Annotated in this window: 40 protein-coding genes (1 of these 40 only partly in view); 8 read left to right on the forward strand and 32 right to left on the reverse strand. The window is 66.5% G+C overall.

The genetic code is table 11. The annotated features are described in order from the left end of the window. Positions 1-63 carry the end of a M24 family metallopeptidase gene (locus HUK65_RS08650; protein WP_179905764.1) on the forward strand. Its footprint begins 1116 nt before the window's first position, so the window shows 63 of its 1179 coding nt (coding positions 1117-1179); its start codon lies off the left edge, out of view; the stop codon is at positions 61-63. Between the two features lie 151 nt (positions 64-214). On the opposite strand, the gene HUK65_RS08655 is transcribed toward HUK65_RS08650, so the two are convergent. Beyond that, positions 215-871, reverse strand: a complete 657-nt coding sequence (locus tag HUK65_RS08655) for a pyrimidine 5'-nucleotidase (protein ID WP_179905765.1) — start codon at positions 869-871, stop codon at positions 215-217. A gap of 116 nt (positions 872-987) precedes the next feature. Between HUK65_RS08655 and HUK65_RS08660 the strand changes: the two genes are divergently transcribed. Further along, positions 988-1641 carry a GntR family transcriptional regulator gene (locus HUK65_RS08660; RefSeq protein ID WP_179905766.1) on the forward strand — a complete coding sequence of 218 codons (654 nt, stop codon included), beginning with the start codon at positions 988-990 and terminating at the stop codon, positions 1639-1641. 320 nt (positions 1642-1961) lie between these two features. On the opposite strand, the gene pbfA is transcribed toward HUK65_RS08660, so the two are convergent. The 7 genes from pbfA to HUK65_RS08695 form a co-directional block, all read right to left on the reverse strand. Further along, positions 1962-3338 (reverse strand): (R)-1-hydroxy-2-aminoethylphosphonate ammonia-lyase, encoded by a 1377-nt coding sequence (gene pbfA / locus HUK65_RS08665; protein WP_179905767.1) that lies wholly within the window; start codon positions 3336-3338, stop codon positions 1962-1964. 20 nt (positions 3339-3358) lie between these two features. Beyond that, positions 3359-5074 carry a putative 2-aminoethylphosphonate ABC transporter permease subunit gene (locus HUK65_RS08670; protein ID WP_179905768.1) on the reverse strand — a complete coding sequence of 572 codons (1716 nt, stop codon included), beginning with the start codon at positions 5072-5074 and terminating at the stop codon, positions 3359-3361. After that, a complete protein-coding gene (locus HUK65_RS08675; protein WP_179905769.1) occupies positions 5074-6204 on the reverse strand; it encodes a putative 2-aminoethylphosphonate ABC transporter ATP-binding protein in 1131 nt (376 codons plus the stop codon). Before HUK65_RS08675 ends, HUK65_RS08670 begins: the two co-directional genes overlap by 1 nt. Before the next feature lie 100 nt (positions 6205-6304). Next, positions 6305-7333 carry a putative 2-aminoethylphosphonate ABC transporter substrate-binding protein gene (locus tag HUK65_RS08680; protein ID WP_179905770.1) on the reverse strand — a complete coding sequence of 343 codons (1029 nt, stop codon included), beginning with the start codon at positions 7331-7333 and terminating at the stop codon, positions 6305-6307. A gap of 434 nt (positions 7334-7767) precedes the next feature. Continuing rightward, positions 7768-8688: a DMT family transporter gene (locus HUK65_RS08685; RefSeq protein WP_327787075.1), complete on the reverse strand. Its 921-nt coding sequence runs from the start codon at positions 8686-8688 to the stop codon at positions 7768-7770. Between the two features lie 289 nt (positions 8689-8977). Next, positions 8978-10948 (reverse strand): TRAP transporter permease, encoded by a 1971-nt coding sequence (locus tag HUK65_RS08690; RefSeq protein WP_179905771.1) that lies wholly within the window; start codon positions 10946-10948, stop codon positions 8978-8980. 128 nt (positions 10949-11076) lie between these two features. Then, positions 11077-12108, reverse strand: a complete 1032-nt coding sequence (locus tag HUK65_RS08695) for a TAXI family TRAP transporter solute-binding subunit (protein WP_179905772.1) — start codon at positions 12106-12108, stop codon at positions 11077-11079. 313 nt (positions 12109-12421) lie between these two features. Between HUK65_RS08695 and HUK65_RS08700 the strand changes: the two genes are divergently transcribed. Continuing rightward, positions 12422-13375 (forward strand): hypothetical protein, encoded by a 954-nt coding sequence (locus tag HUK65_RS08700; protein WP_179905773.1) that lies wholly within the window; start codon positions 12422-12424, stop codon positions 13373-13375. Positions 13376-13447: 72 nt separating this feature from the next. Here the strand turns inward: HUK65_RS08700 and HUK65_RS08705 are convergent, their stop codons facing one another. The 15 genes from HUK65_RS08705 to HUK65_RS08775 form a co-directional block, all read right to left on the reverse strand. Then, the gene (locus HUK65_RS08705) at positions 13448-13765 is read right to left on the reverse strand and encodes a nitrile hydratase accessory protein (RefSeq protein ID WP_235441852.1); all 318 of its coding nucleotides are present in this window, start codon (positions 13763-13765) and stop codon (positions 13448-13450) included. Then, entirely contained in the window at positions 13752-14408 is a 657-nt protein-coding gene (nthB, locus tag HUK65_RS08710; protein ID WP_179905775.1) for a nitrile hydratase subunit beta, read from the reverse strand. The genes HUK65_RS08705 and nthB overlap by 14 nt, the downstream gene beginning before the upstream one ends. Further along, a complete protein-coding gene (gene nthA / locus HUK65_RS08715) occupies positions 14405-15013 on the reverse strand; it encodes a nitrile hydratase subunit alpha (RefSeq protein WP_179905776.1) in 609 nt (202 codons plus the stop codon). The genes nthB and nthA overlap by 4 nt, the downstream gene beginning before the upstream one ends. A 120-nt stretch (positions 15014-15133) precedes the next feature. Beyond that, complete coding sequence (locus HUK65_RS08720) at positions 15134-16162, reverse strand: extracellular solute-binding protein (RefSeq protein ID WP_179905777.1); 1029 nt, start codon at positions 16160-16162, stop codon at positions 15134-15136. A gap of 28 nt (positions 16163-16190) precedes the next feature. After that, positions 16191-16925: an ABC transporter permease gene (locus HUK65_RS08725; RefSeq protein ID WP_407692425.1), complete on the reverse strand. Its 735-nt coding sequence runs from the start codon at positions 16923-16925 to the stop codon at positions 16191-16193. A 106-nt stretch (positions 16926-17031) separates the two neighbouring features. Beyond that, the gene (locus HUK65_RS08730; RefSeq protein ID WP_179905779.1) at positions 17032-17934 is read right to left on the reverse strand and encodes an ABC transporter permease; all 903 of its coding nucleotides are present in this window, start codon (positions 17932-17934) and stop codon (positions 17032-17034) included. A 4-nt stretch (positions 17935-17938) separates the two neighbouring features. Continuing rightward, a complete protein-coding gene (locus tag HUK65_RS08735; RefSeq protein ID WP_179905780.1) occupies positions 17939-19054 on the reverse strand; it encodes an ABC transporter ATP-binding protein in 1116 nt (371 codons plus the stop codon). A gap of 51 nt (positions 19055-19105) precedes the next feature. Continuing rightward, positions 19106-20764 carry an amidohydrolase gene (locus HUK65_RS08740; RefSeq protein WP_179905781.1) on the reverse strand — a complete coding sequence of 553 codons (1659 nt, stop codon included), beginning with the start codon at positions 20762-20764 and terminating at the stop codon, positions 19106-19108. Between the two features lie 178 nt (positions 20765-20942). After that, positions 20943-21734 (reverse strand): crotonase/enoyl-CoA hydratase family protein, encoded by a 792-nt coding sequence (locus tag HUK65_RS08745; RefSeq protein ID WP_179905782.1) that lies wholly within the window; start codon positions 21732-21734, stop codon positions 20943-20945. A 105-nt stretch (positions 21735-21839) separates the two neighbouring features. Continuing rightward, a complete protein-coding gene (locus HUK65_RS08750; protein WP_179905783.1) occupies positions 21840-22697 on the reverse strand; it encodes a hydroxymethylglutaryl-CoA lyase in 858 nt (285 codons plus the stop codon). Positions 22698-22700: 3 nt separating this feature from the next. Next, positions 22701-23351, reverse strand: a complete 651-nt coding sequence (locus HUK65_RS08755) for a glutathione S-transferase family protein (RefSeq protein ID WP_179905784.1) — start codon at positions 23349-23351, stop codon at positions 22701-22703. After that, a complete protein-coding gene (locus HUK65_RS08760; RefSeq protein ID WP_179905785.1) occupies positions 23348-25312 on the reverse strand; it encodes an acetyl-CoA carboxylase biotin carboxylase subunit in 1965 nt (654 codons plus the stop codon). Before HUK65_RS08760 ends, HUK65_RS08755 begins: the two co-directional genes overlap by 4 nt. Before the next feature lie 127 nt (positions 25313-25439). Continuing rightward, positions 25440-27044: a carboxyl transferase domain-containing protein gene (locus HUK65_RS08765; protein ID WP_179905786.1), complete on the reverse strand. Its 1605-nt coding sequence runs from the start codon at positions 27042-27044 to the stop codon at positions 25440-25442. 236 nt (positions 27045-27280) lie between these two features. Then, complete coding sequence (locus HUK65_RS08770; RefSeq protein ID WP_179905787.1) at positions 27281-27775, reverse strand: lysozyme inhibitor LprI family protein; 495 nt, start codon at positions 27773-27775, stop codon at positions 27281-27283. Continuing rightward, a complete protein-coding gene (locus tag HUK65_RS08775) occupies positions 27772-28935 on the reverse strand; it encodes an isovaleryl-CoA dehydrogenase (protein WP_179905788.1) in 1164 nt (387 codons plus the stop codon). Before HUK65_RS08775 ends, HUK65_RS08770 begins: the two co-directional genes overlap by 4 nt. A 139-nt stretch (positions 28936-29074) precedes the next feature. Between HUK65_RS08775 and HUK65_RS08780 the strand changes: the two genes are divergently transcribed. The 4 genes from HUK65_RS08780 to HUK65_RS08795 all read left to right on the forward strand — a co-directional run bounded on the left by HUK65_RS08780 (position 29075) and on the right by HUK65_RS08795 (position 32591). Continuing rightward, the gene (locus HUK65_RS08780) at positions 29075-29665 is read left to right on the forward strand and encodes a nucleotidyltransferase family protein (protein ID WP_327787076.1); all 591 of its coding nucleotides are present in this window, start codon (positions 29075-29077) and stop codon (positions 29663-29665) included. 89 nt (positions 29666-29754) lie between these two features. Further along, entirely contained in the window at positions 29755-30669 is a 915-nt protein-coding gene (locus HUK65_RS08785; protein ID WP_179905789.1) for a DMT family transporter, read from the forward strand. 27 nt (positions 30670-30696) lie between these two features. Beyond that, positions 30697-31362, forward strand: coding sequence for an SOS response-associated peptidase (locus tag HUK65_RS08790; protein ID WP_179905790.1), 666 nt, complete (start codon positions 30697-30699; stop codon positions 31360-31362). Positions 31363-31427: 65 nt separating this feature from the next. Then, complete coding sequence (locus HUK65_RS08795) at positions 31428-32591, forward strand: M20 aminoacylase family protein (protein ID WP_179905791.1); 1164 nt, start codon at positions 31428-31430, stop codon at positions 32589-32591. Positions 32592-32870: 279 nt separating this feature from the next. Here the strand turns inward: HUK65_RS08795 and rpoH are convergent, their stop codons facing one another. Both rpoH and HUK65_RS08805 read right to left on the reverse strand, forming a co-directional pair. Beyond that, complete coding sequence (gene rpoH, locus HUK65_RS08800) at positions 32871-33767, reverse strand: RNA polymerase sigma factor RpoH (protein ID WP_179905792.1); 897 nt, start codon at positions 33765-33767, stop codon at positions 32871-32873. Between the two features lie 142 nt (positions 33768-33909). After that, positions 33910-34962 (reverse strand): RluA family pseudouridine synthase, encoded by a 1053-nt coding sequence (locus tag HUK65_RS08805; protein WP_179905793.1) that lies wholly within the window; start codon positions 34960-34962, stop codon positions 33910-33912. On the opposite strand from HUK65_RS08805, the gene HUK65_RS08810 reads away from it, so the two are divergent. Continuing rightward, a complete protein-coding gene (locus HUK65_RS08810) occupies positions 34961-35266 on the forward strand; it encodes a DUF6476 family protein (protein WP_179905794.1) in 306 nt (101 codons plus the stop codon). The two genes, HUK65_RS08805 and HUK65_RS08810, sit on opposite strands and share 2 nt — an antisense overlap. Positions 35267-35272: 6 nt before the next feature. Here the strand turns inward: HUK65_RS08810 and HUK65_RS08815 are convergent, their stop codons facing one another. The 7 genes from HUK65_RS08815 to yajC form a co-directional block, all read right to left on the reverse strand. Beyond that, entirely contained in the window at positions 35273-36022 is a 750-nt protein-coding gene (locus tag HUK65_RS08815) for a DUF4167 domain-containing protein (protein ID WP_179905795.1), read from the reverse strand. Positions 36023-36231: 209 nt separating this feature from the next. Next, positions 36232-37089 (reverse strand): peptide chain release factor N(5)-glutamine methyltransferase, encoded by an 858-nt coding sequence (prmC, locus tag HUK65_RS08820; protein WP_179905796.1) that lies wholly within the window; start codon positions 37087-37089, stop codon positions 36232-36234. After that, a complete protein-coding gene (prfA, locus tag HUK65_RS08825; RefSeq protein ID WP_179905797.1) occupies positions 37086-38141 on the reverse strand; it encodes a peptide chain release factor 1 in 1056 nt (351 codons plus the stop codon). Before prfA ends, prmC begins: the two co-directional genes overlap by 4 nt. Positions 38142-38194: 53 nt before the next feature. Continuing rightward, a complete protein-coding gene (locus HUK65_RS08830; protein WP_179905798.1) occupies positions 38195-38551 on the reverse strand; it encodes an Mth938-like domain-containing protein in 357 nt (118 codons plus the stop codon). Continuing rightward, entirely contained in the window at positions 38551-39522 is a 972-nt protein-coding gene (secF, locus tag HUK65_RS18715) for a protein translocase subunit SecF (RefSeq protein WP_235441853.1), read from the reverse strand. Before secF ends, HUK65_RS08830 begins: the two co-directional genes overlap by 1 nt. 12 nt (positions 39523-39534) lie before the next feature. Next, positions 39535-41202, reverse strand: a complete 1668-nt coding sequence (gene secD, locus HUK65_RS18720; RefSeq protein ID WP_235441854.1) for a protein translocase subunit SecD — start codon at positions 41200-41202, stop codon at positions 39535-39537. 207 nt (positions 41203-41409) lie between these two features. Continuing rightward, on the reverse strand, positions 41410-41730 hold the full coding sequence (gene yajC / locus HUK65_RS08840) for a preprotein translocase subunit YajC (RefSeq protein WP_179905799.1): 321 nt from the start codon (positions 41728-41730) through the stop codon (positions 41410-41412). Positions 41731-42053: the final 323 nt, after the last annotated feature.

Below are 42053 nucleotides of genomic sequence, written 5' to 3' on the forward strand. Positions count from 1 at the left end.
ACGGTGCTGGTCACCGAAGGCGGCGCGGTTCCGATCACCGACAACAGCTGGCAACTGGGCTGACCGCGCAGCACCCCCCTGGCGGTCCGGCGCAGGGGCGGGTAAGTCCTGCCGCTGAGCTGCCCCCCGCGGTGCTGGCCCGGCCAGGGGGCATGTGATCGCCCTCAAGATCGGGTGCCGAAAACTCGCCGGTCATGCCGAAAAGGCGGAGGGATCACCCCGCTCGGCGGTGCAGCAGCGACAGGAAGCCGCCCAGATCATCGGTGTGATGTTCGATATGCGCCGCCGAAAGCGGCTCTGGCGCCACATGGACAGTGCGCATGCCCATGGCATGGGGGGCGGCCAGATTGCGGGGGTCATCCTCGAACATGGCCGAGGCCGAAGGGTCCAGCCCGTCAGTGGCAAACACGGCCTCGAAGGCGGCGCGTTCGGGTTTGGGCAGATAGCCCGCGTGTTCCACGCCGTATACCGCATCGAACACCCCCGCCAGGCCGCGCCCCTCCAGCACCCGTTCGGCATAGGGCGCCGAGCCGTTGGTATAGACCACCCGCCGCCCCGGCAGTGCCGCGATGTGGTCGCGCAGCACCGGGTCCGGGGTCAGGGGGGTGAAGTCGATATCATGCACGACCTCCAGATACCGACCCGGATCCATTCCGTGCACCCGCATCAAACCCGCCAGCGTGGTGCCATGCTCCATCCAGTATTGCTGGCGCAGGCGGCAGGCGGTGTCATGGTCCACGCCCAGCGTATCCATCACAAAGTCGGTCATCCGCACCTGTATCTGATCGAACAGGCGGATTTCAGGTGGATAGAGGGTGTTGTCCAGATCGAACACCCAGTGGCAGACATGTGAAAAGCGTTCAGCGGGCATGTCAGGCAGATAGCCCCCTGCGCTCCAGACATCAAGCGGCCGCGACAGCTTCGAACTTGTGTCCGGTCCCAATCCAGTATCTTCTGACGCCATCTGCCGAACGGAGCTGACACCCCATGTCCGACACCAAACCCCAGACCGATGCCTATTCGCTGATCCTGGATGCCATCGACGTTGGCATCTACAGGCCCGGCGACCGGCTGGTGGAATCGGAACTGGCCGAGCGCTTCGGTGTTTCGCGCACGCCGGTCCGCGAGGCATTGCAGCGGCTGGAGACGCAATCCATGCTGGCGCGGGATGGCCGGTCACTGATTGTCGCCTCGCTGGACCATAACCAGCTGGCCGAGCTTTACGTGGTGCGCGCGGAACTGGAAGGGCTGGCCGCCCGGCTGGCCGCGCGCCACGCCACCGCCGAAGAGGTGCGCGTCCTGCGCTCCATGGTCGAGGATGACCGCAAGCTGCTGAACGACCCCGAGGCCATGAGCCGCGCCAACCGCCGGTTTCACAAGCAGATCCATCTGGCCTCGCACAACCGCTATCTGGTGCAGCAACTGGATCTGGTGCATCGGTCCATGGCGCTTCTGGCCACGACCTCCATCGCCGCCGAAGGGCGCCCGGACGAGACTGTCGCCGAACATGCCGCCATCGTCGAGGCGATTGCCGCCGGCGATGGCGACGCCGCCTACAAGGCGCTGAAGGACCATATCTCGCGCGCCTTCGAAACCCGGCTGAAGCTGGACAGCATGCACCCGCAGCGCAGCGCGCTGTGATCAGGCGGCTGAAAAGGTCGTCGGCCTCCCAATGTTCAGGCAAGGGACCGGGGAACTGTTCCTCGGCACGCTTGCTACATGCCCTGTTCCGGGCGACCAGCCCGGGACGCGCCCGACCCTCCCGCGGGAGGGCGCATTGCAACGCTGCAAAAAGCTCAGCGCATGGAGGGGTTTGGCCAGCATAAATCGCATTAACCCCAAGGTCCCAAAGCGCCCACCCAGGGTCGGGCGCGTCCCTTCACTCCGGGTTTCGATGTAAGAACAGGAACAGTTTTCCTGACAGGCGCTGCCCAATCTTCTTTTTCACCAGCGCGCTGTAATCAGGCTGCGGCGATGGCCGCGTCCAGAATGTCCAGCGCCTGCATCATCTGGTCATGGGTGACGGTGAGCGGCGGGGTCAGGGTCAGCACATTGCCCATGGTGGTCTTGAACGAGAGGCCCCGGTCCAGCGCGCGGTAAAGTACCCGTTCGGCCAGCCCGGCATCGGGGGCCTTGGTGTCGCGGTCCGTGACCAGCTCGATCCCGATCATCAACCCCCTGCCCCGCAGATCGCCAATGGCGGCGCGGCGGGCGCGCATGTCTTCCAGCCGTGCCATGGCGGCGGCGCCCACGCGGCGGGCGTTGTCCACCAGCCCCTCCTCCTCGATGATCTCCAGCGTGGTCAGGGCGGCGCGGGTGGTCACCGGGTTCTTTTCATGGGTGTAATGGCCAAAGGCCCAGTCCCCGCCCACATCCAGCTCTGCGCGCGCGACCACGGCGGCAATGGGCAGGATACCGCCCCCCAGCGCCTTGCCCAGCACCAGGATATCGGGCACCACTTCGTCCTGCGCGCAGGCGAACATGCTGCCGGTCTTGCCCAGCCCGGTGGGGATTTCGTCAAAGATCAGCAGCACGCCGCGGCGGTCGCACGCCTCGCGCACCGCCTGCCAGAAGCCGGGGGGCGGGACGTAGGGAATGGCGCGGACGGGTTCGGCGATGATCGCGGCCACGTCGCCCTCGCGCTCCAGCACGTAATCGACCATGCGCGCGCAGGCGAGCTTGCAGTGATCAAGACGCGGGCGGCCCCGGGCGTCGGTATCATGGCCATAGGGGCAGCGATAGCAGGCAAAGGGCGCCACATGGCCGGAACCCGGCATATGCGCCGCCGCCGGGCCAGAGCGGAACATCGCCTCGCCCGAGAGCGTCCCCGCCCCCAGCCCGGCGCCGTGGAAGGCATCCCAGAAGGACAGCACCTTGAACCGGCCCGTGGCGGTGCGCGCCAGCTTGATCGCCACCTCTACGGCGTCGGACCCGCCGGTGGTGAACAGCACCTTGGACAGATCCCCCGGCGTGATCTGCGCCAGCTTGCGCGCCAGCGCCGTGGCCGGTTCGCAGGCATAGCGGCGCGGGGCAAAGGGCAGCGCGTCCATCTGCGCGGCAATCGCCGCCTTTAGCCGGGGATGCCCATAGCCGATATGGTGGACGTTGTTGCCATGAAAATCCATGTAGCGCCGCCCGGCGGTATCCTCGATCCAGATGCCCTCGGCGCGTGCAATGGCGTTCAAGCAAGGGGTCGAGACCGACTGGTGCAGGAAATAGCGCGCGTCCTCATCCAGCGCGGCACGGGTGGCGGGGTCGATGGCGCGGGCCTGCCAGGCGGCGCGCAGGTCCGAGTGGTTCACATCCCCTTCGGCCTGGGCAACGGCAACACGGGTCATTTCCGCCTCCATACCCCGGGTCACTTTCGCCGCCAGAACTGGAAACGGGCCAGCACATAGCGGTCCAGCACGATATGCAACGCCTTCACCCCGATGGAGGTCGCCACGATCAGGGTGGCCATGGCTGCCGCAGCGGCGATGAAGCCTGCCTCATCCATATGCACGATCGAGATCGAGGCCAGCTTGGTATGCGCGCCATAAAGGAAGATCACCGCCGATACAGTGGTCATGGCGTTGATGAACAGATAGACCGCAATATCCAGGATCGCGGGCAGGCAGATCGGCACCGTCACCCGCCGGAAGGTGTTCCAGAACGGCACCTTGAGCGAGGCCGAGACCGATTCGAACTCACGGTCGATCTGCTTCAGCGCGGTCAGCGCGGTGATGTGCGAGACGGTGAAGAAATGGGTGATGGTGTTGACCACCAGGATCGTCAGCGTGGCATAGAAGATGTTGAGCGGGTTCCACGGTGCGTTGAAGAAGAACACATAGCCCAGCCCCAGCACCAGCCCCGGCACCGCCACCGGCAGCATGGCCAGGAAATGCGCGAAGCCCCGCGCCATGGGGAAGGCCTTGGTTTTCTCGATCACATAGGCGCCGGTGAAGATCACCACCGTCCCGATGATCGAGGCCAGCGCCGCCATCTTGACCGAGGTGAAATAGGGGTTCCACCCGGCCGGTTCAAACCGCGGGAAGTTGTAATTCGCCGTGGTAAAGGACAGGTTCCACGGCCAATAGGTGATGAACGAAGCCCAGACCGCCACCCCCAGCGCCGCCGCCACCAGAAATGCCACCACCAGGCAATAGGCCACGAACCCCATGTCGCGCGCGGTGTTGGGCGCGGGCTGATAGGGCACCGCGCGGGCTGACAGCAGCGCCACCTGCCTGCGGTTGACCAGCCGGTCCACCGCAAAGGCCAGCACCGCAGGCACCAGCAGGATCATCCCCACCACCGCGCCGCGTTCGAAATTCTGCTGCCCCACCACGGCGCGATACACATCCGTGGCCAGCACGTTGTATTGCCCGCCGATCACCTTTGGGATGCCGAAATCGGTTATGACAAGCGTGAACACCACGAAGGAGGCGCTGATCAGCCCGTATTGCGCCCCCGGCAGGGTGACGGTGCGAAAGATGCGCGTCTTGGGCGTGCCCAGCGCGTTGGCGACCTCATAGAGCCGCCCGTCGGACAGGCCCAGCGCCGTGACCAGGATCAGCACCGCATGGGGAAAGGTATAGGTGACCTGCGCGATGGTGATCCCGATCGGCCCGTAGATGGTGTTGCCAAAGAGCAGCCCGCGCAGGAACCCCTGATTGCCGAAGATATAGACCAGCGACAGCGCCGACATGAGCGAGGGCGCAAAGAGCGGCAGCAGCGCCAGCGCATAGAAGAGCGGCTTGGCGGGCATGCAGGTGCGCGTCAGCGCATAGGCATAGGTAAAGGCCAGCGGGATCACGATGGCCGTGGACAGCGCCGCGATGAACAGGCTGTTGAAGAGCGAGTCCACCAGGATCGGATTGGCGAAATAGGCGGCGTAGTTTTCCAGCCCCACAAATTCGCCCTGACGGTTCAGGAAGCTCTTGGACAAGAGCGCATAGAGCGGCAGCGCGATGGAGATCAGAAGAAAGGCGCTGAGCAGCACCACCAGCGCCCCGGCGACGAAATTCTCGGAGGGGATCAGCAGCGCGCGGCGGCGCGAAATGGCCCCCGTCGGCTGCCGCGAAACCGTGAGGCTCATTACGCGGCCTCCTCGCTGGCCAGATCCTCAATGGGCGTGGCAAAGACATGCAGCGATTCAGGCGGCAGGGATACGGTCAGGGTCTGGTTCAGCGACACCGCCATGTCGCGCATCAGATTGGCCGAGAAATCGGCCAGGATCACCGCCCCGCCGGTTTCGGTGACCAGACGCGCACGGCAGAAGGCGCCAAGATATTCCAGATCATCGACCCGGACCTGCATGGTGTTGGGCTGGTCGGGGTCCAGATTGCGCACCCGCACCTCCTCGGGGCGCAGGCCCACCGTCACCCGCGAACCGGGCGTCAGGCCGCGATCATCGGCGCAGGCCAGGTTGATCCCCGCCAGCGTCAACTGTCCCGGCGCGGCCAGCTTGCCTTCGAAAAAGCTCATGGTGCCGACGAAATCGGCCACGAAAGCGGTGGCGGGGTTGGCATAGACATCCGCAGGCGTGCCGACCTGTTCGATGACCCCGTGGTTCATCACCACAATCCGGTCAGCCATAGTCAGCGCCTCTTCCTGGTCATGTGTCACCATGACCGTGGTCACACCCAGACGGCGCTGCAATTCACGGATCTGTTCGCGCAGCCGCAGCCGCACCCGCGCATCCAGCGCCGAAAGCGGCTCATCCAGCAGCAACAACCCCGGCGAGGTCGCCAGCGCACGCGCCAGCGCCACCCGCTGCTGCTGCCCGCCCGAAAGCTGCACCGGATATTTGTCGCCCTGCTCGGGCAGGCCCACAAGCTCCAGCAACTCCGCCACCCGGTCCCGGATGTTCTGGCGCGACCAACGCTGGTTGACCAGCCCGTAGCTTACATTGTCGGCAACGGTCAGGTTGGGAAACAGCGCATAGGACTGAAAGACGATCCCGAAGTCCCGCGCCGCAGGCGGGCTGAAGGACACATCACGCCCATCCATGGAAATCCGGCCTTCGTCCTGGATATCCAGCCCCGCAATGGCGCGCAGAAGCGTGGTCTTGCCGCAGCCCGAAGGCCCCAGAAAGCAGACGAATTCGCCCTGGTTTATATCCAGCGAGATCCGGTCCAATGCCGTGAACTGGCCAAACCGCTTGGTCAGATCCTCGATCCGCAGATAGGCTTGATCCGACGGTGGCGTGGTCTTGTCAGCAGTCATCCGGCGATCCCTTGCAGCTATGGATGGGTGTCAATGCACCGGCCGCCGATGAAATCGCCATCGGCGGCCGGCCGGTCAGGCCCGTTCAGGCCCTGTCAGATCAATCCCGGGGCGCGGCCTTTGCCTCGTACCGGCTGGCCCATTCCTCCAGGACGCGATCACGGTTTGCGGCCATCCAGCCGAAATCATTGTCGATCAGCGCTTCCTCGACCCCGGCCGGATAGCCGTCGGGGTAGTTGTCGGCATCGGGGTGGGCAACGATGGCATAGGTCTCCTGGTAGAGATCATTGGCCTCGCGGCTTGCGGCCCAGTCCATGACCTGCTGGGCAAGGTCCATATGGTCAGTGCCTTCGACGATGGCCGCGGCCTCCATCTCCCAGCCCACGCCTTCGGAGGGGATCACAACCTCCAGCGGGGCGCCCATGGCCTGCTCCTGCACGCCGCGCATGTCCAGCGCGATGCCGACCAGACGCTCACCGCGCGCGGCCTGCACACAGGGCGCCGAGCCCGAATGCAGATACCCGGCGATGTTCTGGTGCAGCCCGTCCATGAAGTCCCAGCCGTCATCTTCGCCCATCAGCTGCAGCCAGGCGGCGACAGTCAGATAGCCGGTCCCCGAAGATGCCGGGTGCGGCATGACGATCTGGCCCTCGAACTCGGGCGCCAGCAGATCGGCCCAGCTGGTGGGGGTTTCCAGACCCATGGCCTCGCCCATGGCGGTGTTGTAGCAGATCACGCCCACATATGCGTCCATGCCCAGCCAGGTGGGCTCATCGCGGCGGTCGGCGAACTGGGGCTTGAGCTCGTCAGCGCCGGCGGGGGCATAGCTGGCCAGCAACCCGGCTTCGTCGAACATCATCAGTGACGACACCGCCAGCCCCAGCACGATATCCGCCTGGGGGTTGTCAGCCTCGGCCAGGAAGCGGGCGGTGATGACGCCGGTGGAATCGCGCACCCAGACAACCTCGACATCGGGGACCGCTTCTTCGATTGCGGCCTTGAAGGGGCCAAGCTGATCGTTTTCCAGTGCGGTGTAAACGGTCAACGCTGTGCGCGCATCCACCTGCCCCGCCGTTGCCGCCAATGCCAGCGCGCCGATGGCCACGCCAAGTTTCAATCCGGTTTTCATGGTATCATACCTCTGTTGGTGGTCCGTATTGTGCAGGCGCCTTATCGTTGGGATGGACAGGCAGGCACCCTTTGGCCTGTCCTCCCGCCGGGCCAGCGCCATCGCCGGGGCGATGGTGCAGGCAGTGGCATTCCTTCATGTCGGTTTCATGAACGTCCCCATGCGCATATCCCGCAAAAGCCCGGGCTTCAGGCCGCGCAGGCACCTGGTCGCGGGGCTTCGAACGGCAGTGGATCATGCGCTTTTCCATTCCTTCTGGATAGTCAGACAACACCTGCCATAAGTAAAATCGGTATGTGCGATACTACCATAAGCAACTGCGATCATGTTGCACCGATTTTCACCGCTGCGTCGAAAGTGAGCATGGCGCGAATGCGCCGCCCTGACAATTCCCATGGTGCACCACCGCCCCGATGCGCGCACAGAGCAACGACTCAGCCCGCGCGAGATTCGCGCCAGACCATGTAAAGCCCCGCGCCGATGATCAGCGCCATCCCCACCCAGGCCAGCGCATCCGGCCAGTCACCGAACACCATCACCCCCATCAGGATCGCCAGTGGCATGGCGGCGTATTCCAGCGGCGCCACCAGCGCGGCCTCGCACAACCTGTAGGCCTGCGCGATCAGAAGGCCCCCGATGGAACTGCCCAGGCCCGCCAGCAGGAACACGCCCCAATCCCCCGGATCAGGCCAGGCCCAGGCGCGCGTCAGAAAGGACAGCGCCCCCCCGTCGCCCGGATCAAACCGCCCATGGCCCAGACCAAGCCCGATAGCGGCCGAGGCGGCGACAAAAGTCAGCTGGATGTAGAAGGCCATAGTCACGGCGCTTTCGGTCACTCCCATGCGCCGGGTCATGGTGTGCATCCCCGCATAACCCGCCGCCGCCAGCACCGGCAACAGGGCCACCGGCGCAAAGGCGTCGGTGCCGGGGCGGATCATGATCACCACCCCCAGCAACCCCACACCGATCGCCCCCCAGCGGCGCGGGCCCACATACTCGCCCAGGAACACCACCGAAAACACTGCCACCAGCAGCGGCGAGATGAAGAAGATCGCTGTCGCATCCGCCAGCGGCATGACCGAAAGCGACAGGAAAAAGGTCATGTTGGCCATCACCAGCAACCCGCCGCGCATCACATGCGACCCCAGCCGCCGGGTGCGCATCTGCGCCCAGCCCCCCAGAAAGGGCATCAGCACCAGTGAGGTCACCGCAAGGGCGATCAGGGCGCGGGTCAACACCACCTGATGCAGCGCATAGCTCCCGGAGAGGAACTTGACCGCCGTATCATTGAGGGTAAAGCCCAGGGTCGCCCCCAGGGCACAGGCCATCCCGAGGGCCGAGGCAGAGCGAAACACGCAGACCCCCTTTTCGCGCAGCGCATGGATATGGGACCGGGTTCACCCGAGGCCTTCCCCAACCCCTCTGCCCCCTTAGCGCAAGGCATGGCCGGGCACAACGCGGCAGCCACAAGCCCGGGCCGGTGCCCGCCCGGGCACCGGCCAGCGCCCACGCGGCGCGCAGGGTGGGTGGGTGGGCGCGGCGCGTGGGCGCTTCCCCCGTCCCCGGCCAGATGCACGAACGCCAGGACCGGCGGGCCGCCTGCCACGCTGGGCCGGGTGGTCGTGCATCTGGCCGGGGGCGGGCTCAGCCCTCGGCCGCCGCGGCGCGGGCGGCGGCGCGCTCTTCCTTGTCGGCGGCCACCTGCCGGTGCCGCCAGACACCAAAGACCACCAGCGGCAGCGTCACCACGGCAGCCATGATCGCCACCGTATTGTCCGGGTGGAAGATCACCGTGAAGGAAATCACCGCCATCATCGCCCGCAGGATCGCGTCAGGAACCGAGGCAAAGACGAACCGCCCGAAGACCGCGAATGTGCAGCCGCATGTGCCTATGGCCACCAGAAGCGTATCGCGCAACTGGCCCTGGAAGCTCTCCAGCACCACCATGTCGGTGCGCACGAAGATCGCAAAGGACATGATGGTGATGGGGATGCAGATCTTCAGCGCCACCCACATGGTGCGCATGAAACTCGCCTTGGCAATGCGCGAGGCCACCGCCGCCGTCAGCGAGGTTGGCGGCGACAGCTCGCCCCAGATCGCCAGCAGGAAGGCAAAGAAATGCGCCACCCAGGGGTCGATCCCCAACTGCCGCAAGGGCGGCACGATGATGATCGCCACGATGATATAGGTCGCCGTGGGCGGCAGCCCGGTCCCGGCCAGCCAGCCGAAAAGCCAGGCCATCAGGATGGTGGCGATGATATGCCACTCACCCAGCTGCACCATCATGTTGCCCATCCGCAGGATGAACCCCGTGACCGTGAACAGCCCGATCATGATCCCCAGCGTGGCCATCAGCAGCACCAGATAGCTGGTCATCTCGGCATGGGTTTCGATGGTCTTGCGCAGGTTGCCGATCAGGGTCTCCTCGGCCACTTCCGGGTCCTTGCGCACGAACTTGAACCACAGCCAGGCGCCCAGAAGGCCCACGAACATGATCCCGGCGGTGTTGAGCGCCGAACGCATGGCCCCCATGCCGTAGTAACCCATCATCACCACCAGCGCCATGATCCCGCCAAAGAAGATCACGGTCTTGACCTGCTGGTAGCCGGGCACGGCTGGCGGCTCCACCGGGTCATTGGGCAGCAACGCCACCGAAATCAGATACACCGCCAGCATGAGCGAGGTGAAATAGACAAAGGCCACCGCAAAGCCGCGCTGCACCACCTCCCAATAGGGCACGCCCAGCAATTCGGCCATGAGGAACCCGGCAACGGCCATCAAGGGCGGCATGATCAACCCGCCCATCGAGGCCGCGGTTTCCACCCCGCCCGCAAAGACCGGCGGCACGCCATAGCGTTTCATCAGCGGGATGGTAAAGGACCCGGTAACAGCCGTATTCGCCGCCCCCGACCCTGACACCATACCGACCGACACCGAAGCCAGCACCGCCGTCTGCGGGATCCCGTGGCGCGACTTGCCCGCCAGACGACGCATGACATTGACCAGCGCGTTCTGCGCATCGAACCCGGCGGCCACCGCCGCCAGCAGCAGAAAGGCGGCGATCAGCGTCAGCGTCAACTGCGCATAAAGCCCGTAGACCCCGGTCGAAAGCTCCATGGTGGAGGAGGTGATCACCCGGTAGAACGTGGTTCCCGGATGCCAGAAGAAATCCACCGGGCTGAGATAGCCCCAGATGGTGTAGAACACCAACACCACATTGACCCAGAACAGCACCGGATGCGCCATCCGCGACAGTTCCATCACCAGGACGAAGATCAGCAGCCCGACGATGAAATCATCGCGCGTATAGGCGCCTTGCCGCCAGATGGCGATCTGTTCGTAATACTGCCAGAAATACCAGAACGCATAGGCACAGATGCCGATATAGACGATCACCGCCGCATGGTTGAACCAGGCCGGAAGACGCGGATAGAGCCAGCGTTCCTGATAGGTGAACAGGATATGCACCGTCAGCGCGATCGGCACCAGCAATGTTGCCAGATGCCGGGCCCCGCCCGCGCCTGTGTTGAAATAATACAGCAGCCAGCCGAACAGGACCAGTGACACCAGCAGTGTCACATTGCTCAGCGACAGGAGCTTTCTGGTGTCCTGCATCTGTCCATTCCCCGTTGGAACATATGTGCGGGTGCATTCTGTGGCACCTCGGTCAGGACCGGGCGCCTTCGGGCGCCCGGCCGGAAACCGCCGCCCGGAATGCTCCGGGCGGCGGCTGCGATCAGCGATCAGTTCTCGGCGATGATCCAGTCATCGTTCCAGGCGTCATGGTCCTGCAGGAACCGCGCAAGGCCCGGATGCACCGGAATGTCGGGGCTGCCCGCGATGCCGCCCACCTGGACGCCGACAAAGTCATTGGCCAGCGGGGTGAAGCCGGGGTCCTGCTCGACCAGATCCTCGCGCGCGTTGTAGAACGCAGTGATCATGTTGTAGACCAGATCCGCATCCATGTCCGCGCGCACGTTATAGGCGAAGAAGATCGGCACGCCCAGGATGGTGTCCACGCCCACATCCTGCGAAAACGCTACCGACGGGTCCACTTCCATCGGCACCAGCCCGGCGGCGGTCAGGGTTTCGATCTCATCCGGGCAGGGGTTGATGACGGTCACGTCGGCGCGCAGTTCCGTCTCGCGCCAGTAGGCGGGCAGCGACCGGCCAGCGGTGGTATAGGCCACGGCCCCGTCGATGGAGCGCCCGGCCAGCGCATCGGCCTGGGTGGCGGTGTCGATTTCCACATGGTTGAATTCATTACCCAGTGCGGCCTGGATGCGGCGGAAGTTCAGCCAGTTCATGAAACCCGCGGGCGTGTGGAACACCGGGCGGCCCGAAAGGTCGCTGACGCATTCGAACTCATCCGCGCGGTCCGTGGACACGGTCATGAAGGTTTCCATCGGATAGGCGTACCAGGTGTGGACCTGCTTGCCGACGGTCGGTTCGAACCCTTCGAAAGCGCCGGTACCATCATAGAGGTCGCGCATCCCCACGTCGGCGGTATAGCCGATCTCGGCCTCGCCGTTCATGGTGGCGCGCTTGGCCGCGGTGGTCGAGGGATAGGGGTTCACGGTGACTACCACCTCTCCGGGCATGGCGGATTCCAGCACATTGGCCATGGCGCTGGCCACCATATAGCCATAGGACCCGGTGCTGGAGGTCGCCCAGCGGATGGATTCGCGCGCATCGGCGGCCGCAGCGCCCAGAAGGATCGCGCCGACCCCCCCGGCTGCAACACTTCCCCGCAGTGCAGTTTTTGCCCAAGTCATTGTTTTCTCCTCCTGTTGGTTTGGCGTATCCTTGATACACTTGGCGAAGGTTAGGCAAACCGGGCCATTGGGGCAAGCCTTTACCGCGTCATCGCGCGGGAGGGCCGCGTGACCAGGAGCCGGAGGCACACGCCACAGTTGATCACAGCTCGCCCCTGGCGCAACCGCCGCTGCCGGAGCGCCCCTGTCGCGGGGTGCCGTCTTGACAATATGTTTCCCGGACCGGGGCTTGACCAGGCATGAAAAGCGCAGGCACTCTGTCACCGCGTTTGACGGACGCATGGTTCCCCTTGCCCTTACGGATTGCGCGCATATGACCAGACCCCTGCCGACCCCCACCGCCACAGGTCACGCTGGCCTGATCCGTGCCGATCGCCGCCGGGTGCTGGGCGTGCTGGCCGCCCTTCCGCTGGCCCTGATGGCGCGTCCCGCCACGGGCCAGGAAGCGATGTTGCGGCCCTTTTCAACGCGCATGGTGCACAGCGGCCATTCGCTGACCGATCCGATCGTGCCGATGCTGGATGCCATGGTCGCCCATGCCGATCCCGGCGCCGCGCGCGGGCGTGTGATCCACCGCTCGACCATTCCCGGAAGCCCCATGGACTGGCGCTGGAACACCCGCGGCGACGGCACCTCGCCCGATGCCCGAGAGGACATTGCACAATATGAATTGCTGATCATCACCGAACGCGCGCCGCTTTCGGGGACCATCCAGTGGCACGGCTCGGAGGACATGGCGCTGCAGTGGTTCGAACATGCCTGGACCCGGGGCAATGACGGCACCGGGGCCGAAAGCATCCTCTATGCGACCTGGGTCCATACCGACAGCGGCCCCGGCTTCGACAATATCCATAACGACCCCGAAGGCCACCTGACCTTTGCCGAACGGCTGCCGCTGGAGGCAACCCGCTGGCAGGCCATCCTGGACCATGTCAACGCCAACCGCCCCGCGGACGCACCGCCCATGCGGCTGATCCCCGGCCCGCAGATCATGGCCGCGGTGCATGACGCCATCGCCGCCGGACAGGCCCCCGGGCTGGCGCGGATCGAGGATCTGTTTTCGGACAACATTCACCTCAATGACCAGGGCAGCTATCTGATCGCGCTGGCGCATCTGGCGGTGATTTACGGGCAGGACCCGCGCGACCTGCCCCTGCTGCCCGCCCGCAGCGGCCGCCCCCCCGAAGAAACCGCCCGCTGGATGGCGCAACTGGTCCATGACGTGCTGCAAGACCACCCCGACAGCGGATATCCGCCCCGCCCGTGACCATGAGCATGACCGAGACTGTGACCGGCCCATAGCCCGCCTTGCCCCGATGGCGCCGCAGGCGCCAGGGGCTCAACCGTGCGCACCGGGGTCATTGGCCAGCAGGATCGGTTGACCGTGCGGCGTGGCATGGGCCGCCCGCTCCCAGGCGCGGGCAAGGGCGCTGCGCTGGGCATCGGTGGTGCCCAGCTTGCTGTCCATCAGGCGTTCCAGCGCGCGGACCCAGCAAATGTAGTAATCCGACCCATCGGGGGCACTGTCGCGCAGGGTTCCGGACAAGGTCTGCGCCCATTCGGACCAGGAGAACACGCCTGCCTCATGCAGGGCCAGGGTCATGGCAAAAGCCTGCGCCTGCCAGGGTTCGGTGAAGGGATGTTCAGGCCGGGTCAAGATAGCTCTCCCACGCATCGACGGACACCTGCAGCTCGGGTTCGGCATCGGCGCCCCACAGCGCGGCGCCATCGAACACCACGGTATAGAGCCGCTGCGGGGCCTCGCCGCCACCATGGGCGTTGGTGTCGGGAAAGACATGGCCGCCGTGATCAGCCTCGATCACGCCGATGGCGCCGCGCACATAGCGCGGCAGGCGGGTGTGGCCGCGCGGATGCATCACCCGCGCGCGCACCCGGTCACCGGGGCGAAAGCGCGGCGCGCTGTCCAGCGGGCGGTCAGTGGGGCCGCCACGCGCCAGCGCAGGCGCCACGGCCTGCGGGGCCAGACGGCGGGGGTGCGGGGGGGCCTGCGCGCCCTGCCACGCGGCCAGTTCGGTATCGCTGACCAGCCCGTGGCGCAGCAGCAGAGCCTCCAGCGCGCGGACCCAGATCTCGAAATAGCTGGCGTTGTAATAGATCGCGGGGGGCAGGGATTCGCGGGCGTGGCGGCTTTCATCCAGAGTCCAGCGGCCCAGCGCCCCGGCGCAAAGCGTCAGCGCCAGGGCGCGCGCTTCCCACTCCGCGTGGAAGGGCGGCGCGTCGGAGTCAGGGCGGACCGGCCCGAACCCCATCTGCCCGCCCAGATCATGCGGCCCGTTCATGCCGGCACCCGGGCCAGACCCGCGCCGATCATGCTGTCGCGCGTGACCAGTTCGGCCAGTTGCGCGCGCGCATAGCCTTCGGTCCCGGCGGGGCGCCGGGGGATGACCAGATACCGCAGCTCGGCGGTGGAATCCCAGACGCGGACGGTCTGGCCATCGGGCAGGGTCACGCCGAATTCGGCCAGCACGGCGCGCGGCTCCATCACCGCGCGGGAGCGATAGGCGGGCGCCTTGTACCAGGCGGGCGGCAAGCCCAGCACAGGCCATGGGTAGCAGGAGCAGAGCGTGCAAACCACCAGGTTATGCACCGCATCGGTGTTGAACACCGCCTGCATATGCTCACCCTGCCGCCCTTCGAAGCCCATGTCGGCGATGGCGGCGGTGGCGTCACGGGCCAGCCAGTCGGCATACTCCGGTTCATCCCAGGCCCGCGCCACCACCTGCGCGCCGTTTTTCGGGCCGACCTCCTCGGCATAGGTCTGGATGATCCGGTCCATGGCCGCCGGGTCCACCAGCCCCTTCTGCGTCAGGATGGTCTCCAATGCGCGCACGCGGGCGTCCATCGGGTCCAGGTGGTTGTCATGGTCATGGTGGTCATGCGGCATGGGCGCCCCCTTTTTCGCGCAAAGGGTATGGCGGCGCGGGCAGCGGATCAATCCCCCCGGCGCCATGAAAAACCCCGGCGCACAGGCGCCGGGGCTGATGATCCGTCCCTCAGGCGCGGATCACTGCATCAATTCGGTCCAGATCTGCGAATAGATGTCGTTGACCTCCTGCGGGCAGGCGATGGAGAAGCTGCCCGCGCCGACCAGATCCGACGGCACCACGATCTCGGGGGCGGTGCGCATCTCTTCTTCCAGATACTCTTCATACCCCATCACGCCCGAAGCATAGCGCGAGAAGTTCGAGATCATCGCCGCGTTTTCCGGCTCCAGCAGGAAGTTCACGAATTTCATCGCGCCTTCGGAGTTCTGGGCGTCGGCCAGGACCATCACATTGTCCATCCAGACCGAAAACCCTTCCTGCGGGTAGCCATAGACCAGATCATCATTCTGCAGCCGCGCGCGCATGGCGCCGCCGTTCCAGTAGACCCCGGCGGAAATGTCGTTGTTCACATAGGCGTCGATATTGCCGTAATCCATGGCCAGCCAGTGTTCACGCGCGCTCATCAGCGTGTCACGTGCCGCGCGCAGGATTTCCATGTCGGATTCGCACTGCTCGCCGCCATTGTAGCGGATCGCCATGGTCATGATGTCCGACATCTCAGGCACGACATTGATACGGCCGCGCAACTCTTCGGGCGGATCAAGGATGATCGACGCCGTATGCGGATCGCCGTCATAGACCGAGGTATTCACGATCAGCCCCGTGGTGCCCCAGAAATAGGGGGTGGAGTATTCGCGGCCCGGGTCGAAATCCACGTTCAGCCACTGCGGGTCGATATTGCCGATATTGGTGACGATGTCGCGGTCCAGCGGCTGGACGAGCCCTTCCTGAATCCAGGTTTCCACATAGTTGTTGGACGGTACCACCAGATCGAAGCCATGCCCGCCCTGACGGATCCGGGCCAGCGCGGTGTCGTTGCTGTCATAATCGGTGACGGTGACGCGGATGCCGGTCTCGGCCTCGAATTTCTCGATCAGCTCGGGCGGGGTGACGTTGCCCCAGTTGTAGAAATTCACCACCTCGTCGGCGGCGGCCATCGAGGCGCCGGCAACCAGCGCGGCAAGCGATGTGGCAAGCGTTCGTTTCATTGGTTATCTCCCCTGTCGGTTGATGGGCCTACCCGCGCTTGCGGGTAAGCAGGAAAAACACCGTCACGATGCACAGTGACAGTGCCAGAAACAAGGTGGCAATGGCGTTCATCTCGGGCGTGATGTTGCGCCGCAATTGCCCCAGCATGTAGGTGGGCAGCGTATCCTGCCCGGCGGATTTCACAAACTCGGTGATCACCACCGCATCAAGCGAGATCACGAAGCCCAGCATGAACCCGGCCACGATCCCCGGCACCAGAAGCGGGAGCGTCACATGGCGGAACGCCTGGAAGGGGCTGGCGTAAAGATCCGCCGCCGCGCGTTCGAGCGTGATGTCCATCGTCTCCAGCCGCGCGCGGATGGGCAGATAGGCAAAGGGGATGCAGAAGGCCGTATGCGCGGCCACCAGATAGCCCATACCCGTGTAGCCCGTCTGCACCTTGATCGCCGCAAAGAAGATAAGGAGCGCCACGCCGGTCACGATTTCCGGCACCATCAGCGGCTGGTTGATCAGTGCGTAGATCATGGTCTGGCCCGGAAAGCGGCGCACCCGGGTGGTGCCCAGTGCCGCCAAGGTGGAGACGGTGGTGGCGATCCCCGAGGCCACCAGCGCCAGCCAGAGCGAGCGGATCGAGACCTCGCGCACCTGGCGGTTGTTGAAGGCGGCTTCATACCATTGCAGCGAAAACCCGCCCCATTGCGCCTGGCTGGGGGCTGCGTTGAAGGAAAACACCACCAGGATCAGGATCGGTGCATAAAGCATGACGAAGGTGAAGATCGCCACGGCGCCAAAGCCCGGCAGGCGGCGGACGTCATAGTTGCGGCGGGGGCGGGCCTTGGCGGGCGCGCCCGTGTCGCGGGCGGTGGCGTCAACCATGGCGGCCTCCCTCATCACGGTTGAGCGTGCGCAGATAGAACATCAGCGCCGCCACCACGATCACCAGGAGCGTGATCGCCAGCGCCGCGCCCAGCGGCCAGTTGCGCCCCTGCCCGAATTGCAGGTCAATCAGGTTGCCCAGCATCAGCGTGCGCCCGCCCCCCAGCACCCGCGGCGTCACATAGGCGCCGATGGAGGGGATGAACACCAGGATGGACCCGGCGATGAAGCCGGGCTTGACCAGCGGCAGGATCACATGGCGCAGCACCTGCAGGCGGCTGGCGTAAAGGTCATACCCGGCCTCAACCAGCCGGAAATCCAGCTTGTCCATGGCCGCATAGAGCGGCAGCACCATCAGCGGCAGGAACACATAGGCCATGCCGATGAGGATGGCGAATTCGGTGAACAGCATCTGGATCGGCGCGTCGATCACCCCCGCCCAGAGCAGCACCGTGTTGATGGTGCCGGAATTGCGGATCAGCTCCTGAATGGCAAAGGTGCGGATCAGCAGGTTGGTCCAGAAGGGGATGGTGATCAGGAACAGCCAGATGGTGCGCGTGTTTGCGGGCCGGGTGGCAATGAACCAGGCGGTGGGAAAGCCCAGGATCGCACAGAGCACGGTGGTCTGCAGCGACAGCCAGATCGAGCGCCAGAACACCGCCAGATGCGCGCTGTTGAGGGTGATGTCATCAGGGTCGAAGATGTCACGGCGGAAGAAGACGCGGAACCAGCCCTCGGTCGAAAACTGCCAGATCACCCCGCCCATGTTGCCGGGCGTCAGGAAGGAATAGACCAGCACGATCAGCAGCGGGCCGGATGCCGCCAGCACCAGGATGGTCAGCGCCGGCGCGCAGAGCAGCCATTTCCAGCGGTGGCTTTCACGGGGTTCGGCCATCGGCTCAGTCCCCCACCACCTGCAGGGCGCCCTCGGCCAGCGCCAGACCGACGGTGCTGCCGGGGTCCGGCTCGGCCAGGGCGCCGGTGTTCTGGCGGCGCAGGATGAAGGGGGCATCACCGGGCAGACGCAGATGCACATGGGTGTCAGTGCCGAAGAAAACCGATTTTTCCACCTGCGCGGCCAGCGCCCCCTGTCCAGGCGCCACCAGTTGCGCCTGTTCGGGGCGGATCACCACGGTCACGCGCGCGCCGGTGTCCGGGCGCATCCCCTGGGGCAGGCGCGCACGATGCACCGCGCCGCCCGGCAGCTTGACCTGCGCGCCATCGCCATCGACCCCGGCCACCTCGACCTGCAGGAAATTGGTGTCACCGATGAAATCGGCCACAAAGCGTTCGCGCGGGGTGTGGTAGATCTGGTGCGGGCTGCCGGTCTGCAGGATGCGCCCCGCCGACATGACGGCAATCCGGTCGGACATGGTCAGCGCCTCTTCCTGGTCATGGGTGACAAAGACAAAGGTGATGCCCGTTTCCCCCTGCAAGCGCTTGAGCTCGGTCTGCATTCCCTTGCGCAGCTTCAGGTCCAGCGCGCTCAGCGGCTCGTCCAGCAGCAGCACGCGCGGGCGCGGCGCCAAGGCGCGGGCCAGCGCCACGCGCTGCTGTTGCCCGCCCGAAATCTCGGCCGGTTTGCGCTCGGCCATGGCCTCCATCTGCACCAGCTTGAGCATCTCGGCCACGGTGGCGTCAATCTCGGAGCGCGCACGCCCCAGCATCTTCAGGCCAAAGCCGATATTCTGCGCCACGCTCATATGCGGAAACAGCGCGTAATTCTGGAACACGGTGTTGACGGGGCGGCTGTTCGGCCCCTCGCCCGCGACCTCCTTGCCATTGATCCGCAAGGAGCCCTCGGTCGGCTGTTCAAACCCCGCGATCACCCGCAACAGCGTGGTCTTGCCGCAGCCCGAAGGCCCCAGCAGGGTAAAGAACTCACCCTGGCGGATGGTCAGGTCAATATCGCTGAGCGCGCGAAAGCCACTGGCCCCTGCCCCGAACACCTTGCTCAGGCTGGTGATCTCGATCTCTGCCGTGCCGGTGCTCAACCTCTCGCTCCTCTCATCCATTGGGGTTTCAGTTCACACCAGGATGCCCCCGGCGTGCAAGCCGAAGCTGCATCATGCGGCCGCTTCGTGGACCATGCGGCCGCCGGTGATGGTGCGGCGCACCTGCATGGCGGCAATGGCATGGGGGTCCGCAGCTTCGATATCGCCATCCAGAATAACCATGTCGGCCAGATATCCGACGCGCAGCATGCCCTTGCGGTCTTCGGTATGTTCGGCATAGGCGCCCCCGGTGGTGTAGCCCGCCAGCACCGCGTGCAGGTCCAGCCGCTCATCGGCGGCGCCCGCATAGGGCTGCCGGGTCAGCGCCACCTGCACCCCGCGCAGCGGGTTCACATCCGCCACCGGCCAGTCCGAGGCAAAGGCCAGCGCCAGCCCGGCCTCGGCCAGGGTGCGGCACAGATAGGCATCGCCCCAGCGTTCGCGGCCGATCATGTCCATGGTGGGTTGCAGCGGAAACTCGGGCGTGCCCGGCACATGCGAGGGCTGGACCGAGGCCACGATCCCCAACTCCGCCATGCGCGCGATATCGGCAGGCTCGATCAGTTCGATATGTTCGATCCGGTGGCGCACATCCTCCCGGCCATTGGCGGCGCGGGCGGCGGCATAGCCGTCGATCACCCGCCCCACGGCCCCGTCGCCGATGGCATGCACGGCGATCTGCAGGCCGCGCCGGTCGGCCTCGGTAGCAATCGCGGCAAAGGTTTCGGCATCGAACAAGGGCTCACCGCGCCAGCCGGGGCGGTCAGGGTAATCCTGTTTCATCACCGCCGTGCCGCTGTCGATCACCCCGTCCATGAACATCTTGACCATGCCGCTGGCCAGCCAGTCATCGGCGTGATCGGCGGTCATGCGGCTGGCGATTTCCAGCGCCTCCAGGCTGCGGTGATTGCGGTAGTGGAAGGGCACCCGCACCCGCGCCGTCAGACGCCCCTGGGCGCGCAACTCGGCCAGCACCCGCAGCGTATAGGGGTTGCCATCCATATTGACGATGCTGGTGATGCCATATCGCGCACAATGCGCCAGGCCCCGCGCCATTGTTTCCACATCGGCGGCGAATTGTTCGGGCGTGGGGGCGGGGTCCGGGTCCTCGCCCGTGGCGATCCCGGCCATGCAGCGATCCTCGCCCGACAGCGCCAGCACCGGCGCCTTGGCCTCGAACTCACGCAGCTCGCCCGTGGCCAGGCCATCGGCACCCATGACAATCTCATTGCCCGGGCTGAGCGCGCGCCCCTCCAGGATCCCGGCCGCCCGCAGCGCCGCCGTATTCGCCCAGGCGGTATGGTGGTCCGAGGCCACCAGCACCAGCGGCCGGTCCGGCAGCACCGCATCCAGATCGGCGCGGGTGGTGGGGTGGCCCACCATGTCGTATTCGGCCCCCTGCGCGATGATCAGCGGCAGATGCGGATGGCGGGCGGCATAGTCGCGGACGGCCTCGGTCAGCGGCGCGGCGCCTTCGATGCCATGCACGGGCAGATGCAGCAGTTCCGCCCCGCCCATGAACAGATGCATATGGCTTTCGATGAACCCCGGCAGCACCGTGGCACCCCCGGCATCGATCACCTGCGTATCCGGGGTCGCCAAAGCCTCGGCCGAGGCATCGAGCGCCTGCACCCGCCCGTCCCTCACCGCAACGGCATGGGCCCGCGGGCGGTCAGGGTCCATGGTCAGCACCCGCGCATTGCGGATCAACATATCGGCGCCTGCGGACATGATGCGGCGTCCTTTCCCTGTGGGTTCGGGCAGGTTGGCTCCGGCCCGTCAGAATTTGATCAAATCATGTCCGCCTCGCGCCCGGATGTCCAGCCCCAATTGCACGGTTTTCGCGCCAGCCCCCGCCCGGTCGCCAAAAGGGGCTGAAAATCAGGCACCTGCCGGGAATGGGACGCCCCTACCCCCGGTCGGCCCAGTCCGGTTTGCGGCGCTCGAAAAACGCGGCAATGCCCTCGGCGGCCTCGGCGCTTTCCCAGCGCGCCACCAGTTCGGCGATGGAATGCTCGACCGCCTCCGGGCCGATCCGGGACCCCAGTTGCTGCGCCAGGGCCTTGGCCTGGGCCACGGCGCCGGGGGCACAGGCCAGATAGGGCGCGACCTCGGCCTCGACCGCCGCATCCAGATCGTCAGGGACCACGGCGCGCGCCAGAAGCCCCAGCGTCACCGCTTCCGCAGCCCCGAATACCCGCGCCGACATGAAGACCCGCCGCGCCATGGCCTCGCCCATACGGGCCAGAACATAGGGGCCGATGGTGGCGGGGATCAACCCCAGCCGGGTCTCGGTCAGGCCGAACTTCGCACCATCGACCCCGATCGCCACGTCACACACCGCCATCATGCCGATGCCGCCGCCAAAGGCCTGCCCCTGTATCCGCCCGATCAAAGGCTTCGGCAACCGATTAAGCGCACCCAGCATATCGGCCAGGCGGCGGGCCTCGGCGGCGCGCGCCGGACCATCGGCGGCCATCTGATCGCGCATCCAGCCCAGATCGCCCCCGGCGCAGAAACTGGCCCCCGCGCCGGTCAGAACCACCACGCGGATAGCGTCATCGCCCGCAATCTGACCCGCCACCTGCGTCAGTTCCGCAATCATCTGCGCCGACAGGGCATTATGCTTTTCCGGGCGGTTCAGCGTCAGAACGGCCACGCCGCGGGCGTCTACCGTCAACTCCAGTGTCTCAAAACGCATGACATGTTCCAATTCGCGTCTCCATTGCCCATGACAGACCAAAGCGCCCGGAGCGCGCGGGGTGGGTGGGTGGGCGTGCGCTCCGGGCGCTTCTGCGGCCAGCCATCATGGCGCCCCCGCCCGCATGGCCCGCGCCATGGCCGCGGCTTCGGCCAGAACGCTGTGATCCAGCCCCGTATCATGGCCCAGTTCTGCCATGCGCGCCGCCAGCGCCTCGGTCGCCACATTTCCCGCAGCCCCCGGCGCATAGGGGCACCCCCCCAACCCGCCCACGGCGGCATCGAACACCCGCACCCCCAACTCCAGCGAGGCTTCGACATTCACCAGCGCCCGCCCGGCGGTGTCATGGTAATGCCCCGCCAGCCGCTCGGAGGGCACCTCCTCCAGAACGGCGCGCAGCATGGCGGCGATCCGCTCCGGCGTGCCCTGCCCGATGGTGTCGCCCAGGCTGATCTCGTAGCAGCCCATGTCCCGCAGCCGCGCCACCACCGCCGCCACCGCCCCCGGCGCCACCGGCCCGTCATAGGGGCAGTCGCTGACGCAGGACACATACCCGCGCACCGGCACGCCATCGGCCCGCGCAGCCTCGGCCACCGGGGCGAACCGCTCCAGGCTCTCGGCGATCGAGCAATTCAGATTGGCCCGCGAGAACCCTTCGGACGCCGCGCCAAAGATCGCCACCTCATCCGCCCCCGCCGCCCGTGCGCGTTGGTATCCCTTCATGTTCGGCGTCAGCGCCGCATAGCGCACGCCCGGCGCGCGGCGAATGCCGGCCAGCACCGCATCCGAATCCGCCATCTGCGGCACCCATTTCGGGCTGACAAAGCTTGCAACCTCGATCCGCCGAAACCCGGCGCGGCTGAGGCATTCCACCAGCGCAACCTTCTGTTCCGTGGGGATCAGGCGCTTTTCGTTCTGCAACCCGTCGCGCGGGCCAACCTCGAATATCTCAACCTCGGCCATGGCCTAACCCTCCGGCGGGGAATAGAAATCACGGGTGTATATCTGCGCGGGCCCGTCGCGCTCCAGCGCGCGCTGGAACGCGGGCCGCGCCGCGATCCGCTCCAGATACGCCTGCGCACCGGGGATGTCCCCCAGATCCACGAACCGCTGACCAATCACAAACCCATAGCCCACCGCCACATCCGCGGCGCTGAACCGCTCCAGCAACCAGCCATCGCCCGCCTGCGCCGCCGCAGCCTGCAGGCAGATCGCCAGCCGCCGCGCCTCCAGCCGCATCACCGTGGGCGAGCGCATCCAGTCCTCGCGCAGGACAATATGCTGCTGGGTCAGATTGGCCAGATGCGCACCGATGGTTTCGGCAAAATGCAGCCATTGCAGCCAGGCAGCCCGCTCTGCATCCCCCGGGCCCGGCGCCAGGTCCGGGGCGCGGGTTTCCACCAGAAGCTGCAGGATCGCGCCGCTTTCAAACAGCGCTTGCCCGTCAATCTCGGCCGCAGGGACCCGTCCTGCGGGCGAGCGCGCCAGATGCTCCGCTGCCCGCAAGGACCCGTCCAGGAACGAACACGGGATCACCTGATACGCGGCCCCCATCTCCTCCAGCAGCCACAAGACCCGAAAGGACCGTGATTGCGGCACATGCCACAGCCGGATCATGGCGCCTCTGCCTCGGGCTCCAGCCGGATCAGAGGCGCCCCGGCCTCGACCTGCGCCCCGTCCGCAACCAGGATCTCGGCCACGGTGCCATCGCGCCCGGCGATCAACGTGTGCTCCATCTTCATCGCCTCCAGCACGCACAGCCGGTCGCCCGCAGCAACCACGGCGCCGGGGGTCACAAAGACGGCCTTGACCAGCCCGGGCATGGGGCTGAGGGTCACATCCACGCCGCCCGCCGCCCCGGCCGCCCGCTGCAACGGGTCTAGAGCCGTGAATGACACCGCACCCCGGCCATCCGGGGCAAAGACATGGATCGCCCCGTCCGCCTGAACCACTGGCAGGGGCGCAAACCCTGCCACCGCCCAGCCGCGCGCGCCCCGTTGCGCGGCAAATGCGCCCGCGCCCAGCGTGACCTGCGCCGCATCCGGCCCGGTGACCTCGACCAGCGCCTGCACCGTATCCCCCCCCGCAGGCGCCAGCTCGATGCGTCGACGCAGCGGTGACCACAGGGCAAACCCGGTCAGCGGGCCTTGCGGCAGATCCGCCGACGCCAGCACCGCCGTCACCGCAATGGCCTGCGCCAGAGCATCGTCGCTGGCAGGCGGCGCGGTCAGCATGTCGATGTCACGCTCGATCAGCCCGGTATCCACCTGCCCCGCAGCAAACCCCTCATGCCGCGCCAGCCGCGACAGAAAGGCGATGTTGGTCACCGTCCCGGCCACACGGGTTTCCTCCAGCGCGCGGGCCAGCTGGTTCAACGCCGATGCGCGCGTGGGGCCATGGACGATCACCTTGGCGATCATCGGGTCATACCAGGGGCTGATCACATCACCCTCGCGCACCCCGGTATCGGCGCGCGCGCCCTCGGGGAATGCCAGATGCGCAAGCCGCCCGGTCGCGGGAAGGAAGCCCGCGGGGACGTCCTCGGCATAAAGCCGCGCTTCGAAGGCGTGGCCGCGGATGGAGAGATCCTCCTGCCGCGCGGGCAAAGGCTCCCCGGCGGCGACGCGCAACTGCCATTCCACCAGATCGACGCCGGTGATCGCCTCGGTCACCGGGTGTTCGACCTGCAGGCGGGTGTTCATCTCCATGAACCAGAACCCATCCGGGCGCAGGCCGCGGCTGCCATCGACGATGAACTCCACCGTCCCCGCACCCTTGTAGCCGATGGCCTGTGCGGCCCGCACCGCCGCCTGCCCCATGGCGGCGCGCATCTCGGGCGTCATGCCGGGGGCGGGGGCTTCCTCGATCACCTTCTGGTGGCGGCGCTGCAACGAGCAATCGCGTTCGAACAGATGGACGGCGTCTTCGCCATCGCCAAAGACCTGAACCTCGATATGACGCGGCTGCTGGATGAATTTCTCGATCAGCACGGCGTCATTGCCGAATGCGGTGGCGGCCTCGCCCTTGGCGCTGTCCAGAGCGGCGTCGAAATCCTGCGGGCGCAGGACCTTGCGCATCCCCTTGCCGCCGCCGCCCGCCACCGCCTTGATCAGGACCGGGTAGCCGATGGCATCGGCGGCGCCGGACAGATGCTCGGGGTCCTGGTTGTCACCGTGGTAGCCGGGCACCACCGGCACACCCGCATCGGTCATCAGCGCCTTGGCGGCATCCTTCAACCCCATGGCGCGGATGGCCCGGCCCGAGGGGCCGATGAAGGTCAGGCCCGCTGCCTCCACCGCCTCGACGAAATCGGGGTTTTCGGACAGGAACCCATAGCCGGGATGGATCGCTTGCGCGCCGGTTTCCAGTGCCGCCCGGATGATGGCATCGCCCCTCAGATAACTGTCGCGCGGGGCCGGACCGCCGATAAGGACGGCATGGTCGGCCAGTTCTACATGCAGTGCGCCAGCGTCCGCTTCGGAATAGACCGCCACGGTGCGCACGCCCATTGACCGGGCGGTGCGCATGATCCGGACGGCGATTTCGCCGCGATTGGCTATGAGAATTGTATGGAACATGGGTCAGGTCTTTCTGGCTGGTGCCGGGGGGCCAGCCCCCCGGACCCCCCGGGATATTTCTGCAAGGATGAAGAAGATGCGGGCTTCATCTTGCGAAAAATATTCCCGCCGGAGGCATGAATCTGTGCTACATGCGGAAAACACCGAAGCGTGTATCCGGGATCGGAGCGTTGAGGGCGGCGGACAGGGACAGGGCCAGAACCTCACGCGAACGGCGGGGGTCGATGATGCCGTCATCCCAGAGCCGCGCGCTGGCGTAGAGCGGGTGGGACTGATGCTCGAACATCTCGATGGTGGGGCGCTTGAAGTCTTCCTCGTCCTCGGCGCTCCAGTCCTGGCCTGCGCGCTGCATCGCGTCGCGCTTGACGGTTGCCAGCACGCCTGCGGCCTGCGCCCCGCCCATCACGGATATGCGGCTGTTGGGCCAGGTCCAGAGGAACCGGGGCGAATAGGCGCGCCCGGCCATGCCGTAATTGCCCGCGCCGAAGCTGCCGCCCACGAGCATGGTGATCTTTGGCACTGCGGTGGTGGCCACGGCCGTCACCATCTTGGCGCCATGGCGCGCGATGCCTTCGTTCTCATACTTCCGGCCGACCATGAAGCCGGTGATGTTCTGCAGGAATACCAGAGGGATATGGCGCTGGCTGCAGAGTTCAATGAAATGCGCGCCCTTGACCGCGCTTTCGCTGAACAGCACGCCGTTATTGGCGACAATCCCCACCGGGCAGCCCATCACATGGGCGAAGCCCGTGACCAGGGTTTCGCCGAACCGGGGTTTGAATTCGTCAAAGCGCGAGCCGTCCACCACGCGGGCGATCACCTCGCGGATGTCATAGGGGGTGCGCAGGTCGGCGGGGACGGCGCCGAGGATCTCATCGGGGTCATAGGCCGGATCTTCGGGGGGTTGCCATTGCACGCTGCCCGGTCTGCGGCGGTTGAGCTGCGCCACCGCCCGGCGCGCCAGCGCGAGGGCGTGGGCGTCATCTTCGGCAAGGTAATCCGCCACGCCGGACAGGCGCGTGTGCACGTCGCCGCCGCCCAGATCCTCGGCGCTGACCACCTCGCCCGTCGCCGCCTTGACCAGCGGCGGACCGGCGAGGAAGATCGTCCCCTGATCGCGCACGATGATGGTCACGTCCGACATGGCGGGCACATAGGCGCCGCCTGCGGTGCAGCTGCCCATGACCACGGCGATCTGGGGGATGCCCTTCGCGCTCATCTGCGCCTGGTTGTAGAAGATGCGGCCGAAATGGTCGCGGTCGGGGAAGACCTGGTCCTGCTGCGGCAGGTTGGCGCCGCCCGAATCCACCAGATAGAGGCAGGGCAGATGGTTGGCCTCGGCGATCTCCTGCGCGCGGAGGTGCTTCTTCACCGTCATGGGGAAATAGGTGCCGCCCTTCACGGTGGCGTCGTTGCAGACGACCATGCACTCCTGCCCATGGATGCGGCCAATGCCCGCGATCACCCCGGCGCAGGGAGCCGCATCATCATACATGCCATGCGCTGCGGTGGCGCCGATTTCCAGAAACGGGCTGCCCGGATCCAGCAGGTTGGCGACGCGCTCGCGCGGGGGCATCTTGCCGCGGGCGCGGTGGCGGTCGCGCGCGGCCTTGCCGCCCCCTTCGGCGGCCTGCGCGGCAGCCTGGGCGATTTCGTCCAGCGCGGCAAGATGGGCCGCGCGGTTGGCGCGGAACTGGTCCGAGCCGGTCAGGATGGAACTTGGCAGCTTCATTCGGTAAAATCCTGTTTCACAGTGGTTTTCCGTCGATCATACCGGCATGCGCGGGGGCTTGGGCACGCCTGACAGCAGGTCGCCGCGCAATCTCCGAGTGACACATAAGCCTCACCCTACAACCTGTTGCTTCCAAACGAAAATCTGAATGCGCGCGCGATGAGCACCTGAAGCCGCGCCCGGTCAAGGCAATGATGCGTCGCATGTCTTCCCCCCCTTTGTGATGCCGCCGCCCGTCAGTGCTGGCCTTCACGCTTGTTGCGCAGGAACAGCGCATGTTGTGCGGTGCGCTGCAGCAGGCAGCCGATCGCCGCCGGGCTGGCGCCGGTGCCACCTTGCCAACGGCTGGCCTCGAAGGCGCAGGCACTATCGCGCAGACGGATCCATGCGCGCTGCATGTCCCGCAGATACCCGGCCTGCACGGCCAGATGCGCGGGCAGATCGGCGTCCGAGGCCTCCAGCTCTGCCATCAGCCCGCGGTATTCGGTGTTGAGCAGACCGTCCCACCAGCCAAGTTCGGCATCGAGACAGGCGCCCATCTGCACGGTGGAATGCCCTTGCGGGGAGTCCTCCATGCATCTGTTTGCAGCCTGACCGATGCAGCCCGGCGCCGCCTGCTCTGGCCCTGCTGCGTCAACACAAGCCTGCACGATGGACAGGTCGATCAGAAGATCGGCCAGCGCCGGGGATGGGGCAGCCAGGGCCAGAGCAAGCGCCCCGGCGCGGATCATCCCATAGCCCCCATCAACTCGCGCCCCACCAGCATGCGGCGGATTTCCGAGGTGCCCGCGCCGATCTCCATCAGCTTTGCATCCCGGAACAGGCGACTGACCGCGCTGTCATTCATGAAGCCCGCCCCGCCCATGGCCTGCACGGCCTGATGCGCCTGCACCATGGCCTGTTCGCTGGCATAGAGCACGCATGCGGCGGCGTCCTGGCGCGTCACGGTCCCGCGGTCGCAGGCTTTCGCCACCTCATAGACATAGGCGCGGGCCGAATTCATCGCCGTGTACATATCCGCGATCTTGCCCTGCATGAGCTGAAAATTCCCAATGGACTGACCGAATTGCTGGCGCTCCTTCATGTAGGGCATGATCTCGTCCAGGCAGGCCGCCATGATCCCGGTGCCAATCCCCGAAAGCACCACGCGTTCATAATCCAGCCCGGACATGAGCACCCTTACCCCGCGCCCTTCCTCTCCCAGCACGTTGTCGAAAGGGACTTCCACATCCTGGAACACCAGTTCGGCGGTGTTGGAGCCGCGCATCCCCAGCTTGTCAAAATGTGGGCTGGTGGAAAACCCGGCCATGGATTTTTCGATCAGGAAGGCGGTGATGCCCTTTGACCCGGCCTCCGGGTCGGTCTTGGCATAGACCACCAGCACATCGGCATCGGGGCCGTTGGTAATCCAGTATTTGGTGCCGTTGAGCACATAGCGGTCATTCTTCTTGTCCGCGCGCAGCTTCATGCCCACCACATCCGAACCGGCGCCGGCCTCGGACATGGCCAGCGCGCCGACATGTTCGCCCGAAACCAGCCTGGGCAGGTATTTCTCCTGCTGTTCGGGGCTGCCATTCAGCTTGATCTGGTTCACGCACAGGTTGGAATGCGCCCCATAGGACAACGAGACCGAGGCCGAGGCGCGGGCGATTTCCTCAACCGCGATGACATGCGCCAGATAGCCCATATCGGCGCCGCCGAACCCTTCAGGGACGGTGATGCCCAGAAGGCCCAGCTCGCCCAGCTCGCGCCACAGTTCATGGGGAAAGACATTGTCACGGTCGATCTGCGCGGCCATGGGCTTGACGCGTTCCTGCGCCCAGCGGTGGACCATATCGCGCAGGGCATTGATGTCTTCGCCAAGATCGAAGCTCATGGACGCCGTGAACATCGGCGCTTCCTCCCATTATTGAACGACTGTTCAATAAAATACTCCGGTCCCTGAGTCGGGTCAAATGAAAATGCAGGCGGCTGGCGGGATGGGCCGTGCCGGGCTAGGATGCTGCGAAACAACGACACGGAGGAGCGCGGTGCACCCGTTCGCCATTGTGCTGCCTGCGGCCGGGACCTCCAGCCGCATGGGCGGGGCCGACAAGCTGCTGGAGCCGGTGGACGCGGTTCCGCTGCTGCAGGTCATGGCCGGGCGGGCCTGTGCGACGGGTGCGGCGGTGGCGGTGACCCTGCGCCCCGGCGATACCGCGCGCGCCACCGTGCTGGAGGGGCTGCCCCTGAGCGTGATCGCGGTGCCCGATGCGGGTGAGGGGATGGCGGCCTCGCTCCGTGCGGGGGCCCGATGGGCCACGGGCCGGGCCGGGGCGCTGATGGTGCTGCTGCCGGACATGCCCGGGATCACCAGCGCTGACATGACCGCGCTTTTTGCTGCATGGCAGGACAACCCCGAACGCCCCCTGCGCGCCGCCACCGCCGATGGCCAGCCCGGGCATCCGGTGATCCTGCCCCCTGCGCGCTGGCCCGCCATGGCGCGGCTGCAGGGCGACGCGGGTGCGCGGGACCTTGTCACCGACGCTGGGCTGCACCCCCTGCCCGGCCAGCGCGCCGTGACCGATCTGGATACGCCGACCGCCTGGGCCGCCTGGCGCGCAGGGCATGCCGCAAACTAGGGCATCCGCCCGCTTGACCCGCCCGGAAAACAGGCATACCCCGCGTGCTGCTGCCTGCAGACCCGCACCCGATTGTCCGAGCGCCCCCAATGCCCACGCATCCGACCCTTGGAAACTGGATCGCCCTGATCACGCTGGGGCTGCTGTGGGGGGCAAGTTTTCTGGGCGTGGCGCTGGCGCTGCAGGCGTTTGGGCCGCTGACCGTTGCAGCGGGGCGGATCACGCTGGCGCTGGTCGCACTGGTGGCGGTGGCGCTGGTGCTGCGCCTGCGGCTTCCCGGGCTGCGGGCCCCGCAGGAACGCCGGATCTGGGGCTTCGCCCTTGCCATGGGGCTGCTGAGCAACGCCTTGCCGTTCTTCCTGCTGGCCTGGGCGCAACAACATGTGACCTCGGGGTTTGCGGGGGTGTCCATGGCGGCGATTCCGCTGTTTGTCATGGGGCTGGCGCACTTCCTGATCCCGGGCGAGGCGATGACCCGGCTGAAGGTCGCAGGCTTTGCCCTGGGGCTGATCGGGGTGATGGTGCTGATCGGCCCCGGCGCCTTGGCCCGCAGCGGGGCCGCAGCCGAACCCCTGGCGCGGGTGTTGTGCTTTGCCGCCGCCGCCAGTTACGCCTGCGGGGCCATTGTCACCCGCCGCTGCCCGCAAGTGCATCCGCTGGCTTTCAGCGTGATCGCCCTGCTGGCGGCCAGCGCGATGATCCTGCCGGTGGCGCTCTGGGTCGAAGGCGTGCCCGCCCTGCCCGCCGAGGCGACGCCCCTGCTGGCGCTGGTCTATCTGGGCCTCGGCTCTACCGCGGCGGCAACGCTGCTGCTGGTGGGCGTGATCCGCAGCGCGGGGCCAAGTTTCCTGTCACAGGTAAATTACCACGTTCCCGTCTGGTCGGTGCTGCTGGGCGCGGTGGTGCTGGGCGAAGTTCTGCCGCCGCAGTTCCTGCTGGCGGCGGGGTTGATCCTTGGCGGGTTGGCGCTCAGCCGGTTCCGCGGGCGCAGGGCACTGGCCTGAGCGCGCAGGCTGCGCTATTTTCACCCCATGTGCGGACGCTTTGCCATCACCCTGCCCGATGACGCCATGGCCCGGGCCTTTGACGCCCGCCCGGCCAATGACCTGCCGCCTGTGCCGCGCTTCAACATCTGCCCCACCCAACCGGTGGCCAGCGTGATCAGCTGCGAGGGCCAGCGCCATCTGGGCCCGATGCGCTGGGGATTTCTGCCGCATTGGTACCGCACCCCCACCGATGGCCCGCTGCTGATCAATGCGCGCGCCGAAACCATCGCTGAAAAACCCGCCTTTCGCGCCGCCGTGCGCGCCCGGCGCTGCATCATCCCGGCCAGCGGCTTCTACGAATGGACCAAGGACGCCGCCGGAAACCGCCTGCCCTGGTATATCCGCCCCACGCAGGCCGATCTGATGGCCTTTGCCGGGGTCTGGCAGGTCTGGGAGCAGGGCGGCGAACGCCATGTGACCTGCGCCATTGTCACCTGCCCCGCCAATGCCGCGCTTGCGCATATCCACCACCGGATGCCCGTGATTCTGGCCCCCGATGACTGGGCGCTCTGGCTGGGTGAGGCCGGGCACGGCGCCGCAACGCTGATGCGCCCGGCGCCCGATGCGGCGCTGACGGCACACCGGGTGGGCACTGCCGTCAACTCCAACAAGGCCTCGGGCGCCGCGCTGACCGAACCGTTGCACGCCTGACCCCCTTGCCGCCGCCCGGGATTCGGGCCAGTTTACATGTGAATTATCCTCAGGGAGTCCCAGAGATGCCGATCAAGAACCGCTTCGCCGAATTGCTGCCCGAAATCACCGAATGGCGCCGTGACCTGCACGCCCACCCCGAAATCCTGTTCGACTGCCACCGCACCGCGGGCGTCGTGGCGGAAAAGCTGCGCGCCTTTGGCTGCGACGAGGTGGTCGAGGGGATCGGCCGCACCGGCGTGGTGGGCGTGATCAAGGGGAAAGCCACCGGCTCGGGCAAGGTGATCGGGCTGCGCGCGGATATGGACGCGCTGCCGATCCATGAGGCGACGGGGGTGGAGCATGCCTCGAAAACCCCCGGCGCGATGCATGCCTGCGGCCATGACGGGCATACGGCCATGCTGCTGGGCGCGGCGAAATACCTGGCCGAGACGCGCAATTTCGACGGCACGGTGGTGGTGATCTTCCAGCCCGCCGAGGAAGGCGGCGGTGGAGGCAAGGAGATGTGCGACGACGGGATGATGGCCCGCTGGGGCATCCAGGAGGTTTACGGGATGCACAACTGGCCCGGCCGCCCCGCCGGCAGCTTTGCCATCCGCGAAGGCGCGTTCTTTGCCGCCACCGACCAGTTCGTGATCGACCTGGAGGGGCGCGGCGGGCATGCTGCGAAGCCCCATGACTGCATCGACACCACGGTGGTCGCCGCGCAACTGGTGGTGGCGCTGCAGACCATCGCCAGCCGCAATGTGGACCCCACGAAACAGCTTGTGGTCTCGGTCTGCACATTCCGCACCGAATCCGAGGCGTTCAACGTGATCCCGCAGAAGGTGCGGCTGAAGGGGACCGTGCGGACGCTGGACGCGGATGTGCGCGACCTGGCCGAGACCCGGATCAAGGCGCTGACCGAAGGATTGGCGGCCAGTTTCGGCGCGACGGCCAGCATTGACTACATGCGCGGCTATCCGGTGATGGTGAACACGCCTGAGCAGACCGAGTTCGCCGCCGATGTGGCCCGGGCCGTGGGGGGCGGTTGCGAAGAGGCGCCGCTGGTCATGGGGGGCGAGGATTTCGCCTATATGCTGGAGGAGCGCCCCGGCGCCTATATCCTGGTGGGCAATGGCGACACCGCGAATGTCCATCACCCGGCCTATGATTTCAACGACGAGATCATTCCTGCCGGATGTTCCTGGTGGGCCGAGATCGCCGAGCGCCGGATGCCGGCGGCGTGATGGCCCTCTGATCTTGTCAAACGGAGCCCGCGCAAGCGCGGGCAAGCCTTCTGGCACTGCGTGCGGTTGAGGGGGCCTTTCGGCCCCCTCGCCAGCCCCGGAGGCTGGCTCACCCCCCGGGGTGGTTCCGGGAATGACCGGGGGAGCGGCAGGGTATGCGGTATGGCATCCCACCATCGGTGCCTGACGCATGATATGGCGCGATTGCGCGAGGGCATGCGGCGGACGGGCATCGCGGCCATTGCAGCCTTTGGTGGTGCCCCTTGACGCGGGAAGCTGTCAGGCGGCGGGCATGGACATGCCCTTTTCACGCGCAAGCGTGCGCATGCGGGACTGCAGTTTTTCGAAGGCGCGCACCTCGATCTGGCGGATGCGTTCGCGGCTGACGTCATACTGGCCCGAGAGCTCCTCAAGCGTGACGGCGTCATCCACCAGGCGGCGCTGGGTGAGGATGTCCTTTTCGCGGTCGTTGAGGACGTCCATGGCCTCGATCAGCAGTTCGCGGCGCAGTTCGAGTTCATCGCGTTCGGCGTAATCCTTGGCCTGGTCGGCGCTTTCGTCTTCCAGCCAGTCCTGCCAGGACCCGGTGCCGTCTTCGGACCCGATGGTGGCGTTGAGCGAGGCATCCCCCCCCGACAGGCGGCGGTTCATGGCGATGACCTCATCCTCGGAGACGTTGAGGTCATGGGCGATGCGGGCCACGTTTTCGGGACGCATGTCCCCGTCTTCCAGCGCGCCGATCCTGGACTTGGCCTTGCGCAGGTTGAAGAACAGTTTCTTCTGGGCGCTGGTGGTGCCCAGTTTCACCAGTGACCAGGACCGCAGGATGTATTCCTGGATGGAGGCACGGATCCACCACATGGCATAGGTGGCCAGGCGGAAGCCCTTCTCGGGGTCAAACCGCTTGACCGCCTGCATCAGGCCGACATTGGCCTCGGAGATCACCTCGGCCTGCGGGAGGCCATAGCCGCGATACCCCATGGCGATCTTGGCGGCCAGGCGCAGGTGGCTGGTCACCAGTTGATGGGCGGCATCAGTGTCCTGGTGGTCCACCCAGCGTTTGGCGAGCATGTATTCCTGCTCAGGCTCCAGCATGGGGAAGCGGCGGATTTCCTGAAGATACCGGTTCAGCCCCTGTTCGGGGGAAGGCGCCGGAAGGTTGGCGTAGTCGCTCATGAATGCACCTCATTGTTCCGGGCCGCCATGCCTGCCTGAAGCTTCAGCGCAGGATGGGGCGAAGGTCTTTACAAAAGGTTACGCGCGAAGGCGCGCTGCGTTCCAGCAGGTTTCAATAGTGTCACGCGCATGTGCGTGGCTGTTACCCTTGAATATGGGGGGCGGTGTGCAGAAGGTCCAGAAGCGCGCGCAAATCCGGCGGGGGCGGCGCGGAAAAGCGCAGGTCCTGGCCAGTGACCGGGTGCCGGAAGCCGAGGCTTTCGGCATGAAGCGCCTGGCGGGGGAAAGCTGCCACGGCTTCGGATGCCTCCACGGACAGCGCGCGGGCGGCCAGGCGGCGGCGGCCGCAGTAAACCGGATCGCCCACCAGCCCGTGCCCGGCATGGGCCATGTGGACGCGAATCTGATGGGTGCGCCCGGTTTCCAGCCAGCATTCCACCAGCGCCAGCTGCGCGGGCGTGCCGAAGCGTTCCAGCACACGGGCGCGCGTGACCGCGTGGCGCCCGCCGGACCAGACCACGGCCTGACGTTGGCGGTCCGTGCGGTGGCGGGACAGCTGGCTGGTGATCTTCATGATGTTGCCGGGTTCGAAGCTGACCCCGCGCGTTCCGCGCAGGCGCGGATCGGCGGCATCGGGCATGCCATGGACCAGCGCCAGATAGCGGCGTTCGACCGTATGGGCTTCGAACTGGGCGGCAAGGCCGTGATGGGCACGGTCGGATTTCGCCACCACCAGCAACCCCGATGTGTCCTTGTCGATCCGGTGCACGATCCCGGGGCGGCGTTCGCCCCCCACCCCGGACAGCCGGTCGCCGCAATGGTGCAGCAGCGCGTTGACCAGCGTGCTGTCGGGCGAGCCGGGTGCAGGATGGACCACCATGCCCGCAGGCTTGTGCAGCACGATCAGGTCATCATCCTCAAAGCACACATCCAGCGCGATGGGCTGGGCGGGGGTTTCGGGGGGTGCTGCGGGGGGCAGGTGGATTTCGATCTGATCGCCCTCGGCCACACTGGCGCGGGGGGAGTCCAGCACCTGCCCGGCGCGCTGCACCGCACCTTCGGCGATCAGCCGCGCAAGACGTGAGCGCGACAGGGCCGCTGCCTCTGGCACATCGCGGGCCAGCGCCTTATCAAGGCGCGCAGGCGGGTTGGGTCCGATCCGCACACTCACCCGCTCTGTCAGGTTGCCGTTCATGACCGATCCTCAAGATGCCCCGCCGCCGCCGGAACTGCGCTTTCTGAAGCTGCTGGTCACCACATTGACCGCCGTGCTGATCATCGGGCTGGTGGCGATCCTGTCGCTTCTGGCGATCCGGCTGGCAACACCCCCGCCGCAGGTTTCGCTGGAACTGCCCGCGGCGATCACCCTGCCCGATGGCGCCGAGGCGCAGGCCGTGACCCTGGCCGCCGACTGGGTGATCATCCTGACCACGGGCGATGAGGTCCTGCTGTTCGACCGCGCCAGCGGGGCGCTGGCAAACCGCCTGCCCCTGCACTGAGCGCGCTCAGCCGGTGGCAGATTTCGGCGTGTCGTTGCCCCCGGTTTCCGCGGTTTCCTTGTCGGCAGCCTTGCGGGTGGTGGCCCGCGGCTTGCGCACGGCGCGCTTGCGCGGGGCGGGGGCGTCTTCGCCGCTGGCCTCTTCGGCGGGCTGTTCTGCGGCCGGTTCGGCCTTCTTTGCCGCGCTTGCCCGTGGTTTGCGGGTATTGCGGGGTTTCGGGGCCTCGGGCTGCGCTTCGGCATCAGATGCGGCATGCTGGGACGTGCCGCGCGATTCGGGGGTTTCGACCAGGATGGACTGATCATCGCTGCCGCCGGAGGGGTCGCCCAGAACCTCGGAGGATGCCGGTTGCGGTTCGGGGCGGGGGTCAGCCTCGGCGGCGCGGGTACGCTCACGCTGCTGCTGATCGCGCTGTTGTTGCTCGCGCTGTTGCTGCTGGTCGCGTTGCTGCTGGTCGCGTTGCTGCTGCTGTTCGTGCTGCTGGCGGCGGGCGTCGGCCTCGGCCTGGGCTTCGCGCTGCGCTTCAGCCAGCATGCGCGTGTAGTGTTCGGCGTGCTGGAGGAAGTTCTCGGCGGCCACGCGATCATTCGACAGTTGCGCATCCCGCGCCAGAAGAAGGTATTTGTCGATGATCTGCTGGGGGGTGCCGCGCACCTTGCCCTCGGGGCCTGACGAATCGAAAACCCGATTCACGACATTGCCCAGTGGCCTGTGACGGTTCTGCTTCGTCCGCGAACGCTGCTTGGATGATCTCATGCTGTATGTATTCCGGCTTATTGATGCCTGTAACCGGCAGCCCGTTTCACATGATGAACGGCTGACTTGCCGAACGTCTGAAGCAGACTTTGCTGGGCTTGCCGAGCGGGGACACCGGTTGCGTGTACGCCGCGCTGACACTGACTTGCCATGAGACTTAGTTCGAAACAACCCCAAAAACAGGGGCAAGGCGTCGAATGGCAGGAATATCACACCGAAGCCGGTCCTGGCCGGGTTGCGCGCACCACCCGGTCGCGGCCGTCCATGTCAGGCAGGACCTGGATATGGTGCAGCCCGGCCTGGGCCATCAGCGCGCCAACCGCGCGGCCCTGCGACGCTCCGATTTCGACCATCAGCGCGCCGCCGAAGCTCAGATGGTCCGGGGCGGCACCGATGATCTTGCGATAGGCGGCCAGCCCGCTGCCGTCATCCCCTTCGGGCACCAGCGCGGCGCGGGGCTCCCAGTCGCGCACCTCGGGGGACAGGGACGGGATTTCACCTGCACCGATGTAGGGCGGGTTGGACAGGATCAGATCAAACCGTTCGGGGATGGCTGCAAACCAGTCGCTGTGGCGGAACTCGGCCCGGTCGGCCAGCCCCAGCGCCTGGGCATTGCGCTGCGCCACGCCCAGCGCCGCGGGCGACAGATCCACGCCCAGACCGCGCGCCTGAGGGCGCTCGGCAAGCACGGTGAGCAGGATCGCCCCCGACCCGGTGCCCAGGTCCAGCGCGGTGGCGAAAGGCTGCTTCAGCGCGGCGGCGATCAGGGTTTCGGTTTCCGGTCTGGGGTCCAGAACATCCGCGGTGACGGCGAAATTCCGCCCCCAGAACAGGCGCTTGCCGGTGATCTGTGAAAGCGGCTGGCGCGCGGCGCGGGCGGTGACGGCGGCCTGGAAAAGCGCCTGTGCCGCCGTGGGCACCGGGTCGGCCAGATGCAGGGTCAGCCGGTCGGCGCCGATCCCCAGCGCATGGGCCAGAAGCAGGCGCGCATCACGGACGGGGTCTGCCACCCCGGCGGCGCGCAGGCGCGCCACGGCACCGAGCAGCAGGTCGGCGGTGCGGCTCATCCCTCCATCGCGGCCAGTTTCTCCGCCTGCTCGGCTGCGCTCAGGGCGTCGATGACCTCGTCCAGATCGCCCTGCAACACCTGATCCAGCTTGTAGAGCGTCAGGTTGATCCGGTGATCCGTCACGCGGCCTTGCGGAAAGTTGTAGGTGCGGATGCGTTCCGACCGATCGCCCGAGCCAAGCTGCGCGCGGCGGGCATCGGCGCGGCTGTCGGCCTGGCGGCGGCGCTCCATGTCAAAGAGCCGCGCGCGCAGGACCTCCAGCGCGATGGCGCGGTTCTGATGCTGGGATTTCTCGGAACTGGTAACCACGATCCCGCTGGGAACATGGGTGATCCGCACCGCCGAATCGGTGGTGTTGACATGCTGCCCCCCGGCCCCGCTGGCGCGCATGGTCTCGATCCGCAGGTCAGAGGGGTCGATGGCGATCTCCACCGCTTCGGCCTCAGGCAGGACGGCCACGGTGGCGGCCGAGGTGTGGATGCGCCCGCCCGATTCGGTGACCGGCACGCGCTGGACCCGATGCACGCCGGATTCGAATTTCAGCCGGGCAAAGACGCCTTCACCGGCAATGCGCATCACCGCCTCGCGCAGCCCGCCCAGTTCGGTCTGCGCCATGGTGATGATGCTGACCTGCCAGCCGCGGGAGTCCGCGTAGCGCTGATACATGCGCAGCAGGTCGGCGGCGAACAGGCTCGCTTCCTCGCCCCCCGTGCCGGGGCGGATTTCGACAATGGCGGGGCGGGCATCGGCGGCGTCACGCGGGATCAGGGCCAGACGCAGGGCGGCCTCATGCGCGGGCAGATCCTCGCGCAGGCGGGTCAGCTCCTCGGCGGCCAGATCGCGCATTTCGGGGTCATCGAGCAGGGCCTCGGCCTCGGCCCTGGCCTGCAGGGCGGCGCGGTAGGCCCGGATTTCTTCCACCACCGGGCGCAGCTCACCATGTTCGCGGCCCAGGGCGGCCAGATCCTCGGGCGCGGCGCCAGCGGACAGGCGCGCCTCGATATATTCGAAGCGCTGCAGGATCTGATCAAGGGTTGCGTCGGCCAGCATGGGCTTCCTTTGGCGCCCGCCTGCGCCGGGGTCAAGCCCCCTGGCCGGGGTGCTCAGTCCACCGGCATCAATGCCAGCGCGATCCGGCGGCCCTCGGACAGCAGCACGTTATAGGTCCGGCAGGCGGCGGGCGAGGACATGACCTCAACCCCCAGCCCGGCCCCCTCCAGCGCGTCGCGCAGATCGGCGGGGATATGCGCGATCTCGGCCCCGGTGCCGACAAACAGCACATCCACCTGCCCGGCCAGCGCCAGCAGCGCATCCGCGTCACCATAGCCGCCCCAGTCAGCGACGATCCCCGGCGCGATCAGCAACGGCCCGGCATGGGCCTGCCCGCCGATGCGAAAGAAACCGGGGCCATAGCCTTCAACCGGTTGCGCCGCGCCGAAATCAACCTCGGACAGTCGCATCAGCCCTCCTTGACGCCGAACTGCGCCCCGGCCTTGTCGGCAGCGTTCTTCGACCAGTCACGCTTGACCCCCAGCCGGAGCATCATGGCAGCCCCCACGAAGATCGAGGAATAGGTGCCCACGATCACGCCCCAGATCATGGCAAAGACAAAGCCGCGGATCACATCGCCCCCCAGCACAAAGAGCGAGATCAGCGCCAGAAGCGTGGTCACACTGGTCATGACCGTGCGCGACAGCGTCTCGTTGATCGAGATGTTCAGAACTTCTTTCAAGGGGCGCTTCTTGTACTTGATCAGGTTCTCGCGGACCCGGTCGAACACCACCACCGTGTCATTGAGCGAATAGCCCACAATGGTCAGGATGGCCGCGATGATCGCCAAGTCAAAGCGGATCTGCAGCACGGCGAACAACCCGATGGTCAGCACCACATCATGAACCAGCGCCGCCACCGCGCCCACGGAAAACTGCCATTCGAACCGCAGCCAGATGTAGAACAGCACCGCCGCCAGCGCCAATGTCACCGCGATGATGGCCGATTGCACCAGCTCGCCCGAGACCTTTGGCCCCACGGATTCCACCGCGGCGAAGCTCAGGGTCGGGTCTACCTGCTGGAGCGCGGACAGCACCGTGTCCAGTTGCGCGGGCGTGACCGATTCCGTGCCCTCCTGCGCCTGGATGCGGATCATGGCCACGTTGCGGTCAGCCCCGAAGGCGGGGTCAAAGACCTCGGTGATGGCGACATCGCCGAAATTGAGCGGGGTCATCGCGTCACGATAGGCACCGATATCCACCGGCTGCGTGGCCTCGGTCCGGATGGAGGTGCCGCCGCGGAAGTCGATACCGAAGTTCAGGCCCATGATCGCAAAGGCCACGACAGAAAGAACCATGGCCACGATCGACGTGCCAAAGGTCAGCCGGTAATGGCGGAAGAAGTCGATGCTGGTCTGGTCGGGGACGAGTTTCAGTCGCATGGCGCTCTCTCCTCAGGCCAGAAGCGTCTTGGGGCGGGCGCGCTCGAAATAGATCACCACCATCAGCCGGGTGACAAAGAGCGCCGTGAAGACCGAGGTGATGATCCCCAGCCCCAGCGTGACCGCAAAGCCCCGCACCGGGCCAGAGCCCATGGCAAAGAGGATCAGCGCGGTGATCAGCGTGGTGATATTGGCGTCCAGAATGGCCGACAGCGCCTTTTCATAGCCCTGCTGGATGGCCCGCGCGGGGCCCTTGGCGGTGCGCATTTCCTCGCGTATTCGCTCGAAGATCAGCACCGTGGCATCCACCGCCATGCCGATGGTCAGCACGATCCCGGCGATCCCCGGCAGGGTCAGCGTGGCACCGATGGCCGAGAGCAGCGCGAAGATCATGCTGACATTCAGAAGCAGCGCGATATTGGCGATCACACCGAAACCGCCATAGGTCAGAAGCATGAACAGCAGCACCGCGGCAAAGGCCACCATGGCGGCGGTCCGGCCCGCGTCGATGCTGTCCTGACCCAGTTCGGGGCCGACGGTGCGTTCTTCAAGGAAATCCATCTCGGCGGGCAGCGCACCGGATCGCAGCAGAACGGCCAGTTGCGTGGTCTCCTCGACCGTGAAGCGGCCGGTGATGATCCCCGCCCCGCCCGAGATATGGGCCTGGATCACCGGGGCCGAGATCACCTCACCATCCAGCACGATGGCGAAGGGGTTGCCGATATTGGCCGCCGTATACTGGCCGAAGGCACGCCCCCCGGCGGGGTTGAAGCGGAAATTCACCGCCGGTCGGTTGTTCTGATCAAAGGCGGGCTGGGCATCCACCAGTTGATCGCCGGTGACCACGGGCTGCTGTTCCAGGATGTAGTAGCGCCCCGGCTCGTCCAGGGACGGATGGATCAACTGGCGCGGCTCAGGTGCCTGATCGCCGTCCGAGGTGGTGCCGATCACCGGGTGAAAGGTCAGCCGCGCGGTGGTGCCGATCAGATCCTTCAATTCGCCCGCGGACCCGATACCCGGCACCTGGATCAGGATGCGGTCGGCGCCCTGGCGCTGGATGGTCGGCTCACGGGTGCCGGCCTCATCCACGCGGCGGCGGATGATTTCCAGCGACTGGCGCATGGTGCGCTCATCGGTGGCCTGGCGTTCAGCATCGGACAGGGTGACGATGATCTCGGCCCCGTCGACACGGACATCCAGGTCGCGCGCGGTGCCGAAGCCGGTGACGGTCTGGGTGGGCTGGGACAGATCGCGCACGATCTGGGCGGCACGTCCCACGGCATCGGTGTTGGACACCTGCACCCGCAACTCGCCCGGCTCGGAGGGAATACGCCGCACATTGCCGACGGTTTCGCGTTCATCGCGCAGGGCGTCGCGAACATCGGGCCACATGCCGTCAATGCGGTCGGCATAGACATCGCTGACCCGCACCTCGGCCAGCAGATGCGCACCGCCGCGCAGGTCCAGGCCCAGATTGACCAGTGCTGAGGGAAGGAAATCCGGCCAGAGCGCCAGTTCATCGGCCACCTGATCGGGGGTTGCCATTCCGGCCTCGACCGCGGCGCGCGCGTCGTTATGGCGTTCAACCCGATCATAGAACAGGTTCGGCATCGAAAACAGAATGCCCAGGGCGCAGACGCCCCAGATCATGATGCGCTTCCAGAGCGGAATTTGCAGCATGGTGCGGATTACCCCCGTCGCGGCGCCGGGCGGAAGCGGCCCGGCCTGACCGCATATATGAATTCTGGCACGGAGCCCTCAAGCCCCATACCGCAAATGGCGCTCACGCCTGCGTCATGTCCAGGCCGCGCCACGGATGCCGACGCGGCCCCGGGCCGGGCGCGCCGGACCGGTTGGCAGGCAACCGGCGGCGCGCGGCCCGTGGCGTCATTCCTTGGCGGGTTCGGTCTTGGACGTCACGCTCTGGATGGTGTGCTTGATGACCCGCACACGCACGCCTTCGGAGAGTTCGACCTCGATCTCGCCATCTTCCTTGACCTTGGTGACCTTGCCCACCAGACCACCGGCAGTGATCACCTGATCACCGCGCCGCAGGGCCTCGACCATGGCGCGGTGTTCCTTCATCTTCTTCTGCTGGGGACGGATCAGCAGGAAGTACATGATCGCGAAGATCAGGATGAAGGGCAGAATGGAAACCAGCGCACCGCCGGCACCGGCGTCCTGGGCATAAGCAGGGGAAACGAACATCAAGGCTCCTGTCATTTGGCGGCGCAGGCCCGTTCGGACCGGCAGTCTTGTCGATTTGGGAAAACCGGGAGGGCCCGGGTCCGATTGCGGCGCACCCTATCCGCGAGATTTGCGCAATGCAAGGCAACCCGAAGGCCCGCCAGCATTGCATCCGCGTTGTCAGCGCCCGATGATCCCCCGTGCATCCCCCGGGAACGGGGCACTCCCGCCCGTCGGGATGCATCAGAGATGCACCCTCCCGTTGGGCCGGGCCGCGCGCAAAGCGCGCGGCCCGGCCCCACCCCCGGGGGCGCCCCGCGCCGCGGGGGGGGCGGCCGGGGGGG

It is taken from the genome of Rhabdonatronobacter sediminivivens (assembly GCF_013415485.1).
Taxonomy (GTDB): Bacteria; Pseudomonadota; Alphaproteobacteria; order Rhodobacterales; family Rhodobacteraceae; genus Rhabdonatronobacter; species Rhabdonatronobacter sediminivivens.

Excerpts from the sequence above, each read along its gene's own strand:
- HUK65_RS08655 (WP_179905765.1), bottom strand. The coding sequence starts at position 871 with ATGCCCGCTGAACGCTTTTCACATGTCTGCCACTGGGTGTTCGATCTG.
- HUK65_RS08660 (WP_179905766.1), top strand. The coding sequence starts at position 988 with ATGTCCGACACCAAACCCCAGACCGATGCCTATTCGCTGATCCTGGAT.
- pbfA (WP_179905767.1), bottom strand. The coding sequence starts at position 3,338 with ATGACCCGTGTTGCCGTTGCCCAGGCCGAAGGGGATGTGAACCACTCG.
- HUK65_RS08670 (WP_179905768.1), bottom strand. The coding sequence starts at position 5,074 with ATGAGCCTCACGGTTTCGCGGCAGCCGACGGGGGCCATTTCGCGCCGC.
- HUK65_RS08675 (WP_179905769.1), bottom strand. The coding sequence starts at position 6,204 with ATGACTGCTGACAAGACCACGCCACCGTCGGATCAAGCCTATCTGCGG.
- HUK65_RS08680 (WP_179905770.1), bottom strand. The coding sequence starts at position 7,333 with ATGAAAACCGGATTGAAACTTGGCGTGGCCATCGGCGCGCTGGCATTG.
- HUK65_RS08690 (WP_179905771.1), bottom strand. The coding sequence starts at position 10,948 with ATGCAGGACACCAGAAAGCTCCTGTCGCTGAGCAATGTGACACTGCTG.
- HUK65_RS08695 (WP_179905772.1), bottom strand. The coding sequence starts at position 12,108 with ATGACTTGGGCAAAAACTGCACTGCGGGGAAGTGTTGCAGCCGGGGGG.
- HUK65_RS08700 (WP_179905773.1), top strand. The coding sequence starts at position 12,422 with ATGACCAGACCCCTGCCGACCCCCACCGCCACAGGTCACGCTGGCCTG.
- nthB (WP_179905775.1), bottom strand. The coding sequence starts at position 14,408 with ATGAACGGGCCGCATGATCTGGGCGGGCAGATGGGGTTCGGGCCGGTC.
- nthA (WP_179905776.1), bottom strand. The coding sequence starts at position 15,013 with ATGCCGCATGACCACCATGACCATGACAACCACCTGGACCCGATGGAC.
- HUK65_RS08720 (WP_179905777.1), bottom strand. The coding sequence starts at position 16,162 with ATGAAACGAACGCTTGCCACATCGCTTGCCGCGCTGGTTGCCGGCGCC.
- HUK65_RS08725 (WP_407692425.1), bottom strand. The coding sequence starts at position 16,925 with ATGCTTTATGCACCGATCCTGATCCTGGTGGTGTTTTCCTTCAACGCA.
- HUK65_RS08730 (WP_179905779.1), bottom strand. The coding sequence starts at position 17,934 with ATGGCCGAACCCCGTGAAAGCCACCGCTGGAAATGGCTGCTCTGCGCG.
- HUK65_RS08735 (WP_179905780.1), bottom strand. The coding sequence starts at position 19,054 with ATGGATGAGAGGAGCGAGAGGTTGAGCACCGGCACGGCAGAGATCGAG.
- HUK65_RS08740 (WP_179905781.1), bottom strand. The coding sequence starts at position 20,764 with ATGTCCGCAGGCGCCGATATGTTGATCCGCAATGCGCGGGTGCTGACC.
- HUK65_RS08745 (WP_179905782.1), bottom strand. The coding sequence starts at position 21,734 with ATGCGTTTTGAGACACTGGAGTTGACGGTAGACGCCCGCGGCGTGGCC.
- HUK65_RS08750 (WP_179905783.1), bottom strand. The coding sequence starts at position 22,697 with ATGGCCGAGGTTGAGATATTCGAGGTTGGCCCGCGCGACGGGTTGCAG.
- HUK65_RS08755 (WP_179905784.1), bottom strand. The coding sequence starts at position 23,351 with ATGATCCGGCTGTGGCATGTGCCGCAATCACGGTCCTTTCGGGTCTTG.
- HUK65_RS08760 (WP_179905785.1), bottom strand. The coding sequence starts at position 25,312 with ATGTTCCATACAATTCTCATAGCCAATCGCGGCGAAATCGCCGTCCGG.
- HUK65_RS08765 (WP_179905786.1), bottom strand. The coding sequence starts at position 27,044 with ATGAAGCTGCCAAGTTCCATCCTGACCGGCTCGGACCAGTTCCGCGCC.
- HUK65_RS08770 (WP_179905787.1), bottom strand. The coding sequence starts at position 27,775 with ATGATCCGCGCCGGGGCGCTTGCTCTGGCCCTGGCTGCCCCATCCCCG.
- HUK65_RS08775 (WP_179905788.1), bottom strand. The coding sequence starts at position 28,935 with ATGTTCACGGCGTCCATGAGCTTCGATCTTGGCGAAGACATCAATGCC.
- HUK65_RS08785 (WP_179905789.1), top strand. The coding sequence starts at position 29,755 with ATGCCCACGCATCCGACCCTTGGAAACTGGATCGCCCTGATCACGCTG.
- HUK65_RS08790 (WP_179905790.1), top strand. The coding sequence starts at position 30,697 with ATGTGCGGACGCTTTGCCATCACCCTGCCCGATGACGCCATGGCCCGG.
- HUK65_RS08795 (WP_179905791.1), top strand. The coding sequence starts at position 31,428 with ATGCCGATCAAGAACCGCTTCGCCGAATTGCTGCCCGAAATCACCGAA.
- rpoH (WP_179905792.1), bottom strand. The coding sequence starts at position 33,767 with ATGAGCGACTACGCCAACCTTCCGGCGCCTTCCCCCGAACAGGGGCTG.
- HUK65_RS08810 (WP_179905794.1), top strand. The coding sequence starts at position 34,961 with ATGACCGATCCTCAAGATGCCCCGCCGCCGCCGGAACTGCGCTTTCTG.
- HUK65_RS08805 (WP_179905793.1), bottom strand. The coding sequence starts at position 34,962 with ATGAACGGCAACCTGACAGAGCGGGTGAGTGTGCGGATCGGACCCAAC.
- HUK65_RS08815 (WP_179905795.1), bottom strand. The coding sequence starts at position 36,022 with ATGAGATCATCCAAGCAGCGTTCGCGGACGAAGCAGAACCGTCACAGG.
- prmC (WP_179905796.1), bottom strand. The coding sequence starts at position 37,089 with ATGAGCCGCACCGCCGACCTGCTGCTCGGTGCCGTGGCGCGCCTGCGC.
- prfA (WP_179905797.1), bottom strand. The coding sequence starts at position 38,141 with ATGCTGGCCGACGCAACCCTTGATCAGATCCTGCAGCGCTTCGAATAT.
- HUK65_RS08830 (WP_179905798.1), bottom strand. The coding sequence starts at position 38,551 with ATGCGACTGTCCGAGGTTGATTTCGGCGCGGCGCAACCGGTTGAAGGC.
- secF (WP_235441853.1), bottom strand. The coding sequence starts at position 39,522 with ATGCGACTGAAACTCGTCCCCGACCAGACCAGCATCGACTTCTTCCGC.
- secD (WP_235441854.1), bottom strand. The coding sequence starts at position 41,202 with ATGCTGCAAATTCCGCTCTGGAAGCGCATCATGATCTGGGGCGTCTGC.
- yajC (WP_179905799.1), bottom strand. The coding sequence starts at position 41,730 with ATGTTCGTTTCCCCTGCTTATGCCCAGGACGCCGGTGCCGGCGGTGCG.